Source organism: Pseudomonas sp. P7779, assembly GCF_013386315.1.
In the GTDB taxonomy this organism is placed as follows: domain Bacteria; phylum Pseudomonadota; class Gammaproteobacteria; order Pseudomonadales; family Pseudomonadaceae; genus Aquipseudomonas.
Window position 1 is genome coordinate 1 of record NZ_JACARZ010000043.1, and the last position, 45,368, is coordinate 45,368.

Consider the following 45,368-nt stretch of genomic DNA (forward strand, 5'->3'; position numbering starts at 1 on the left):
ACCATAAGCGGCCGTTACCTAAATAACGGATATGTACTCAAACAAGATCAAGCATTCCCCGCCAACCTCAACCGAGCCGCCTGAGTAAAATCCAACATCCGCTTCAGCGGCCTAACCGCCTGCGGAATCACCGAAGGCTCAACAAAAATCTCATTACTCCCCTCACGCAAGCACTGCAGCGTACGTTCCAGGGTATTCATCGCCATCCACGGGCAATGCGCACAACTGCGACACGCCGCCCCATTCCCCGCCGTCGGCGCCTCGACAAACACCTTGTCCGGGCACAGCTGCTGCATCTTGTAGAAAATGCCGCGGTCGGTGGCCACGATAAACGTCTTGTTCGGCAACCGCTGCGCCGCCGCAATCAACTGGCTGGTAGACCCCACCGCATCCGCCAACTCAATCACCGAAGTGGGCGACTCCGGGTGCACCAGAATCGCCGCGTCCGGGTACAACGCCTTCATGTCCTCCAACTGCTTGGACTTGAACTCCTCGTGAACGATGCACGCACCATCCCACAGCAACATGTCTGCACCCGTCTGACGCTGGATATAGGTGCCCAGGTGCTTGTCCGGCCCCCAGATAATCGTCTCGCCGTTATCCATCAGGCTTTCGACAATCTCCAGCGCACAACTGGAAGTCACCACCCAATCAGCACGGGCTTTCACCGCCGCCGACGTGTTGGCATAAACCACCACGGTGCGCTCAGGGTGCTGATCACAGAATGCCGAGAACTCATCCACCGGGCAGCCAAGGTCCAGGGAGCACGTGGCTTCCAGTGTCGGCATCAGGATGCGTTTTTCAGGCGTGAGGATCTTGGCCGTCTCCCCCATGAATCGCACGCCCGCCACCAATACGGTCTTGGCCGGGTGCGCCGCGCCGAAGCGGGCCATTTCCAGGGAGTCGGACACACAACCACCGGTTTCTTCGGCCAGGGCCTGAATCACCGGGTCGCAGTAGAAGTGTGCCACCAGCACCGCGTCCTGAGCCTTGAGCTCGGCGGCGATGGCGGCGCGGTAGCCCGCCTCTTCTTCGGCGCTCAGCACCTTGGGCTGCTTGGCGTCGAGGTGGGCTTGGACCAGAAGGCGTTCGGAAATTTGCGTCATGTTCGCAAGACCTGCAGGCGCAGTTGCGCGAAAGTCGAGTGTACCACCGGCTCTGGAGCCTTTCGGGCGCCGCCGGACGAAGTGATTGTGTTCATCAAGCACGGTGAAGCTGCGCAAGGCTACAGAATATCGAATGGTTTCAAAAGCCTAATCTGGGATTCGGCCAGGCATGAAAAAGGGAAACCCGGCCGGGGGTTTCCCTTTTTTACAACGACCGGTTTAACCGGGCAAAGCGGACGGATCGTCTTGCAGCAACGCCCCCTGATGCATGTTCGCCAGGGCATCCTTCAGGATGGTTTCATCGGCGCCCTTGGCACTCTTGCCTTCCCGCGCCGCATATTCCAGCAGTACCAGGTAGTCGCGATGGCTGGTGGCCTCGTTCGGTACCACGCTGTCGTTAACCAGTCGAGCCATCTCGTATCGCTGGGTGCGGGTGTTCTGGCTGGCGCTTTGGTCCACGGAGGCGTTGGTCAGGAAGCCATCCTTGTAGGTGATGTTCGCCGCACTGCTGGCCTTGTCGTCGACCTGCACATAGAGGTAGTTCTGCGACTCGCGCCTGGTATCGAAAGCCGGCGGCTTCCCGCCATCCAGGCCCTGATGGAAACTGGCCTTGAGGCTTGATCGCTGGACCTGATCGATCGTGCGATTGGAGAGGTCATTGCCGCCGATGCGCGTTTTCTGGGAAATCCCATAGGCAAACGTATCGGTTTCCCCTGGGCGCGCCGGGTTGGGGGAGCTGGCCGCCTGGCTGATGGAGGCCTTGAAATCCGCCAGGCCCGTCAGCAGGCCTTGATCTGCCGCGCTGCGGGTCAGCGGCGCAGGCGCTTTGGCGCCCTGCGGGTAGTTGCTGTTCATGGCGCTAAACGCATCCTTGAACATCGCCATCAGGTCAGCATCGGCTTTGCCCCGCGCCTGGGCCTTGTCAAACTGGGCCAGGTAGCTTTTCAGCGCGATTGCCTGTTGCTTGGCGTTGCCGAGGATGCCGGCGTTCTTCAGGTCGACGAGAGATTCACTTCCCCCGCCGGGCTACTCATGCGCGTGGTGCGGCCCTGGCTGTCCGCATGGAATGCAAGCGTGAGGTCGTCAGTATTGCTCACTTTCAATTTGCCGCTGAGGTCCACCGAAGCCAATACGCTGGAATCAAACTGCGTCAGCTTGCTCAGCTCGAGTTTCGGCGGCTGGGCGGCCAGGCCGTCGATCGCGTCCTGGAAGGCTTCGCCCAACTTGGCGACTTCCTTGAGTTCGGCGGCGCTGAGGGCGCCACCGTCCACCTTCGCCTGCGCGGCCAAGCCTCCGAACTGGCTGGCCAGGCTGAAAGTGACGGTCTTGCCGCTGGCCGTCTTGACGGTCAGGCTGACCAGGTTGTCGGCCCTGCTGTGCAGCAGCGCCTGTTGAACCTTGAGTTCGGCGGGGCTTTGGGTCCTGGAAGAGCTGGTGCTCAGCGCCGACTGGGAAATGTCGGTACCGCTCTTCGCAAATTGCTCGATCAGGGTAGCGCCCAGGCCGCTGAAGCCTGTGCCTCTGGGCAGTGCAGGGAAATTCGTGCTGATCGCTTTGGTGACCGCATCGTCGCTGTCACTTTCCCAGGCATTGATCGGCCCATGGCCGGGCAATTGGCCGTTGCGGGAATACGTCTCGGCTTGAACGTCTACCGTGACATTGCCAAGGCTGACCACCGAGGAAGGTCGCACGGCAGCGGCGCCCGTTTCTGGCGCCTGCGTAGCTGGCGGGGTAACGGCGGGTCGATTGGTAAGGGCGATGGCGGAGCTGATCGGCGAAAGCGTAGTCATGACGATCCCTGTCTTGAGCTGGATTGCAGCCAATTTAACCAAGACAGGGAAGGTTTGGTAGCGCGACCGATACAATTGCTAGCAAAGAGCCATGTCAGAAAACTGACTCTTTGCCCTCTTCCGGTGCATCAGAAGCGGTAAGTCACCGAACCGCCGAAACCGTTGGCGCTGTTTTCATACTTGGCGTCGTAGGTCAGCGCCAGTTGCGGATTATTGTCGCGGACCTTGATCGGCTCTTCTTTCAGGTAGGAATAAGCGACGTCGAAGGTCAGGTTATCCACTGGCGTCCAGCCGGCGCCCAAGCTGAACACCGTGCGATCGCCCGTAGGAATACGTACGGACCGGTCGGTGTTGTTGGTGGGCGTCTGGTCCACCGAAAAGCCGGTACGCAGCACCAGTTGCTTGTTCAACTGGTACGACAGGCCGATGGCGTGAGACCAGGTGTCATGCCAGTGCTGTTCTTCGGTGATGGAGTTCAGGCCGGCCAGTTCGGTGGCGAGGTCAGAGACGCCACTGTTGTTGATCGTAATCTTCTTCAACTGGCTCCAGCGGGTGTAGGTGCTGCCGACGTACAGGGTCCAGTCATCGTTGAGTTTATGGGTGACCGAGAAGTCCACGGACGACGGCGTGGTGACATCCAGCTTGGCGTCATACCGCTGCGGGCCGCCATCCACCAGGTCGGTGAGCACCCCCGAGGCGTTGGTTTTGCCCGACAGGTGATACACAACCTGCGAGTGGTAGGTCACACCAATGCGCGTGCTTTCAATCGGCTGCACCAGGATACCGGCGTTGAAACCGGTGGCGGTGTCGTCGCCCTTGACCTTCACGTTTTCCGTGCCGAGGCCAAATGCCGGGACCTTGGAGTCCAGTTCGCCACTGATACGGTTGAAGGTCGGACCGAAGCCCACCGAAACCTTGTCGTTGAAGGCATAGCTGACGGTTGGCTGCACGGTGATGACTTGAACCTTGCTTTTGTTGCCAAAGCCATTGCCCTGGAAGCTGTGTTCATAGTCGGTCACGAGGCCGAACGGCGCGTAGATTCCCAGGCCAAACGCCCAGTGTTCATCAATCGGCGTCACCAGGTAGCCCATCGGTACGGCGATGCCGGGGACCATATCGCCTTTGTTGGTGCCGGGGTTGTCCACGCCACCTTGGCTGGAACTGGCGTCCTTGATGTTCGACTTGGCATCCAGGTAGGTCGCCCCGATGCTCACTTCATTCTGCTTGAGGCGAGACATGCCCGCCGGGTTGCCGAACACCGTGCTGGCGTCATCCGCGGAGGAGGAACGCCCGGCGTAACCGGTCCCCATTGAACTGATGCTTTGTTCGTTGAGGGCGAAACCACCGGCAAACAAGGAAGTGGAGGCAAGGGAAATCGACAGCGCCAAAGCGCTCTTGAAGAGTTTTTTATTCATTATTAGAACTCGAATTATTGGGCAGCGAGAGGAAGCTACCAATCTTCGAGCGGGCAAATTATGAAGAGTTTTTCATGCGCAAAATTGTCCGACAATCCTATTTCTTTCAAAGACTTCGACGGTTTTTCCAGCACTTATTCAGACCCCGGAACCTGAATATGACTGACGGGTTTTAATCTCGCCGTCACGCTTGGAGCATGCCGGATTGCCTGCCATCGAATAAGCGTGAAGGCGCTGGTGATATAAGTGTCACAATGACATGATGACGGCCATTTAACACGCGTGGCAGCACTCAAATGAATAGCACTATCGGGACGGGTCCTGAGACAAACAGCCCACCTGAATCTGGCGAGAGTGATTTGTCCGCCGCGGGCCTCAACCACAGCGAAGCCTTCACCGAACGCGTGCTTGCCAGCATCAACGATTGCATCAAGGTGCTGGACCTCGACGCCCGCCTGACCTTCATGAGCGAAGGCGGCAAGCAGATCATGGAAGTCAGCGACTTCAATGCGATCCGCGGCTGCCCCTGGCCCGACTTCTGGCACGACCAGGGCAATCTCGATGCCAAGGCTGCCGTTGAGGCCGCCAAGGCCGGTCGCAATGCCAGCTTTGTCGGCGCTGCCCACACCCTGGCCGGCAACCTTAAATGGTGGCACGTGAACGTCAGCCCGATCATGGGCAGTGACGGCCTGCCGGAGAAAATCCTCTGCGTATCCCGGGACATCACGCCCCTGCGCGAAGCCGAAGAGTCCCTGCGCAAACTCAACGAGTCCCTGGAACAGCGGGTGGTCGAACGCACTCGCGATCGCGACCGTATCTGGCGCCTGTCGCCGGACCTGATGCTGGTGGCACAACTCGACGGTGTGATCTCCGCCGTGAACCCGGCCTGGACACGCATGCTCGGCCACGCCGAAAACGACCTGGTGGGCAGCCAGTTGCTGGCCCTGGTTCACCCCGACGACCTGGCCGTCTCATCCTCGGCGGTCAGCCGTTTGGGCGATGGCAAGAACTTCCCCAATTTCAAGAACCGTTACCGCCACCAGGACGGCAGCTACCGCATGATCGCCTGGACGGCCGTGCCCGACAGCGACTACATCCACGCCGTGGGCCGCGACATCCAGGCTGAGGAAGAAGCCAAGGAAGCCCTGCGACTGTCGGAAGACGCCCTGCGTCAGTCACAGAAACTGGAAGCCATCGGCCAACTCACTGGCGGTGTCGCACATGATTTCAATAACCTGCTGACGGTGATCAAGTCCTGTGCCGACTTGCTCAAGCCACCTGCCCTGAGCGAAGCACGCCGCGTGAAATACGTGGAAGCCATCGCCAGCACGGTCGATCGCGCGGCCCGCCTGACGGCCCAGTTGCTCACATTCGCCCGCCGCCAGGCTTTGCGACCCGAGGTGTTCAACGTCGGCGAAAGTGTAAAGCGGGTGGGCGAGATGATGGACAGCCTGACCGGTTCACGGGTCAAGGTAAGCATCCAGGTGCCTGACGACGCCTGCTTTATCAACGCCGACGAAAGCCAGTTCGATACCGCGCTGGTCAACATGGTGGTGAACGCCAGGGATGCCATGGCCGGCAACGGGCATTTGACCATCACCGTTTCGACGGCAAGCTGGCTACCCTCGGTTCGCGCTCACCCGGTACGTGTCGCCGATTACGTGACCATCGAACTGGCGGACACCGGCTCGGGTATCCCGCCGGAAAAACTCGACGCGATCTTTGAGCCCTTCTACACCACCAAGGGTATCGGCCAGGGCACCGGCCTGGGCTTGTCCCAGGTGTACGGCTTCGCCAAGCAATCAGGCGGGGAAATCCTGGTACAGAGCGAGTGCGGCAGGGGTAGCCAATTTACGCTGTACCTGCCCAAGGTCGAGCCAAGTGCCATGCCGGTACCTCAAGACACCAGCGCTTCGCCCATCATCTCAGGCTTGTGCGTGCTGATGGTCGAGGACAACGCCGATGTGGGCCTGTACACCTCGCAAACCCTGGAACAGATGGGCTTTCACGTGCTGTGGGTGCCGGATGCGAACAGCGCGCTGGAAGCCCTGGCCCCCAACCCGGAAAGCTTCCAGGTGGTGTTCTCCGATATCTCCATGCCCGGCATGAGTGGCCTGGAGTTGCTGGACGCAATCGAAGCCTTGTACCCATGGCTGCCGGTGGTGCTCACCACCGGCTACAACGACGAATACGCGCGTATCGCCCAGGAAGAGGCCAGCCGTTTTGTCTTGCTGCAGAAGCCGTATTCCACCGAGGTGCTGGCCCTGCTGCTGCAAAAAGTCGTCAAGAGCCGCCTGCCCCTGGTCGCACAAGGCTAGACCGCAGGCCGGGTCGGGTCCGGAACATTCCCCATCTCCAGGGCCAGATCCAGCCAGGCCCGCGCCGCCGGTGGCAAGTGCGCCTGTCGCCGCCAAGCCAGGGCGATGTGCCAATCAGTCTGGGGCTCGTCCAGCCGGATCAGGGCGATGCCGGCGTGCAGGTGTTTGTAAGCCAGCATGCTCGGTAGAAACGCGACACCCAGGCCCGCGGCAACCAGGTCGACGATAAAGTCGATCTGGGCACTGCGGGCGGTGATACGCGGGACTACGCCTCTGCGCTCGCAGGCTGTGAGAATGATCCGGTTAAGCGCAAACCCGGCCTCGAACAGAATAAAGGGCGAGTCAGCCAGGTCGGAAAAATCGACGCTTTTACGCCCGGCCAAAGGATGGTCGATCGGCATCACCACCATCAGTGGCTCGACGCGCACATCCTGATATTCAAATTCTCCCGCCACCGGTACCAGCAACGCGGCCAGGTCCACCTCCCCGGCCTCCAGGCATTCGCCCAACTTCTTGCTGCCATGCTCGATCAGCTCGATCTCGATTTCCGGATAACGCTGTCGATACAAGGCAAACATCGCCGCAAACAGCACCCCACTGCCCACCGGCGGCAAGCCGATGCGCAATACACCGCGCTTGAGCCCCAGCAAGTCGTTGATCTCGGCCACCAGGTCACTGCGCTCCGCCAGCAACACCAGCGCTCGGCGGTAGGCAATTTCGCCGGCGGCCGTGAGCTCGCTCTTGTGGCCGATGCGATTGAACAGCGGCGTGCCCAATTCATCTTCCAGAGTCTTGACCGCCTTGCTGACGGTAGACTGGGTGAGCGAAACCACCTCGGCTGCTTGTGAGAAGCTGCCCTGGCGAACTACTTCGACAAAGGCCAGCAACGTACGAAGGTTCATGAGTATTCCGTTTGCGACTTGATTCAAGTTGGAAAAGTTGTTTTTACCATGAAAGGCCTTTGTCTATCCTCACCCCACCGTTTTCTTCACTCGGGGCATCACTGTTCATGATCATTTCGTCTGCATCGGATTACCGCGAAGCCGCCCGCCGCAAACTGCCGCGTTTCCTGTTCGACTACATCGACGGCGGCGCCTACGCCGAACACACCCTCAGGGCCAACAGCTCGGACCTGTCGGATATCAGCCTGCGCCAGCGCATCCTGCGCAACGTCGAAAGCCTGAGCCTTGAAACCACGTTGTTCGACCAGCCATTGGCGATGCCGGTGGTCCTCAGCCCGGTGGGCCTGACCGGCATGTTTGCCCGGCGTGGTGAAGTCCAGGCGGCGAAGGCGGCAGCGAACAAGGGCATTCCGTTTTGCCTGTCGACCGTTTCCGTGTGCCCGATCGAGGAAGTGGCGTCCCAGAGCCCGCAATCGATCTGGTTTCAGCTGTATGTGCTGAAAGACCGCGGCTTCATGAAAAACGCCCTGGAGCGCGCCCAGGCCGCCGGGGTGAAAAACCTCGTGTTCACGGTCGACATGCCCACCCCCGGCGCGCGTTATCGCGACGCCCATTCGGGTATGTCCGGTGCCTACGGGCCGCAACGCCAAATCCTGCAGGCCATGACAAAACCGGCCTGGGCCTTCGATGTGGGCCTGCTGGGTCGCCCCCACGACCTGGGCAACATCTCCAAGTACCTGGGCAAGCCCACCCAACTGAAGGACTACATCGGCTGGCTGGCCAACAACTTCGACCCTTCCATCAGTTGGAAAGACCTGGAGTGGATCCGCGAATTCTGGAAAGGCCCGATGATCATCAAAGGCATCCTCGACCCACAGGATGCCAAGGACGCGGTGAGCTTTGGTGCCGACGGCATCGTCGTCTCCAACCACGGCGGGCGCCAGCTTGATGGCGTGCTGTCCACAGCCAAGGCACTGGCGCCTATCGTACAAGCCGTGGGCAGCGATCTGACGGTGCTGGTGGACTCCGGCGTACGCTCGGGGCTGGACGTGGTGCGCATGCTCGCGCTGGGCGCCAAGGGCGTTCTGCTGGGCCGTGCACAGGCTTACGCACTGGCCGCCGACGGGCAGCGTGGCGTGGAGAACCTGCTGGATATCTTCGCCAAGGAAATGCGCGTGGCCATGACGTTGACCGGAGTCACGTCGATCGCCCAGATCGATGAGTCGATCCTGGTGCGCAGCCAGGGTTGATCAGTGCAGCGACCTCGGAGCATCCCTTCCGGGGTCGCCCACAGATATTTCTAAATGTTTCTTCATAAAGCCAAACCGTCATTAAACAGACACATTTCAGGAATTAAATCGTCACGTCCCAGGCAGGTGGAGTCCTCCACCTGCCCCCTTCCTTTGAGGTGTCGTCGTGATGTTGCTGACCAAAAAGAGTCTGTCAGTGTTGTTCACTGCCCTGTGCCTGAGTGGTGTCGCTCACGCCACTGACGTCACGGGCGCAGGCTCCAGTTTCGTCTACCCGGTGCTGTCCAAGTGGTCCCAGGAATACAGCAAAAGCTCCAGTGACCGGATCAACTACCAGTCCATCGGCTCCGGTGGTGGTATCGCCCAGATCAAGGCGGCTACCGTGGACTTCGGTGCGTCCGACGCGCCGCTGTCGGCGGATGAACTGAAGGCCGGCGGCCTCGGCCAATTCCCAAGCGTGATTGGCGGCATCGTGCCGGTGATGAACGTCGAGGGCGTTGCAGCTGGCCAGCTGAAACTCGATGGTGATGTGCTGGCGAAGATCTTCCTCGGTGACATCAAGGCCTGGAACGACCCGGCGATTGCCGCCCTCAACCCCGGCTTGAAACTGCCGGGCGCGAATATCACCGTGGTCCACCGCTCGGACGGCTCGGGCACCTCGTACAACTTCACCAACTACCTCTCCAAGGTCAGTGATGGCTGGAAAACCAAAATCGGTTTCGGCACCACCGTGCCGTGGCCGGTCGGTGTGGGCGGCAAGGGTAACGAAGGTGTTTCGGCCTACGTGAAGCAGATCAAGAACTCCATCGGCTTTGTTGAATACGCCTACGCCCTGCAAAACAAGATGACCTACGCCTCACTGAAGAACGCGTCCGGCAAATTCGTCGAGCCCAACGCCAAGGCCTTCCAGGCAGCGGCTGATACTGCCGATTGGGCCAACGCCCATGACTTCAACCTGATCATGACCAACGCACCGGGCGAGAACGCGTGGCCGATCACGGCGACCACCTGGATCATCATGTACAAGCAGGCAAAAAACGCCGAGCAAAGCCAGGCCGCTTTCAACTTCTTCAAATGGTCGTTGGAGAAAGGTCAGCAGCAGGCTGCGGCATTGGACTACGTAGCGTTGCCCGATTCCCTCGTGACCCGGATCGAAGGTTACTGGAAGTCTGACTTCGCCCACTGATCCGCCTCTATAGCCCCCTTCCTCAAGCATGTGCATGCTTGATGGAGGCGGGTGAGCACTTCTGATATGAACGACACCGTGCAACCCTTGGTTATGACTACTCACGCAAGCGACGTGTCGGGTGATAGCCGCGCCGCTCGCGATCAGCGCCACGATCTGTGGTTCAAACGCTCGATGTTCGGGGCCGCGATGCTGGTGCTGCTGCTCTTGGCAAGCATCGCCGCCTCCACCCTGTGGGGCGGTGGCCTGGCCTTCAAGACCTTCGGTTTCGGTTTCATCACCAGCACCGAGTGGGATGCGGTCAACAACCACTTTGGCGCCCTGGTACCGATCTACGGCACCTTGGTCACCTCGTTGCTGGCGTTGCTGATTGCGGTGCCGGTGAGTTTCGGCATCGCGATTTTCCTCACCGAAGTGGCGCCGCCCTGGCTCAGAATGCCGGTCGCCTCCGCCGTTGAATTGCTCGCGGGCATTCCCTCGATCATCTACGGCATGTGGGGCCTGTTTGTTTTCGGGCCCTTTATGGCAGAACACTTGTCACCCTGGATCAACGATTACCTGGGTGCGCTTCCATTTATTGGCTCGCTGTTCCAGGGACCGCCGCTGGGCATCGGGATGCTGACCGCCGGCATCGTGCTGGCGATCATGATCACGCCGTTCATCACGTCGGTGATGCATGAGGTTTTCCGCAGTGTGCCGACTCAATTGAAGGAGTCGGCCTACGCACTGGGCAGTACTACCTGGGAAGTGGTGTGGGACATCGTCCTGCCCTACACCCGTTCGGCCGTGGTCGGCGGGATCTTTCTCGGCCTCGGTCGCGCCCTGGGTGAAACCATGGCCGTGACCTTCGTGCTGGGCAACGCGCAACAGTTCTCCGCCTCGTTGCTGATGCCCAGCAGTTCCATCGCGTCCGTCATCGCCAACGAGTTCAGCGAGGCGTACACCGACCTGCATCGTTCGGCGCTGATCGCCCTGGGCTTCCTGCTGTTTATCGTGACATTCGTGGTGCTGGCACTGGCGCGGCTGATGCTCATGCGCCTGTCCCGCAAGGAGGGCCTATGAGCAGCAACGAACGCCTGTACCGCAAGCGTGCCTTGAAGAACCGGGTGGCCATGCTGCTCAGTTGTGGCGCGACAGTCTTTGGCCTGCTGTGGCTGGCGTGGATTCTGCTGACCACCATCATCAACGGCTTTCAGGCGCTCAACCTGCGCCTGTTTACCGAGATGACGCCGCCACCCGGAACAGACGGCGGCCTGGCCAACGCGTTTTATGGCAGCGCCCTGATGTCCGGGATTGCGCTGCTGATTGGCACGCCCATCGGACTGATGGCCGGTATCTGGCTGGCGGAATTCGCACGGCACTCGCGCCTGGGTACCACGGTGCGTTTCATCAACGACATCCTGCTGTCCGCGCCGTCGATCGTGCTGGGCCTGTTCATCTACACCGGGGTGATCCTGCCGCTGAACCTGCTGACCAATCACCAGGTAGGTTTCTCCGCCATTGCCGGTGCCCTGGCGCTGGCCTTGCTGGTGATTCCGGTGGTGGTGCGCACGACCGACGAGATGCTCCAACTGCAACCTTCCACCATGCGCGAGGCGGCCCTGGCCCTGGGCGTACCCCAGTGGAAACTGACGTTGCAGATCGTGTTGAGAGCGGCCAAGGCCGGCGTGGTGACCGGCATCCTGCTGGCGCTGGCGCGGATTACCGGGGAAACCGCGCCGCTGCTGTTCACCGCCTTCGGCAACCAGTTCTGGAGCAGCAACCTGCTCAAGCCGATTGCCAGCGTGCCGGTGGTTATTTTCCAGTACGCCATGAGCCCCTTCGATGACTGGCACTCCCTCGCATGGGCAGGCGCCTTGGTACTGACGATGTTCGTGCTGGTGCTGAGCTTGCTGTCTCGCCTGATTCTTTTGCGCAATAGGTCCCACTGATGCAATCGACCCGCCTTGATCCTGAAAAAACCAAAATCCGTGTCCGTGGGTTGGAGTTTTTCTACAACAACCAACGTTCGCTGAAATCCATCGACATCGACATTCCGGAAAAACGCATCACCGCGATCATCGGCCCATCGGGCTGCGGCAAGTCGACCTTGCTGCGGGTGTTCAACCGTATCTACTCGATGTACCCGAAGCAGGAAGCCCGCGGTGAAGTGCTGCTCAATGGCGAAAACATCCTCGCCCCCGGCTATTCGATGAACCGCCTGCGCAGCCACGTCGGAATGGTCTTCCAGAAGCCGGTGCCGTTCCCGATGTCGATCTACGACAACATCGCCTATGCCGTGCGTCACCACGAAAAGCTGTCGCGCCGGGAAATGGATGATCGAGTCGAGCAAGCCTTGCGCGGCGGCGCGCTGTGGGATGAGGTGAAGGACAAACTCAAACAAAGCGCCCAGAGTCTTTCCGGCGGACAACAGCAACGCCTGTGCATCGCCCGCACCATTGCGCTGCGCCCGCAGGTATTGTTGCTGGATGAACCGACCTCGGCGCTCGACCCGATTTCCACCGGCCGTATCGAACAGTTGATCACCGAGCTGAAAGAGCAATACACGGTGATCATCGTGACCCACAACATGCAGCAGGCCGCGCGGGTATCCGACAGCACCGCGTTCATGTTCATGGGCGAACTGATTGAGCATGGCAATACGGATGAGATCTTCACCAAGCCGAAGATGAAACAGACCGAGGACTACATCACCGGGCGGTTTGGCTAGCTTTAACAAAAAAGCCGATCACTCTCTGTCGCGAGAGTGATCGGCTTTTTACTGGGCAAAAAAAAACCCGGAAATCCTCACTTGCGTGGGCCTTCCGGATTTTCTAAACCGCCAAAAATGGTGGGTCGTGTGGGATTCGAACCTACGACCAATTGGTTAAAAGCCAACTGCTCTACCAACTGAGCTAACGACCCGCTGTGTGGTGGCGCGTATAATACTGATTTCTAAGGATTATTCAACACCTTATTTAAAATAAATCAGAAATAACGCGTTGGGTCAGTCATTCCGGCCGCTTGGAAGCCCTCTGCACGCAGTCTGCAGCTGTCGCATTTCCCACAAGCGCGACCATCAGTGTCTGCCTGATAGCAGGAAACAGTCAGCGAGAAATCGACGCCAAGTCCTACGCCTGCCTTCACGATATCGGCCTTGCTACGGTTCTGCAGTGGCGCCAGGATGCGAAAGCCCTGCCCTTCTACACCGGCCTTGGTCGCCAGGTTGGCCATGCGCTCGAACGACTCGATGTACTCGGGGCGGCAGTCCGGGTATCCGGCGTAGTCCAGGGCGTTGACGCCGATGAAGATGTCGCGGGCATTGAGCACCTCGGCCCAGCCGAGGGCCAGGGACAGGAAGACCGTGTTGCGTGCCGGCACGTAGGTCACCGGAATGCCTTCGCTGGGGCCTTGCGGCACGTCGATGGAGCTGTCGGTCAGCGCCGAGCCACCCATGCCGTCGAGATTCAGGCCGATCACCTTGTGCTCAACCGCGCCCAGGTCTCGGGCGACACGGGCGGCAGCGTTCAGTTCGGCACGGTGACGCTGGCCGTAGTCGAAGCTCATGGTGTAGCAGCTGTAGCCTTCTGCACGAGCCATGGCGACCACGGTCGCGGAGTCGAGGCCGCCGGACAGCAGGATCACCGCACGTTTTTGATCAGTCATCTCAGCGCCCCGGCTCGTCGTTCCACAGGTACTTGTGCAGCTGCAGTTGCAGACGCACCGGAAGGTTGTCTGCAACGACCCAGTCGGCCAGGTCGCGAGCATTCAGGTCATGATGGCTGGGGGAAAACAGCACTTCGCCGGCGCGGCGGTCCAGGCCATACTGGATCAGCTTGGAGGTCGCCCAGTCGTAGTCTTCACGGGAACAGATGACGAACTTGACCTGGTCGTTGGCCGTCAGCAGCTCAATGTTCTCGTAGCGGTTGCGGTGCACTTCCTTGGAGCCTGGGGTCTTGAGGTCGACGACTCGGCTGACCCGAGGGTCGACTGCAGAGATATCGAGGGCGCCGCTGGTTTCCAGGGACACCTCGTAACCGGCATCGCACAACTGCTTGAGCAAGGGAATGGCATTGGGCTGTGCCAGGGGCTCGCCACCCGTGACGCAGACATAACGCGGCCGGTAACCGGCCACCTGCTCAAAGATGTCTTCAAGGGTGCGCACGGTGCCGCCGCTGAAGGCGTAGGCGCTGTCGCAGTACTGGCAACGCAGCGGGCAACCGGTGAGGCGCACAAATACAGTGGGCAGCCCGGCAGTGCGCGTTTCACCCTGCAACGAGTAAAAAACTTCGGTGATACGTAATGTGTCTTGCATAGTCGCCACGGGCGTAACAGCTAAACAGGCTGTCCGCCTCCGTCAGGCACTTCGAGGAATTCCGCCAACGCGTAAACCCCAGGAAGCGTGTTTCATAAAAGGGCGTGGATTCTAACGAAAAAACCCGCGCAGGGCGCGGGTTTCTTCTGAACGGGTTGCGACGCTTACATGCGTTGCAGATCCCGCTGAGCCAACTGGGCCGCAGAGGTACCCGGATACTGGGCCACCACCTGCTGCAGAATGCCTTTGACCTTGTCGGTATGACCCAGGCGGCGTTCTACGTCAGCCAGTTTGTACAGCGAATCCGGCACCTTGGCGTGCTTGGGGTACAGCTGGCTGACCTTGGCAAATGCCTGGCCTGCGCCCTGCAGATCACCCTTGGCCAGGTTCACCTCACCCAACCAGTACTGGGCGTTGCCCGCGTACTGGCTGTTCGGGTATTTGCGCAGGAATGCGGTAAAAGCCTGGCTGGCCTTATCGAAATCCTTGGCTTTGATCAGGTCGAAGGCTGCATCGTAATACAGCTTTTCCTTCGCCGGATCACCCGGTTCGCTGCTGGCGGCAGGGGCTTGGCTCGCAGCCGCGGCCCCTGCTGCTGCACCACCGGCGGCGCTTGCGGCGCCACCGGCAGAAGAATTATCAGGAGTAGCGGCTGGTGTAACGCCGGCTCCAATGCGTCGATCAAGATCCTGGTAACGCTCCAGGCCTTCTTGCTTCAGCTGGTTCACTTGATTCTGCAGAACCTCAATCGTGCCTTGTTGCTGCGACAATTGATCCTGCATGCGTTGCAGCTGGTTGAACAGTTCGCCCTGTGCCGAAGGCGCGGCAGTTGCCGCGCCCCCGGCATAGGCGCCGTTCGTGCCATAACCCGCTGGCGGATAACTGCTCCCGCTATTGTTATAGCCAGAGTTGCTATCTTCCACAGGAACCGCAGCCCACACCGCAAGCGGTGCCAGGCTGAGAGCCAATACAGTTAGAGCACGACGGCACGTTCGCATGACGAATTACTTACGCAGTTCGACGCGACGGTTTTGAGCCCAGGACTGCTCGTCGTGGCCAGTAGCAACTGGACGCTCTTTACCGTAGGAAACCAGTTCCAGTTGGCCTGGAGCAACACCTTGCAGAACCAGGTAGCGCTGAACGGCTTTCGCACGACGCTCGCCCAGTGCCATGTTGTACTCACGAGTACCACGTTCGTCGGTGTTACCTTCCAGAACAACGCGAGCGCCGTTAGCTTTCAGGTCCTTCGCGTGAACGTCCAGAGCGCGCATGGCTTCTGGTTTCAGGTCCGAACTGTCGTATTCGAAGTAGAAAGTGGTGATAGCGCGCAGAGCAGCTTCTTCGCTCAGGGAGCCGTCAACTGCACCAGTGTTAGCGCCGTAACCAGCGTTTGGATCAACAGCTGCGCCTTCACCGGCATTGTCGCCGCCTTTAGACGAGCAACCAACGGCTACGGACAGAGCCAGAGCCAGAGCAGCAAACTTACCAAACTTCAGCATTTCCATCGTGAAACTCCTAATGAACCCCAGTGTGTTAAGTACTTCTTTTTGTAGCGCCGCGTCAGTTCAGGTAAGGGGACCAGGACGGTTCTCTGACTTCGCCTTGAGCGGTAGGAAGCGGGAGCCTTACGCGTCCATTAATGGACACGAGCATCAAGACTCCCCGGCCCTGCTGGCGGGTGGCGTAGATTACCATGGTGCCGTTGGGCGCAACAGTAGCTGACTCATCAAGGTTGGTATCTGTAAGGATTTTTACGGTTCCACGCTGCAAATCCTGGGCCGCAACCCGGAAATTAGTGAAACCATCCTGACGGTGAATCATCACCAACGTCTTTTCATCAGCCGAAAGCTTAGGTGCAGCGTTGTAGTTACCAATAAAGGTCACTCGTTCGGCGCCGCCGCCGTTGACGCTGGTTTTGTAGACTTGCGGCTTGCCGCCACGGTCGGAGGTGAAGTAGATGGTCGAGCCATCCTTGCCCCAGAACGGTTCGGTGTTGATACCCGGGCCGCTGGTAACACGGCTCAGTTGGCGCGAAGCCATGTTCATCACGTAGATGTCCGGGTTGCCATCTTTGGACAGCACGAATGCCAGGCGTGAACCATCCGGCGACCAGGCTGGCGCGCCATTCAGGCCTTCGAAGTTGGTGATCTGCTCACGGCGACCGGTATCGATGTGCTGGACGAAGATCCGTGGACGCTTCTGTTCAAAGGACACGTAGGCGATACGCTTGCCATCTGGCGCGAAACGCGGCGACAGGATCGGCTCACGGGATTGCAGCAACGTCACTGCACGCGCGCCGTCATAGTCGGAACGCTGCAAAGTGTAACGAGTGTTGTCTACCGAAAAACGCTCGGCCGTTACATAGAGCAAGCGCGTGGAGAAGGCACCCTTGATCCCGGTCAGTTTTTCAAACGACTGGTCGGAGATGTAGTGCGCCATGTCCCGCAGCTGATCCGTGGTGCCCGACACGCTGCCGGTCAGCACTTGCTGCTCGGTCGCGACGTTGAACAGGGTGTACTGGATCTGCAGGCGACCGCCGGCGGGCGTGATGCTGCCCACCATCAGGTACTGGGCGTTCAGCGCTTTCCAGTCACGGAAGATGACTTCGCTGGCCTGGGTCGGCTGGCTGATCATGTTGCCTTTGTCGATCGGTGCGTAGTAGCCGGAGTTGCGCAGGTCATCGCTGATGATCTGCGACATGTCGTCCGGCAGCACGCTGCCGCCCTGCCAGCCAAACGGCACAACGGCGATCGGGGTGGCCCGATCGCTACCGCTGGTGACCAGGATGTTCTTTTCATCCGCCGCCGCTATCCCTGCCATGCAGCAAATAACGACAAGCATTCCTCGAAGAAGGTTTCTCACAAGGCTAGATCCTCAGGTGTGAATGTCATCTTGAATGAACGGTAGGGAGCGAAGTCGCTTGGTTTCATTCCCTGCATCTCGGTCAACCGGCCAATGTTCTTGACCGCTGCTACCGCCGAACTGTCGAACGAACCGTCGCCACTGGACTTGGCCACGCTGACCGAAGTCACCGTACCGTCCGGCAACATGCCGATCTGCAGCACTACTGTCATGCCTTTACGTGCCGAAGGAGGACGGGTCCACCCTTCCGCTGCCCGTGAACGAATCAGGTCGTCGAAACTGCCCGCGACTTCATCACCACGTTCATCGGCCAAGGCTTGCTGGCGCTGCGGCGTGTCGGAAAGCAAATCGGCCAAGGCCTGGGCCTTTTTGTCTTCGGTCGATTTACGCGCTGCTTCCTGGGCCTTTTTCTTGGAGGCATCGGCAGCAGCTTTCTTCTTCGCATCGTCGGCGATCTTCTTCTTCGCCTCGTCAGCTTCAGCTTTCTTCTTGGCGTCGTCCGCGGCTTTCTTCTTCGCGTCTTCGACTATCTTTTTCTTCGCGTCTTCAGCGGCCTTTTTCTTGGCCTCTTCTTCGGCAGCCTTCTTGGCTTCTTCTTCAGATTTCTTCTTGGCTATATCAGCCAATTGTTTCTCTTCAGCCTTCTTGGCTTCGGCAGCTTTATCGGCTTTCTTGGCTTCATCAGCCTTTTGCGCCTCTGCAGCTTTCTTCGCCTCGTCAGCCTTTTTCGATTCCTCGGCCTTTTGAGCCGCCTCTTCTTTCTTTTGTTCCGCAGCAGCCTTCACCGCTTCCTGCTCGACCTTCTTCTGTTCCATCTGCTCGACTTCAGTCTGGCGCGCAGCCGACTTCTGGGCCTCACCCGCAATCTTCTGATTGGTCTGGGTGGTGGCCTGGCTTTTCGATTTCAGCTGATACAGGGTCGCCTGCACGATCGGCTTGGCTGGCGGCAGGTCCGGGGTCATGGCAAAGCTGACGAACAGCATGCCAAACACCAGGACGTGCAGGGCAATTGCCCAGACGCTAGGCCAGAAGTAGCTTTCCGAGGCGGACGGCTCTCGCTGTTGGTGCATCAGGGCGCCTCGGTAATCAAGCCAACATTACCGACCCCGGCCTTCTGCAGCCCGCCCATGGCGCCCATGACGGAGCCGTAGTCGACGACCTTGTCGCCGCGAATGAACACTTGGGTGTGCTTGCCACCTTCGTTGCCGGCGCGAATGATCTTGGTCACGGCATCAGTCATCTGCGGCAAGGTCATGGCCTTGTCCTGCTGTTTCTGAGTGTCGACTTCGCTGCCAAGGTTCCAGTAATAGGTCTTGTCAGCCTTGATCGAAATGGTCAGGACCTGGGTGTTGTTGTCCTGCGGCAAGGCTTCGCTGGAAACCTTGGGCAGATCAACCTTCACGCCCTGATTGAGCATCGGCGCGGTCACCATGAAGATAACCAGCAGCACCAGCATCACGTCGATGTAAGGCACTACGTTCATCTCGGCGACCGGCTTGCGCTTTTTGCGAGCTCGAGCGATTAAAGCCATTGGGAATTACCTGCTTATTCTTCGCTGGTGTGCACTTTACGGTGCAGGATCGCCTGGAATTCATCGGCGAAGGTGTAGTAACGGCTGATCAAGGTTTCGCCACGAGCGGCAAAACGGTTGTAGGCGATTACTGCGGGAATAGCTGCGAACAGGCCGATGGCGGTGGCGATCAGCGCTTCGGCGATACCCGGGGCCACGGTGGCCAGGGTCGCTTGCTGGGCCTGGGCCAGGCCGCGGAAGGAGTTCATGATCCCCCATACGGTACCGAACAGGCCGATATACGGGCTGACGGAACCGACGGTGGCGAGGAACGGCAGGCTTTGCTCAAGCTTTTCTTCTTCGCGGGAGATGGCGACGCGCATGGCACGGGCCACGCCTTCCATGACCGCTTCCGGGTCAACGCCTGGCTGCTGGCGCAGACGGGAGAATTCCTTGAAGCCGGCGCGGAAGATCTGCTCGACGCCCGAATCCGGGTCCGGGTTGCTGCCCGCCTGGCGGTACAGCTTGGACAGGTCGATACCCGACCAGAAGCGCTCTTCGAAGCTCTCCAGGGCACGTCGACCAGCACGCAGCAGGTTGCTGCGCTGAAAAATCATGACCCAAGAGGTAACCGATGCGGCTACCAGGACCAGCATCACCAGTTGAACCACGACACTGGCATTGCTGACCAGGCTCCACATGGAGGAATGGTCGACGACGGTAGGTTCCACGCTAAATCTCCTGCTCTGAATGTTTACCCGCGCCGCTCACGCCGGCAAAGGCCGCGCGTAGAGTTTCGGGAATGGCCCGGGGTTTCAAACTATTGGTGCGAACACAGGCCACCAGGAACTGCCCCTCACAGAGCAGCGTTGCATCCGTAGCCCGCCTGACCTGCTGTTTAAAGCGCAGGCTGGCACGGTTCAATTCGGTTATTTCTGCGCTGACCAGCAGCTCGTCGTCCAGTCGCGCCGGCGCGTGGTAACGCGCCTCGCTGGAATGCACGACAAACAACAGGTCCTCCCCTGCCAGCTGGGATTGGGCAAAGCCCAGCTCCCGTAGCCGCTCGGTTCGAGCCCGCTCCATGAACTTTAGGTAATTGACGTAATAAACGATGCCGCCAGCATCGGTGTCCTCGTAATAAACGCGACAGCGATGTGCGAACGACTGATCCCCGTTTTGCGCGCGCATACTCTAGTGCTTACTCCTCAGGTTGCCAATCCGGCCAGGCAACTGTTTTTCATTCTGTGGCACATTTCTAACGAAAGAATGACGACGCCAGCCACTAGGACAGCACAAACTCCGAATAAATCGAATCGCCAAGCGTTTTTAATCGTCTACTGCATCGAGGAATTCGTCTACTACGGGCATCTCGCCCAATCGTGACGGAATGTTTAACCCAAAGTGCAGATACGCATGCCGGGTGACCACACGCCCCCTTGGCGTGCGCATGATGTAGCCCTGCTGAATCAGATACGGCTCCAGTACATCCTCAATCGTATGCCGCTCTTCGCTGATGGCGGCGGCGAGGCTGTCCACGCCCACCGGGCCGCCGTCGAACTTCTCGATCATGGTCAACAGCAGGCGCCGGTCCTGGTGATCAAAGCCATGCTCATCCACATCCAGCAGGTTCAGCGCCAGGTCTGCCACGGGCTTGGTGATATGCCCCTTGGCCCGCACTTCGGCAAAGTCGCGCACCCGGCGCAGCAGACGGTTGGCAATCCGCGGGGTACCACGGGCGCGGCGGGCGATTTCAAAGGCGCCTTCCGGGTCCAGGGGCAAGCCAAGGATGCTCGCCGAACGGCTGACGATGGTGGCCAGATCCGCCGTGCTATAGAACTCTAGACGTTGAACAATCCCGAAACGGTCTCGCAGCGGGTTGGTCAGCATGCCCGCACGGGTGGTCGCACCCACCAGCGTGAACGGTGGCAGGTCGAGCTTGATCGAGCGCGCCGCCGGGCCTTCACCGATCATGATGTCCAGCTGGAAGTCTTCCATGGCCGGGTACAGTACTTCCTCGACGATGGGCGAAAGCCGGTGGATCTCGTCGATAAACAGTACGTCGTGGGGCTCCAGGTTGGTCAGCAGCGCCGCCAGGTCGCCCGGGCGCTCCAGCACGGGGCCGGAGGTGGACTTGATCGACACGCCCATTTCCTGGGCGATGATGTTGGCCAGGGTGGTCTTGCCGAGCCCGGGCGGGCCGAAGATCAACGTGTGGTCCAGGGACTCGCTGCGCCCGCGCGCGGCCTGGATGAACAGCTCCATCTGCTCGCGCACGGTGGGCTGGCCGATGTATTCGGCAAGGCTCAGGGGGCGAATCGCCCGGTCCTGGATTTCTTCACGATCACGAGGCCCGGTGGCCGCGATCAGACGATCAGCTTCAATCACTTAAATCATTCCCTTCAGGGCGCGGCGGATCATGTCTTCGCTGCTCAGGTTCTTGTCCTTGATGGCTGACACGGCCTTGCTCGCCTCTTGCGGCTTGTAGCCCAGGGAGATCAGCGCGCTGACCGCATCGCTTTCAGCGCTGGCCACCGGCACACCCGGCGCATCAGGCTGGTTGGGCACCAGGGCAAACATGCTCGGCACAACCTCCCAGGCCTTGAAGCGGTCTTTGAGCTCCACCAGCAGGCGCTCGGCGGTTTTCTTGCCAACGCCCGGTACCTTGGTCAGCGCGGACGTGTCCTGGGCCGACACACAGCGCACCAATTCATCCACTTCCAGGCTCGACATCAGCGCCAGCGCCAGCTTCGGCCCCACGCCGTTGAGGCGGATCAGCTCACGGAAAAAATCCCGGTCACGCTTGCCAACGAACCCATAGAGCAATTGCGCGTCTTCGCGCACCACCAGGTGAGTGTGCAGGGTCAGCGGTTCACCGACCGACGGTAAGCGGTAGAGGGTGGTCATGGGCACTTCAAGCTCATAACCCAGCCCGTTTACATCCAGAATCAGGTGCGGTGGCTGTTTCTCAGCCAGGGTGCCGCGCAAGCGTCCAATCACGTTCGAATCCTTAAGAATCGGCTCAAATCAAGGCCTGGCCGGTAATAACGCGGGCATGCCGGCCGACAGCACAGGCCGTTCATGCACCCCACGCAGAATGAATGCGCTGATGCTATCAGAGACGCAGCCGGCCGCCACGACTGCGTGCGGTCCCCAAGCCATGGGGCATCAGGCTGGAACGGGTATGGGCATGGCAAATGGCAATGGCCAGGGCGTCGGAGGCATCGATTTGCGGTTTGGCGGTGAGTTTGAGCATGTGCATGACCATCATCATCACCTGCTCTTTATTGGCAGCACCGGTACCGACCACGGCTTGCTTGACCTGGGTCGCGGTGTATTCAGCGATCTCCATGCCCTCCTCGGCTCCGGCCACGATGGCCGCACCGCGGGCCTGGCCGAGCTTCAGGGCGGAGTCGGCGTTTTTCGCCATGAACACTTTTTCGATGCCCATGGTCACCGGCCCATAGGTCTGGATCACTTCACGCACGCCGCGATACACGATCTGCAAGCGCTCGGCCAACTCGCCGGCGCCGGTACGGATACAGCCCGACGCCACGTACACGCAGCCTCGCGGGGTCTGTTGGACCACGCCAAAGCCGGTGATTCGCGAACCGGGGTCGATACCTAGGATTAGAGTCATAACGCCTGCAGTTGGATAAAAAATTCTTGATATAGCCAAGATCAAAATGTGGGAGCGGGCTTGCTCGCGAAGGCGGTGTATCAGTCACCGTATTGACTGACTGACACGCCGCCTTCGCGAGCAAGCCCGCTTCCACATTAGATCTGCATCATCCTTCAGCCTAGCTGTTCAGCCACCGATTCCGGAATATCGGCATTGGAATAGACGTTCTGCACGTCATCCAGGTCTTCAAGCATGTCGAGCATCTTGAGTACCTTCTGCGCCCCGTCCAGGTCCAGCTCGGCGCTGGTGGTCGGCAGCATCACGATTTCCGCGTCGGTGCCTTTGAAACCAGCCGCTTCCAGGGCGTTACGCACCGAATAGAAGCCCGCGAACGAGGTGAACACGTCGATGGAGCCGTCTTCGTTGGTCACCACGTCGTCGGCATCGGCCTCCATTGCCGCCTCAATCAGCGCATCTTCATCCACGCCCGGCGCGAAGGAAATCTGCCCCTTGCGCTCAAACAGGTAGGCTACCGAACCGTCTGTGCCGAGGTTGCCGCCACATTTGCTGAACGCATGGCGCACGGCAGCCGCGGTACGGTTGCGGTTGTCGGTCATGCACTCGACCATCACCGCCACGCCACCCGGGCCGTAGCCTTCGTAGCTCAACTCGACCATGTCGTCTGTATCGGCCGCACCGGCACCACGGGCCACGGCGCGGTCGATGATGTCGCGGCTCATGTTGGCGCCGAGGGCCTTGTCCAGGGCCAGGCGCAGGCGCGGGTTGGAACCCGGGTCACCGCCACCCTGGCGCGCGGCAACGGTCAGCTCGCGAATCCACTTGGTGAAGATCTTGCCTTTCTTGGCATCCTGACGCTCTTTGCGGTGCTTGATGTTCGCCCACTTGGAATGGCCAGCCATAACACAACTCCGAAATTCTGTAGAAACCTGTCGATCCCGCCCCAGGCGGGACTTCCCTCTTTAACGTGCAGCCCTTGTAACGCAAAGGCGCATCCGAAGATGCGCCCTTAGCTGACAATGTAAAACCTTATCGCGCTTTCACGCTGCGGCCTTACTCAGCCTTTGGTGTCTCGCGCAGACGGATATGCAGCTCGCGCAGTGCCTTGGCATCCACCACACCCGGTGCTTGCGTCATGACGTCGGCAGCACTTTGGGTTTTCGGGAAGGCAATCACTTCACGGATCGACTGGGCACCGGTCATCAGCATCACCAGACGGTCCAGGCCGAAGGCCAGGCCGCCATGGGGTGGCGCGCCGTATTTCAGGGCGTCGAGCAGGAAGCCGAACTTCTCTTGCTGCTCATCTTCGTTGATGCCCAGCAGGCGGAAGACCGATTGCTGCATTTCCTTGCGGTGGATACGGATCGAACCGCCACCCAGCTCGGTGCCGTTGAGCACCATGTCGTAGGCACGGGACAGAGCGCCAGCCGGGTTGGCTTCCAGCTCTTGCGGCGTGCACTTCGGCGCGGTGAACGGGTGGTGCAGTGCGCTGAAGCTGCCGTCGTCGTTTTCTTCGAACATCGGGAAGTCGACAACCCACATCGGCGCCCACTGGCAGGTCAGCAGGTTCAGGTCGTTGCCGACCTTGATCCGCAGTGCACCCAGCGCTTCGCTGACGATCTTCGACTTGTCGGCACCGAAGAACACGATGTCGCCGTCAACCGCGCCAACACGATCCAGGATCACATTGAGGTTGGCTTCAGGGATGTTCTTGACGATTGGCGACTGCAGGCCTTCGACGCCCTTGGCGCGCTCGTTGACCTTGATGTACGCCAGGCCCTTGGCACCGTAGATGCCGACGAACTTGGTGTAGTCGTCGATCTGCTTGCGCGGCATGCTCGCAGCGCCAGGCACGCGCAGTGCGGCGATACGGCATTTCGGGTCGTTGGCCGGGCCGCTGAACACCTTGAAGTCGACGTCTTTCAGTTGGTCTTCAACGTCAACCAGTTCCAGCGGGTTACGCAGGTCCGGCTTGTCGGAACCGTAACGGCGCATGGCTTCTTCGAAGGTCATGTGCGGGAATTCGCCGAACTCCAGGTTCAGCACTTCCTTGAACAGGTTGCGGATCATCTGCTCGGTGATGCCCATGATCTCTTTTTCATCGAGGAAACTGGTCTCGATGTCGATCTGGGTGAATTCCGGCTGGCGGTCGGCCCGCAGGTCTTCGTCACGGAAGCACTTGGCGATCTGGTAGTAACGGTCGAAGCCGGCGACCATCAGCAGTTGCTTGAACAGCTGTGGCGATTGCGGCAAGGCGAAGAAGGAACCGGCGTGGGTACGGCTCGGCACCAGGTAGTCGCGGGCGCCTTCCGGGGTAGCACGGGTCAGGATCGGCGTCTCGACGTCGAGGAAGCCGTTCTCGTCGAGGAAGCGACGGATGCTGGTGGTCATGCGCGAACGCAGGCGCAGCTTCTCGGCCATTTCCGGGCGACGCAGGTCCAGGAAGCGATAACGCAGGCGGGTTTCTTCGCCAACGTCAGAGAACTCGTTCAGCGGGAACGGCGGGGTTTCCGACTCGTTCAGCACTTCCAGTTCGTAACCCAGCACTTCGATCATGCCCGACGCCATGTTGGCGTTGGTGGCACCGGCCGGACGCAGGCGAACCTTGCCGGTGATCTTCACGACGTACTCGCTGCGCACGCGATCGGCGGCGGCGAAGCTCTCGGCGCGGTCCGGATCGAACACCACCTGGGCCAGACCATCACGATCACGGATATCGAGGAAGATCACCCCGCCGTGGTCGCGGCGACGGTGAACCCATCCGCAAAGGGTGATTTCCTGACCTTCCAGGGTCTCGTTCAGTTGGCCGCAATAGTGGCTGCGCATCATGATAGTGGTTTCGCTTCTCGTAATTCGAAATTCGGTGGAGGTCTGCCTCATCACCGTACAGCTAAGTCAGGTGACGGATAATGCAGGAGCCTGCGCGTAGAGTTCAACTCAGTCTGCTTTGTCGCCGCCGGCCAGATTCTTCTTCGAACCGGTCTTGAAATCGGTCTCGTACCAACCGTTGCCACTCAGGCGAAAGCCCGGCATGGACAACATCTTCTTGAGCTCCGGAGCCTGGCAGGCAGGGCAATCGACCAGCGGCGCTGCGCTGATCTTTTGAATGGCTTCCAACTGATGACCACAGGAAGCGCATTGATAGTCGTACATGGGCATGGAGATGTCTCGGCGATCAGATCATTACTGCGCCACGCCCTGCCCTGGCTCTATCCTGTGGGAAAGTCCCGGCATGCGCAGCAAAGCCCGGGATTATATCTGGTAAATCGAGGCTGTGCAGCCGTAGCGGCGCGCTGCTCTTTATATAGATGACTGCAGCAGGCTTCTGCCGGGCGCCCGACCCGGGGCAATCCCGGGACGGGCACCCGGCACAAGGTTCATGCAGGGTCCGGCTGGACACTGGGCGCGACAAGCCGCCCTTTCAATACATGCACCACGCAAACCACCCTGACCAGACCGCTGAAGTTCTTTACACCGCCATAACGCAAGTGCACTTCCCGGTCCACGTAAGACAGCAGCGCACTGACCGAACACGTATTGATCCTGGCGATCTCCGCGAGGATATTCCAATACACCTCTTCGAGCCGCAAACACGTCGAAAAACCATTAAGCCGAACCGATCGGGACAATGGCCTGGCCAAGTTCATATCGAACCCCTTGGCAAAGGGATCTACCTTTATCTTGTGCAATCCGCACGTTTCCATAACTCCATTACCTGCTCCGCGTGACATACACTTGACACTCCATTGCCTGACGGCCACTCATGTTCTCGTTGGCCGTTGAGCTATAAAACATCAAGACGACAAGTGCAGCCAGAAGACAGGGAGCCGATCACCGTAGGACAAGCCAACGCGCGTATCAGGAAGCTCGCGGAATCACGGAAATCGCCGGGAAGCAGGCATGCGAGGGGCGTCAGCTCGACGCCCTCCCGCCACCGGTGTTATTTGTTTTCGAGCAGGGAACGCAACATCCATGCGGTCTTTTCATGCACTTGCATACGCTGGGTCAGCAAGTCCGCCGTCGGTTCATCACTGACTTTATCCAACAACGGGAAGATACCCCGGGCTGTGCGAGTCACCGCTTCCTGGCCTTCGACCAGTTGCTTGATCATGTCTTCAGCGCTTGGCACACCCTCTTCTTCCTTGATCGAAGAAAGTCGCGCATACACCGAGTAGGCACCCGGCGCGGGAAAGCCCAGGGCACGAATACGCTCTGCGATTGAATCCACCGCCAGCGCCAGTTCGTTGTACTGCTCTTCAAACATCAAGTGCAGTGTACGAAACATGGGCCCCGTTACGTTCCAATGGAAGTTGTGGGTCTTCAGGTAAAGTACATAGGTATCGGAAAGCAGTCGCGAAAGTCCATCAACGATTGATTTACGGTCTTCTTCACTGATACCAATATCGATTGCCATGTGTTTCCCCTTCAATTGATAAAAATTCATTGATCAGGTGCAGGACCACTCTAGCAAGAGTGCCGGCCGTGCGCAGCCTGGCTGACCCTTTCGAGGTGCGGCAAATCGCCCCTTGCAGAGCGGGCTTGCCCGACAGGCAAGGCTTCAACAGCTACCGGAAAAATTACCCAGCACCTGCGAAAAAGCCTGCACCTGTCTAGGACAAGTGTTTGACGCAGAAATGCCGTGCCCCTTGTAACAGCCTGAAATGCTTGATTTGAGTAGGCACAGGCTTTGCTGTTAAATAGGCAGCGTGTCGCCGCCGATATTTTTCGCGGCAAGCGGCATAGGCTGATACCCGTGCACGTGCCCAACGCCTCCCATTGTTCAGAAGCGAACCGTGCCCGTCAGCTCTTCCTTGTGATCCGTCTTAACGTGAGTTAATCAAAATGTTGAAAATCGTCCACCTGCTAACGGGCGCTGCAGCTTTGCTGCTGTCCTTTATCCCCAGCCTGCGATCAGAGACCCTGCCTTACCTGCAGCAACCTGACGCTCTCTACCTGACCTTCTTTGGTCTTCTTAACCTGACACTGGCTCCAGTCATTCCATACTGGAACAAAGGCCCGCGTCATCAACTGCAAAACCTGGTCAGCGCCCTGCTGGTCCTGGCTGTTGTCGTGCAAACCCTCACCCTGCTGGCGCCTATGCCTGAAGTCGGTGGCCACCCGGCCGTCCTGCTCAGCCTGGCAATAGCACTGGTCGCCATCGTTCTTCATCTGGCCATCAGTTTTTACCGCTCCTCCCCGGCCGCTGCGTCGCAAAGCTACGACATGACCAACCGGGATACCGGGACCGTCAAGTGGTTCAACACCTCCAAGGGCTTCGGCTTTATTTCCCGGGATTCGGGCGACGATATCTTCGTCCACTTCCGGGCGATTCGCGGCGAAGGCCATCGCGTACTGGTGGAAGGCCAGCGCGTGGAGTTTTCCGTCATGAACCGTGACAAGGGGCTGCAAGCTGAAGATGTGATCGCCGCATTGCCGCGTCGCTGATTCCAGCACCCCGAAAAAAAGAAACCGCGATGCAGCCTGGCTGCATCGCGGTTTTTTTATGCCAGGGGTTCAACCCCTGCCTTATTAATAATGAGGGGGCGGCGCCTCTTCCTCGGACGACTCGAACTGGCCGCCCATTTCTTCCTGGCGCTTGAGCAACGCAGTCATCTGCAACTGCAGGCGTTCCACGGCACGCTGCTGGGTGACCAGGATGTCATTCAGGGTCTCGATGGTGTCGTCCTGAAAGGCCAGGCGGCTTTCCAGATCGGTCACGCGGGCTTGAAGATCCATGGCTCAAGCCTCCAGGAACGTGAAGTCGGCCGGCAGGATCTCGCGCAGGCGCGCACGAATTGCCACCACTTGCTCGTCACTGTAGGGCCTCGCCGGGTGCTTGCCCCAGACCGGCGCAGGCCAGGCCGCGTCGTCGCGCTTGCGTACGATCACATGCACGTGCAGTTGGCTGACCACATTACCCAAGGCACCGATATTCATTTTGTCGGCGCCGAACCCTTCGTTCAGCCACTGTGCCAGTGCCGTGCTTTCCTGCCACACCCGCTGCTGGTCGGCGACATCCAGTTGAAACACTTCGCTGATACCGTCAATGCGCGGCACCAGGATGAACCAGGGGTAATTCGAGTCATTGGAAAGCAGCAGCCGACACAGGGGGAAATCCCCGATAGGCAAGGTGTCTTGTTGAAGACGTGGATCTAAGGCGAACACAGCAGTCACTCCCGTTCGGCGGGTAAGGTTTCAGGCGCCCAGCATACCTGCGAATGCCAGTCGCTTCACGGCGAATGCGCGTGGCCGAATACGCGCCCAAACAGGACGCCACGAAAAAAAGCGCACCATTTCGAGACAGGCCAATATTTCAGCTACGCTAAATGACCAATGTATCCAATTCTGGTCAAAGTCGGGACGCGGAACATGCTTCAAGACCTTGAGCCAGACGGCTTTCAAAAGGCGAAGGCTGAACGGGAGCAGAAACGCAGTCAGTGAAGCACTGCACCAAAATGACCCATTTGTGCTTCAAAGGGATCCGCCAACTACCCACCGAACGGGGTGAACCGGTAACGTTTTGCTCTGGTACAGGTTTTATGCGCCACCGAACCGGAGTGCGGCAGGCGCGTCAAGGCCAAACCAAACGGCGTAAAAAGCCCGTGCTTATGCGGTTTTTACAGGCCGTTGACACTTTTCACGAAAAAATCACATTCGGTTACGGGTTTGTGCACGCTTGTTGCATTCACACCCATATCGTCGACAACGGCACCGGCGGGAAGCAGGTGTTTCGCGACGGAAAATAACAGCGGTTCAATGCCTGACAGGGATGAGTTGAAACTTTCAGGGGTGACTTTTCCACCCCGCTTCCAAGGTTTTAAAACAGCATTGAAGTTGTCAGTCCGGTTACAAGTGGACTGTGAATTTGCGACATGGAGCTAGCAATTTACGACAGGCCCGTAAAGAAGCTGAAAGGATAGATGTGCAAGTATCGTCAATAATGTCTGCGTGATATAACTTTGCGCCGACACAAAAAAGAAAGAGCCGCCCAGACAAAAATATAGGTGGGACGGCAGTACTCTTCCTAAAACCAAAGGAGCAAATCACGATGCGCGTGATGAAGTGGAGCATGATCGCCCTGGCTGTTTCAGCAGGCACCTCGCAGTTCGCAATGGCGTCCTCCCAGGACGATTCCAAGGGCTTTGTTGAAGACAGCACTTTCAGCATCAACACTCGCCTCCTGAACTTTAGCCGCGACTTCCGTAACAATGACACCGGCAAGAGCCGCGTCGACGAAACCGGTCTGGGCTTCAACGGCCTGTACCAGTCGGGCTTCACCCAAGGCACCATCGGTGTGGGTGTCGACGTCATCGGTCTGTTGGGCGTCAAACTGGACAGCGGCAAGGGTCGTTCCGGCACTGGCCTGTTTCCAACTGGCTCCGACGGTCGCGCTCAGGATGATTACTCCAAGGGCGGCGGCGCAGTTAAGTTCCGTATCTCCGATACGGTCCTGAAAATCGGCGACCAGTACACCACCGCGCCTGTATTCGCTTCCGATGACAGCCGTCTGCTGCCTGAATTGCCACAGGGTATCTCGCTGACCAGCAACGAGATCAAAGGCCTGAAACTTGAAGGCGGTCACTTCACTTCGAGCGTGGCACAAGCCCAGACCTACCGCGACAGCCTGGGCCTGACAAAAACCGACTTCATCGGTGGTGTCTACGCCCTGACTCCAGAAGTCAGCGCCAGCCTCTACTACGCGAAGACCGAAGACTACTGGAAGAAAACCTACGCCAACCTGAACTGGACCCATGCGCTCAGCAATGAGCAGTCCCTGGCAGTCGACTTCAACATCTACAGCACCAAAAGTGATGGCGCTGGCCTGCAACGGGCTGAGAAAGACGGCACCACCAAACTGGACAACCGTGCCTACAGCTTGCAAGGCGCGTACACCATCCAGGCTCACACCTTTACCCTGGCCTACCAGAAGGTCAGCGGTGACGGTGACTACGGCTACGGCGTAGACGGCGGCGGCACGATCTTCCTTGCCAACTCCATCGCTCGTTCCGACTTCAACGCTGAAGACGAGAAGTCGTTCCAGGCTCGCTACGACCTGAACATGGCGACTTTCGGCGTACCAGGCCTGAGCTTCATGACTCGCTACGTCAAAGGTACCGGCGCCAACACCGCCGACACCTCGAACGGCAAAGAGTGGGAACGTGACATCGAAGCCAAGTACGTGATCCAGAGCGGCCCGGCAAAAGACCTGAGCCTGCGCGTGCGTCAAGCCACTTATCGCTCCAGCGATGGTGTGTACTACGGTTCGGCGTCCATCGACGAACTGCGTCTGATCGCGCAATACCCGCTGAACATCTTGTAATTGGCAGTTTGATTACAACGATGACTTAGGGTTTCGGCCCTAACTAAAAAGCCGCTCACTTGTTCGCAAGTGAGCGGCTTTTTTATTGCAACTTAATCTCAACAACCGGATAACTAGCAAGCTAACTATCTAGTTTAATCCTGCGTAACAAACCTGACACATCGGCCAGGTTTAATCATCCAGTCACACTATTACTTCCCAGCACTTTCCTGCATGACGCGAATAACCCGTTGTGGAAACGGAATATCAATCCCCGCCGCTTTCAAACGGTCACGTGCCAGTTCATTGAACATGAACATCACATCCCAGTAATCCGAAGTCTTGGTCCAGACTCGCAGGGATACCGTGATCGAACTGTCGCCCAAGGTCGAAACTACCGCTGCCGGCGCAGGATCAGCCAATACACGTGGATCCTTGGCCAGTTCCAGCAGCACTTCACGTGCTTTCTGCAGGTCGGCTTCATAGTCGACCCCCACGTCAAACACCACCTTGCGGGTCGGCTGACGGTTGGTGTTGGTGATGAGGCCGTTGGACAGGCTGCCGTTCGGGATGATCACCGTCTTGTTGTCGCCGGTGCGCAACACGGTGTGGAAGATCTGGATGCTGTCGACGGTACCGGAAGTGCCCTGGGCTTCGATCCAGTCACCGATGCGGAACGGACGGAACAACAGAATCAGCACGCCGCCGGCGAAGTTCGCCAGGCTGCCTTGCAAGGCCAGGCCGATGGCCAGGGTGGCGGCGCCGATCGCGGCAACGAACGAGGTGGTTGCGACGCCGATCATCGAGGCCACGTTGACCACCAGCATGACCTTGAGCGCAATGTTCGCAAGGCTGGTAATGAAGTGTTGCAGCGCCAGGTCAGCATTACGCAATGCCAGCAAACGCCCTACCCGGTGGGTCAAGACGTTGATCAGCCACCAACCGATGGCCAGGGTGACCACTGCCAGCAAAAATCGGCTGCCGTATTCCATGATCATCGGTAACCACGACTCCGAGGTCTTGATCAAGTGATCCACTTCAGCGTTCAAATCCATCTACATTCTCCTGTTTGCCGGATGTGCGGCCTTATCAATCCCCACATAACAAATGAGCCCCGAAGGGCTCAATCGTTTCTGCAGGTTCTGGGCGTGGGACGTCAAAAACGTCCACAGGTTCCCGAGGGGTCCACTCAGTCGCGGAAGTTATTGAACTGCAGCGGCATGTCGAAGGTCTTGGCGCGCAGGGCAGCAATGGCCTCCTGCAAATCGTCACGCTTCTTGCCGGTGATACGCACCTGCTCGCCCTGGATGGCGGCCTGGACCTTGAGCTTGGCGTCCTTGACGTGAGCAACGATTTTCTTCGCCAGCTCCTTGTCGATGCCTTCCTTGAGCACGGCTTCCTGCTTCATCAGCTTGCCGGACGCATAGGCATCCTTGATTTCGAGGCATTGCGCGTCGATCTTGCGCTTGACCAGAGACAGCTTGAGGATCTCAATCATCGCTTCCAGCTGGAAGTCGGCTTCCGCGGTCAGGTTGACGGTCAGCTCTTTTTCCTTGAACTCGAAGCTGCCCTTGCCCTTCAAGTCATAGCGGCGATCCAGCTCCTTGACGGCGTTCTCGACGGCGTTGGTGACTTCATGTTTGTCCAGTTCGGATACCACGTCGAACGACGGCATGTAATTTCTCCAATAAAAAAGGGGCGCGGCTCAGTAGAGATGGAGCACGCCCGGGCTAAAATGCCCGGGCATTATAGCGGTTCTTTCGCCTCGTTCACTGCGGGCAGCCTTACGGAGTAAAAACTGATGTCGACCACCTGGCACGTCCTCGGCGCCGGCAGCCTCGGAACACTGTGGGCCGCCCGCCTGGCCCGCGCCGGTCTGCCCGTGCGCCTGATCCTGCGGGATCCCGGGCGGTTGGCGAGTTATCAGACGGCCAATGGCCTGACCCTGGTCGAGCAAGGCGTGGCTCACACCTACCCGGTCGTCGGCGAAACCTCCGACAGCCCTGGGCCAATTCATCGCCTGCTGGTGGCGTGCAAGGCCTACGACGCCCAGGAAGCCGTCGCACAGCTGGAACATCGACTGGTGTCGGACGCCGAACTGATCCTGTTGCAAAACGGGCTGGGCAGCCAGGACGCAGTCGCCGCCCAACTGCCCCAGGCACGCTGCATCTTCGCCTCCAGCACCGAAGGCGCGTTTCGCGAGAGTGACTGGCGAGTAGTGTTTGCCGGCCATGGCTACACCTGGCTGGGGGATGCTCGGCACCCTACTCCGCCGCTGTGGCTGGATGACCTGCAAGCCGCCGGCATTCCCCATGAGTGGAGCACCGACATCCTCACCCGCCTGTGGCGCAAACTGGCCCTGAACTGCGCCATCAACCCGCTGACCGTGCTTTACCAATGTCGCAATGGCGAGCTGCAAGCCCATCAGTGCGAAGTGGCCACCCTGTGCGCCGAACTGGCCGACCTGCTGGAATGCTGCGGCCAACCCGCTGCCGCAGAAGATTTGCACAGCGAAGTGGAACGGGTAATCCAGGCCACGGCGGCCAATTACTCCTCGATGTACCAGGACGTGGCCAGTGCCCGACGCACCGAAATCAGCTATTTGCTGGGCTATGCCTGCCAGGCGGCCGCCCGCCACCAACTGAGCTTGCCGCACCTGCAACAACTCCAGGCGCGCCTGGTACGGCAACTGTCTGCACGCGGATTGCCCAGCGACTGAAGCACGCGCTACCCTGCCTGCTTGTTCCTTTGCAGCGAAAACCTTGATGCCACTGCGCCAGCGTCTCGAAAATCTACCGGTTGGGCAAAAACTGCTGGCGGCCCTGCTGGTTTTGTTGACCACCGTCTTGCTGGTGGCCAACCTGACCTTTATCAGCGCCGCCTACTGGATCTCCCAGGAAAGCATGGCGCCCCAGGCCTTGCAGGCCATCGGTCGGCTGGTGTCCAACCCCTCGCTCGCCGCCGAGTCCCTGGACTCACCGCTCAAGGCGCAAACCCTGCTGGATGAACTGACCAGCTACTCGCCATTGCGGGCCGCGGCCTTATACGACGGAGATGGCACGCGCCTGGCCCAGCTGCAACATGCCAATCGCCTGCACCTGCCAGATAATTTCCGGGACATTGAAACCTGGCGTACCACCGAATTTCGCAGCAACCAGGTGATCACCCTGCCCCGTGCCGGCAAACCGTCCGGGCACTTGCTGCTGGTGGCCAGCAGCGAACTGCCGGTGGCTTTCTATACCGGGACCTTCACCGCCAGTCTGGGTATCCTGATCTTCAGCGTGTTGCTGTGGCTGGTGATCGCCCGGCAGATCAAGCGCCTGATTACCCGGCCGATCCATGAACTGGAAGAATTGTCGCGCCAGGTCACTCGGGAAGAGAACTACGCCCTGCGCGCCGGTCGCGGCAATCATGATGAAATCGGCAGCCTCGCCGAAGCTTTCAACACCATGCTCTCGCGCATTGAAGCCCGTGAGCAGCAACTCAAGCGCGCGCGGGACGATTCCCAGGCCGCCTACGATCAAGCCCAGGGCCTGGCGGAAGAAACCCGCCACACCAACCGCAAGCTGGAACTGGAAGTGCAGGTGCGCAGCAAGATCGAGAAAAAGCTCACCGGCTTCCAGAACTACCTCAACAGCATCATCGACTCGATGCCCTCGGCGCTGATCGCCCTCGACGAACAGCTCTACGTCACCCAATGGAACCAGGAAGCCAGCGCACTTTCCGGGACCCGCCTGGACGAGGCGCTGAACCAGCCGATCTTCCTCGCCTTCCAGCCGCTCAAGCCGTTCCTGCCGCAGATCAAGGCCACGGTAGAGCAACACACCGTAGAGCGGATCGAGCGCGTTACCTGGGTCAAGGATGACGAACCCAAGCACTACGCCCTGACCTTCTACCCGTTGATGGGCGGTGCCGGGCGCGGCGTGGTGATCCGGATCGACGACATCACCCAGCGCTTGTCCCTGGAAGAAATGATGGTGCAGTCAGAGAAAATGCTCTCGGTCGGTGGCCTGGCCGCCGGCATGGCGCACGAAATCAACAACCCGCTGGGAGCGATCCTGCATAACGTGCAGAACATTCGCCGCCGGTTGTCCAACGAACTGCCGAAAAACCTCGAGCACGCCGAACAGGCGGGCATCGACCTGGACTCGGTCAACCGCTACCTGCAAAGCCGCGAAGTGCCACAGTTGCTCGACGGCATCCAGCAGGCTGGCGCCCGGGCGGCGAAAATCGTCACCCACATGCTCAGCTTCAGCCGCCGCAGCAACCGGCAGATGGCGCCGTGCGACTTGCCGGCCTTGATCGACCAGGCCGTGGAAATTGCCGGCAACGACTTCGACCTCACCGTCGGCTTCGACTTCAAGGGCCAGGCGATCATCCGCCAGTTCGACCCGCAACTGGGCCCGGTACCCGGCACCGCCAACGAACTGGAGCAAGTACTGCTCAACCTGCTGAAAAACGCCGCCCAGGCGATTCATCAGCGCGAAGACGGCAGCGAGCCCGGCCGGATCATCCTGCGCACCCGGCTCAACCCGCCGTGGGCAGAAATCCAGGTGGAAGACAACGGCATCGGTATGAGCGAGAACGTGCGCAAACGCACGTTTGAGCCGTTCTTCACCACCAAGGAAATCGGCCAGGGCACCGGGCTTGGGTTGTCGGTTTCGTATTTCATCATCACCAACAATCACAAGGGGCAGATGGAAGTGCATTCGACCCTTGGCCAGGGTACCTGCTTCACCTTGCGCCTGCCCCTGGCGGGCAGCCAATTGCCACCCAACGAACTCACTCAACTGGAGCGCTAACCATGGGCTTTCGCCTGTCGAAAATTTACACCCGTACTGGCGACAAGGGCGAAACCGGCCTGGGCGACGGCCGCCGCGTGCCCAAGGACCATCCACGGGTGGAGGCGATTGGCGAGGTGGATGCGCTGAACAGCCAGTTGGGTTTGTTGCTGGCGGGATTGGAGGAACAAAGCGGGCAGCATCCAGCGTTGAAGGATGTGATCGAGGTGCTGACACCTTGCCAGCATCGTCTGTTTGACCTGGGCGGCGAATTGGCGATGCCGGTGTACAAGGCGCTGAACGCGGCGGAAGTCGACCGCCTTGAGGCGGCGATCGATCGCTGGAATGAAGAGGTCGGGCCGCTGGAGAACTTCATTCTGCCGGGTGGTTCGGCGTTGATTGCCCAGGCCCATGTATGCCGAAGCCTGGCTCGCAGTGCGGAGCGCCGGTGTCAGCACCTGAATGCAGAGGAACCGCTGGAAGGCGTCGGGTTGGCGTACATCAACCGGCTGTCGGACTTGCTCTTTGTGGCAGCCAGGGTGATTGCCAAGCGCCAGGGCGTTGCAGAGATCTTGTGGCAGGCGGCGGCAAAGCCTCACTGATGCTTACTGACCGATTGCAACCTGTGGCGAGGGAGCTTGCTCCCTCGCCACAACAGCTCCCCTGGCCACTCGCCAGGGTTATGCCTAAACCTCAGGCCAGAACGCCCGAATCCCCGCCACACCTTGAGCACCAGCCTCCCAGGCCTTTTCCCGCTCAGCAGGACCCACCCCACCGAGCAAGAACACCGGCTTGCTGAACCCACTGATCAACTGCTGTGCCTGCTCCCAGCCCAACGGCTCGGCATCAGGATGAGTCTGGGTCGGCTGCACCGGCGACAAGGTGACGAAATCCACGTCCATCAACTCCGCCAAGGCTAATTCCTCAGCATTGTGGCAAGACGCCGCCAACCAGCGATCCTTCGGCAAAGGACGTCCCTTGCTGGCGTACTTGCGCAGTTGCGCCGAGGTCATATGCCAGCCGGCCGCGGGAAAATCCCCCAGCCATTCAAACGGCCCCTTGAGCATCAGTTGCGCCTTGCCCGCACACAGGCCCACGGCGTCCACCGCCAGGTCACGGTACTTGGGGTCGTAACCGTTGGGGGCACGCAGCTGAACCAGCTTGATGCCACCAGCGATGGCTTTTTGAATACCGCGCAGCAGGACGGGTGTCTCCAGCTCGCCCGGAGTGATCAAGTAGTCAGCCGGCAAACGCGCCGCCGCAACGATCGGCGCATTGGCTGCCGGAAACTCATAGTTCGGCAGGTCCCGCTGGGCCACCCACTCAAGGGGTTGGCCTTCGGCACCGTGGGGCTCGCCGGTAAAGGCCGAGACTTCCCAGACATCCAGCAACACCTGTTTGTCCGGGTAATCATGCTGCACCTTGATCAACGGGCGAGCCGCCGTGACCTGGATGCCCAGCTCCTCCTGCAATTCACGGGACAGCGCGGTAGCGACCGACTCATCGGCCTCCACCTTGCCACCGGGAAACTCCCAGAGGCCGCCCTGATGCTGGGTATCGGCGCGGCGCGCCAGCAGAATCCTGCCGTCGACACCCCGGATGACCGCTGCTGCTACATGAACTCGTTTCACCGCACTATTTCCTCTGAATCGGTTTGAAGACCTGCCTGGTATCAGGTGCGGTATTCCGCGTTGATCTTCACGTACTCGTGGGACAGGTCGGTGGTCCAGATGGTTTCGCTGCACTCACCGCGACCCAATTCGATACGGATGGTGATTTCTTCCTGCTGCATCACCGCCGAACCCTGGGCTTCGGTGTACGTCTCGGCCCGGGCGCCACGGCTGGCGATGCACACTTCGCCGAGGAACACGTCGATCTTGCTCACGTCCAGGTTCGGCACGCCGGCACGGCCCACAGCGGCCAGGATACGGCCCCAGTTCGGGTCGGAGGCAAACAGCGCGGTCTTGATCAGCGGCGAGTGAGCCACGGTGTAACCGACATCCAGGCATTCCTGGTGGTTACCGCCGCCGTTGACTTCAACCGTCACAAACTTGGTGGCGCCTTCGCCGTCGCGCACGATGGCCTGGGCCACGTCCATGCACACTTCGAACACCGCCTGCTTCAACGCGGCGAAATACGGGCCGTTGGACGAGGTGATTTCCGGCAGGTCAGCCTGGCCGGTGGCGATCAACATGCAGCAATCGTTGGTCGAGGTGTCGCCGTCGATGGTGATGCGGTTGAAGGACTTGTTGGCGCCGTCGAGCATCAGGTTTTGCAGCACGTCACGGGAGACTTTGGCGTCGGTGGCGATATAGCCCAGCATGGTCGCCATGTTCGGGCGAATCATGCCGGCGCCTTTGCTGATGCCCGTGACGGTAACGGTCACGCCTTCGTGCACAAACTGACGGCTGGCGCCTTTTGGCAGAGTATCGGTGGTCATGATCCCGGTAGCCGCAGCCGCCCAGTTATCCACCGACAGGTCATCCAGCGCTGCTTGCAGCGCGCCTTCGATTTTCTCTACCGGCAGCGGCTCACCGATCACACCGGTGGAGTACGGCAGCACCTGGCTGGCGTCTACGCCGGTCAGCTCCGCCAGCTTGGCGCAGGTGCGGGTAGCGGCGGCCAGGCCAGGCTCGCCGGTCCCGGCGTTGGCATTGCCGGTGTTGGTCAACAGGTAACGCACCGGGCCTTCGACACGCTGCCTGGCCAGAATCACGGGCGCGGCGCAAAACGCGTTCAGGGTGAACACACCCGCGACGGTCGAGCCTTCGGCACAGCGCATCACCACCACATCCTTGCGCCCCGGGCGCTTGATGCCCGCCGAAGCGATACCGAGTTCAAAACCGGCAACCGGGTGCAACGTGGGCAAAGGACCAAGACCAACAGCCATGAATGCGCTCCTAAAAATATTGGGTGTGTACCCCGTCGCTATCGACGGTGACGAAATGGCAAAACGCCGCGACGGCTGATGCCGGTCGCGGCGCGGGGGTGTTGCAGCGTCAGGCGAAAATCTTAGTTGATTTCGCCGTGGCAGTGTTTGAACTTCTTGCCCGAACCGCACCAGCACAGTTCGTTGCGGCCCAGCTTCTGCTCGTTGCGCACCGGGGCCTGGGCCAGGGCCACATCGACCTCTTCGCCCAATACTTCCGGAGCCTCAAGACCAGGCGCTTCGTCGTGCTGGAACTGCATGCGCGCAGCCAGTGCCTCGGCTTCCTGACGCAGGCGGGCTTCTTCCTCGATCGGGTCTTCGCGACGCACCTGAACGTGGGACAGCACACGAATCGAATCGCGCTTGATCGAATCCAGCAGTTCGGAGAACAGCGTGAACGACTCGCGCTTGTACTCCTGCTTCGGGTTCTTCTGGGCGTAGCCACGCAAGTGGATGCCGTGACGCAGGTGGTCCATGGTCGACAGGTGGTCTTTCCACAGGTCGTCCAGCACACGCAGTACGATTTGCTTCTCGAAGGTGCGCAGTGCTTCGGCACTCGCCTGCTCTTCTTTCTCGTTGTACGCGGCCAGCAGCTCGGTCATGAGCTTCTCGCGCAGGGTTTCTTCGTACAGGTGGTCGTCTTCGTCGAGCCATTGCTGGACCGGCAAGTCGACACCGAAGTCGCTCTTCAACGCAGCTTCCAGGCCGGCAACATCCCACTGCTCAGGCAGGGACTGTGGCGGGATATGGGCGCTGACGGTGGCGTTGAGCACGTCCTGGCGGAAATCGGCAATGGTCTCGCCGATGTTGGTGGCGGCCAACAAACTGTTACGCATGTGATAAATCACTTTACGCTGTTCGTTGTTGACGTCATCGAACTCGAGCAGTTGCTTACGAATGTCGAAGTTACGGCCTTCTACCTTGCGCTGGGCTTTCTCGATGGCGTTGGTCACCATGCGGTGTTCAATCGCTTCACCGGACTGCATGCCCAGGGCTTTCATGAAGTTCTTCACCCGATCCGAGGCGAAGATGCGCATCAGGCTGTCTTCCAGGGACAGGTAGAAACGGCTGGAACCGGCGTCACCCTGACGACCGGCACGACCACGCAACTGGTTGTCGATACGGCGCGATTCGTGACGCTCGGACGCGATCACCTGCAAGCCGCCGGACTCCAGCACTTGCTGGTGGCGCTTCTGCCAGTCGGCCTTGATCTGCGCGATCTGCTCAGGGGTCGGGTTGTCCAGGGACGCAACTTCCACTTCCCAGTTACCGCCCAACAGGATGTCGGTACCACGACCGGCCATGTTGGTGGCGATGGTCAGTGCGCCCGGGCGACCGGCCTGGGCAATGATCTCGGCTTCTTTTTCGTGGAACTTGGCGTTGAGGACCTTGTGCTCGATGCCTTCCTTGGCCAGCAAGCTGGACATGTGCTCGGAAGTTTCGATGGTGGCAGTACCCACCAGCACTGGACGGCCCTGGGCCATGCATTCCTTGATGTCGGCGACGATTGCAGCGTATTTCTCGTCGGCGGTCAGGAACACCAGGTCGTTGAAGTCTTTACGCGCCAGCGGCTTGTTCGGCGGGATAACCATCACCGACAGACCGTAGATCTGGTGGAATTCGAACGCTTCGGTATCGGCTGTACCGGTCATGCCGGACAGTTTGTTGTACAGACGGAAGTAGTTCTGGAAGGTGGTCGAGGCCAGGGTCTGGCTTTCAGCCTGGATGTTCAGGGCTTCCTTGGCTTCGATCGCCTGGTGCAGGCCTTCCGACAAACGGCGACCCGGCATGGTACGACCGGTGTGTTCGTCGACCAGTACGACCTGGCCGTCCTGCACGATGTATTCAACGTTGCGATGGAACAGCTTGTGAGCACGCAGGCCCGCATATACGTGGGTCAACAGGCCCAGGTTGTGCGCCGAGTACAGGCTCTCGCCTTCGGCCAGCAGGCCGATCTGGGTCAGCATGTCTTCGACGAACTGGTGACCGGCTTCGTTGAGTTCGACCTGGCGGGTCTTCTCGTCGATGGTGAAGTGACCTTCTTTGGTCACCACGCCTTCCACTTCCTCGATGTGTTGCTCAAGGCGCGGGATCAGCTTGTTGATCTCGGTGTACAGGCGCGAGCTGTCCTCGGCCTGGCCGGAAATGATCAGCGGGGTACGGGCTTCGTCGATCAGGATGGAGTCGACTTCGTCGATCACGGCAAAGTTGAGTTCACGCTGGAATTTTTCTTCCATGCTGAACGCCATGTTGTCGCGCAGGTAGTCGAAACCGAATTCGTTGTTGGTACCGTAGGTGATGTCGGCAGCATAGGCGGCGCGCTTCTCTTCCGGCGGCTGGAACGGCGTGACAACGCCGACGGTCAGGCCGAGGAATTCGTACAGCGGACGCATCCAGTTGGCATCCCGGCGGGCCAGGTAGTCGTTCACCGTCACAACGTGCACGCCCTTGCCGGACAGTGCGTTGAGGTAAACGCCCAGAGTTGCCACCAGGGTCTTGCCTTCACCGGTACGCATTTCGGCAATCATGCCTTCATGCAAGGTCATGCCGCCGATCAACTGGACGTCGAAGTGGCGCATGCCCATGACACGCTTACCGGCTTCGCGGGCGACCGCAAAGGCTTCGGGAAGCAGCTTGTCGAGGGTTTCACCTTTGGCTATGCGGGCCTTGAACTCTTCGGTCTTGGCGCGCAATTGCTCGTCCGAAAGGGCAACCATCTGCTCTTCGAAGGCATTGACCAGCTGCACCGTCTTGAGCATGCGTTTGACTTCGCGCTCATTCTTGCTTCCAAAAAGTTTCTTTAACAAAGGCGCAAACATATCGGCAGGTTCTTCCACACATAGGGATGGAGGGCGCCCCGTGAGTCGCCCGAGCAGCCCTCACGGCCGCATGCGAACGAGCATTCTACCCGGAAACGTGGGTGAGGAAAGTGGCGTTATTCCACGATGCTGGCACGGCGCTCTTGGAGGGCTTGTTTAAAATAAGGGCTTTTTGCTGAACTTCAACCCATTCGGGTAATAAGTTACTCGTTGATTTAATGGATAAACTGCCGGTAATGCAATGGCGGCGGTGTCGCAGACGCTTTCTGCTACCATGGCCTCTCTGTTACTTAAGGTGTCTAGCCATGGCATTTCGCCCTCTTACGGCCCGAGCTCCCGCCGTGTTGCTTCGCGAAGCCAAGCCTTTAAAAGCCATCTTCGGCCATGCGCAACGCCTTGGTCATCTGCAACGCCTGGTAGAAAGCCAACTGCAACCCGCCGCCCGCGAACACTGCCATGTGGCCTCGTGGCGCGAGGGCAATCTGCTGCTGATCGTCACCGACGGCCATTGGGCGACGCGCCTGCGCTACCAGCAGAAACGTTTGCAGCGCCAATTGATGGCCTTCGACGAATTCGCCAGCCTGACGCGCATCCAGTTCAAGGTGCAACCGCCGACCGTGCCGCAAGGTGCGGTGGGGCACACGATGGATTTGTCGGAAATCGCCGCCGAAACCATTCAGGCCACGGCAGACGGGATTACCGATCCGAACTTACGCGCTGCGCTGGAGCGGCTGGCCGCTCACGCCAAACCCAAAACCTGAGACCTGGCGCATAACCAAATGTGGGAGCGGGCTTGCTCGCGAAGGCGGCGTGTCAGTCACTGCATATATTGACTGATCCACCGCTTTCGCGAGCAAGCCCGCTCCCACATTTGATCCCATCATTATTTACGTTTGCTGCCACCTAACAAAGACCCCAGTAACCCGCGCACCAACTGCCGGCCCATCTGATTGGCCGCCTGTTGCATCGCCGATTTCAGTGCCTTGCCTGCCGTAGTCCCCAGGAACGCACCGGCCTTGTCGGTGAAGCTCGGTTCTTCAGCTGCGGGCGTCGCCTCCTGTTGCGGCCCCAAGTCCTTGCGCGCCATCAACACTTCGTACGCCGACTCACGATCAATCGGCTTGTCATAGCGCCCCTGCAATGGCGAACTGGCAATCAGTGCTGCCCGCTCAGCTTCGCTCAGTGGCCCGATCCGCGATTGCGGCGGTGCTACGAGTACGCGTTGGACTACTTCAGGCGTCCCCTTTTCCTGCAAGGTTCCCACCAATGCCTCACCTGTACCCAACTCGGTCAGCACCGCCAGCGCATCAAATGCCGGATTGGGCCGGAAACCATCGGCCACCGCCCGCAGGGACTTCTGCTCCTTGGTGGTGAACGCCCGCAGCCCGTGCTGGATGCGCAAGCCGAGTTGCGCCAGCACGGTGTCCGGCAAGTCCCCGGGAGACTGGGTGACGAAATACACACCGACGCCTTTCGAGCGAATCAGCCGCACCACTTGCTCCAGGCGATCCTGCAGGGCCTTGGGGGTGTCGGCAAACAACAGATGCGCTTCATCGAAAAACAGCGCCAGCAGCGGCTTGTCGGCATCGCCACGTTCCGGAAGTTGCTCGAACAGTTCGGCCAACAGCCAAAGCAGGAAGGTCGCGTAGACCTTCGGCGCCTCATGCACCAGCCGGCTGGCGTCCAATAGATGAATACGCCCGCGGCCGTCACTGGCCGGTTGCAGGATGTCTTCGAGTTGCAGCGCCGGCTCGCCGAACAACGCTTCGGCACCCTGCTGCTCCAGCACCGCCAGGCGCCGCAACAGCGCCTGGCTGGAACCGGTGGTCATCAAGGCCGCGTCTTCCCCGAGCAACTCCGGGTGATAGCGCAAATGGTTCAGCAGCGCCTTGAGGTCCTTGAGGTCCAGCAACAACAGGCCTTCACGATCGGCCACCTTGAAGGCTGCGTAGAGGGCCGATTGCTGGCTGTCGGTGAGCTCCAACAGGCTGCCGAGCAACAGCGGGCCCATTTCACTCATGGTGGTGCGCAACGGATGACCGGACTGGCCGTGGATATCCCACAACGTCACCGGATACGCCTTGGGCGTGTAATTAAGGAAAGGCATGCCGGCTATGCGCTCGGCGACCTTGCCCTGAGGGTTGGCCGCAGCGCCCAGGCCACACAGGTCACCCTTGATATCGGCGGCAAATACCGCGACCCCGGCGTCGCTGAAAGCTTCCGCCAGGCGCTGCAAGGTCACGGTCTTGCCGGTGCCGGTGGCGCCTGCGATCAGGCCGTGGCGGTTGGCCAGGCGCATCGACTGGGCAATCGGCTGGCCCTGAAGATCTGCACCAATAATGAGTTGCGAGGAGTCAGGCATTTTGTCACCCATGGTTAATCTTTGGCGCTGAATGGTCGATACAGATAAAGCGAGAGACCCAAAAAGTCTTGGAAAAACAGGCCGGATAATTCCTGCAGGAGCAGATGGAAATATCACACTTTTTTTGACGCAGCCATTCCGCGCGCCCCAGAAGGACGTGCATCGGATATTAAGACCATAGCGGACCCCACAAGCCATGAATAAAAATCTGCGTTTCAGCCATAAAATCCTGCTTGCCGCCGCTCTTGTCGTCATTGCCGCCTTTGCGTTGTTTACCCTCTACAACGACTACTTGCAGCGTAATGCGATTCGCGACGACCTGAACAACTACCTGCATGAAATGGGCGATGTCACTGCCAGCAACATCCAGACCTGGCTTACCGGGCGCATTGTGCTGATAGAAAGCGCCGCACAGAACATCGCCATCAACCCGGATTCAACCAGCGTCGCCAGCCTCCTGGAACAGAAGGCCCTGACGTCCTCGTTCATGGCCACGTACCTTGGCGACAGCAAGGGCGGCTTCGTCATCCGCCCCGATACCAAGATGCCCGACGGCTTCGACCCACGGGTACGCCCCTGGTACAAGGGCGCGCAGGGCAGCAACGGCTCAACCCTGACCGAACCCTACATTGACGCGGCCACCGGCCAGTTGATCATCTCCATCGCCACCCCCAGCACCAAGGCCGGCCAGAGTGTCGGCGTGGTGGGCGGCGACCTGAGCCTGCAAACCCTGGTAGACAACATCGGTGCCCTGAACTTCGGCGGCATGGGTTATGCCTTCCTGGTCAGTGCCGACGGCAAAGTGCTGGTACACCCGGACAAGAGCCTGGTGATGAAAACCCTGGCCGACGTCTATCCGAACAACACCCCCAGGATCAGCAGCGACTTCAGTGAAGTCGAGGTAAACGGCAAGACACGTATCGTCACCTTTACCCCGATCAAGGGCCTGCCCTCGGTGAACTGGTACCTCGGCCTGTCGGTGGATAAAGATAAATCCTTCGCCATGCTCAGCGAATTCCGCACCTCGGCGATCATCGCCACGATCATCGCCGTGGTCATCATCATCGCCCTGCTGGGCATGCTGATTCGCATCCTCCTGCAGCCACTGCACGTCATGACCCGCGCCATGGAAGACATCGCCGACGGTGAAGGCGACCTGACCCGCCGCCTGACCATCCAGAACCACGACGAATTCGGCGTGCTTGGCAGCGCTTTCAATCGTTTCGTGGAGCGGATTCACACCTCGATTCGCGAAGTTTCCTCGGCCACCGAGCAGGTCAATGAAGTGGCCCTGCGGGTGGTCAGCGCCTCCAATTCCTCGATGGTCAATTCCGACGAGCAGGCCAACCGGACCAACAGCGTCGCGGCCGCGATCAACGAGCTGGGGGCTGCCGCCCAGGAAATCGCCCGCAACGCCGCACAGGCCTCCAACCAGGCCAGCGATGCCCGGCACTTGGCCGAAGACGGTCAGCAAGTGGTGGAACGCAATATCAAGGCGATGAACCAGTTGTCGCAGATGATCAGCGCCTCCAGCACCAATATCGAAGCGCTTAACAGCAAGACAGTGAACATCGGGCAGATTCTGGAAGTGATCACCAGCATTTCCCAGCAAACCAACCTGCTGGCCCTCAACGCGGCGATTGAAGCCGCACGGGCCGGGGAAGCCGGGCGCGGCTTTGCGGTGGTGGCCGATGAAGTGCGCAACCTGGCGCACCGCACCCAGGAGTCGGCGCAGCAGGTGCAGAAGATGATCGAGGAGCTGCAAGTCGGCGCCCGGGATTCGGTCAGCACCATGAGCGAAAGCCAGCGGCACAGCCAGGACAGTGTGGAAATCGCCAACCTGGCGGGCGAGCGTCTGAACAGCGTGACCCAGCGTATCGGCGAAATTGACGGGATGAACCAGTCGGT

Annotated in this window: 41 protein-coding genes, 1 tRNA gene and 2 pseudogenes; 14 read left to right on the forward strand and 30 right to left on the reverse strand. The window is 59.6% G+C overall.

Features of this window, described 5'->3' with window-relative positions; all coding sequences use genetic code 11:
- Positions 1 to 47 precede the first annotated feature (47 nt).
- From nadA to HX869_RS14405, 3 genes and pseudogenes are all read right to left on the reverse strand, one after another.
- Positions 48 to 1,106 carry a quinolinate synthase NadA gene (nadA, locus tag HX869_RS14395; RefSeq protein ID WP_003209852.1) on the reverse strand — a complete coding sequence of 353 codons (1,059 nt, stop codon included), beginning with the start codon at positions 1,104 to 1,106 and terminating at the stop codon, positions 48 to 50.
- 219 nt (positions 1,107 to 1,325) lie between these two features.
- Positions 1,326 to 2,797: pseudogene (locus HX869_RS14400) on the reverse strand (lactate dehydrogenase).
- Between the two features lie 227 nt (positions 2,798 to 3,024).
- Positions 3,025 to 4,311, reverse strand: coding sequence for an OmpP1/FadL family transporter (locus tag HX869_RS14405; RefSeq protein ID WP_003209847.1), 1,287 nt, complete (start codon positions 4,309 to 4,311; stop codon positions 3,025 to 3,027).
- A gap of 359 nt (positions 4,312 to 4,670) precedes the next feature.
- Here HX869_RS14405 and HX869_RS14410 point away from each other — a divergent pair, with 359 nt between their 5' ends.
- A complete protein-coding gene (locus HX869_RS14410; RefSeq protein ID WP_087692901.1) occupies positions 4,671 to 6,629 on the forward strand; it encodes a PAS domain-containing sensor histidine kinase in 1,959 nt (652 codons plus the stop codon).
- Here HX869_RS14410 and HX869_RS14415 read toward each other — a convergent pair.
- Positions 6,626 to 7,531, reverse strand: coding sequence for a LysR family transcriptional regulator (locus HX869_RS14415; RefSeq protein ID WP_178903248.1), 906 nt, complete (start codon positions 7,529 to 7,531; stop codon positions 6,626 to 6,628). The two genes, HX869_RS14410 and HX869_RS14415, sit on opposite strands and share 4 nt — an antisense overlap.
- 107 nt (positions 7,532 to 7,638) lie before the next feature.
- Between HX869_RS14415 and lldD the strand changes: the two genes are divergently transcribed.
- The 5 genes from lldD to pstB all read left to right on the forward strand — a co-directional run bounded on the left by lldD (position 7,639) and on the right by pstB (position 12,677).
- Positions 7,639 to 8,781 carry an FMN-dependent L-lactate dehydrogenase LldD gene (gene lldD / locus HX869_RS14420; RefSeq protein ID WP_003209842.1) on the forward strand — a complete coding sequence of 381 codons (1,143 nt, stop codon included), beginning with the start codon at positions 7,639 to 7,641 and terminating at the stop codon, positions 8,779 to 8,781.
- A 169-nt stretch (positions 8,782 to 8,950) separates the two neighbouring features.
- Entirely contained in the window at positions 8,951 to 9,967 is a 1,017-nt protein-coding gene (gene pstS / locus HX869_RS14425; RefSeq protein WP_003209841.1) for a phosphate ABC transporter substrate-binding protein PstS, read from the forward strand.
- A gap of 66 nt (positions 9,968 to 10,033) precedes the next feature.
- Positions 10,034 to 11,029 (forward strand): phosphate ABC transporter permease subunit PstC, encoded by a 996-nt coding sequence (gene pstC / locus HX869_RS14430; protein WP_003209839.1) that lies wholly within the window; start codon positions 10,034 to 10,036, stop codon positions 11,027 to 11,029.
- The gene (pstA, locus tag HX869_RS14435; protein ID WP_003209837.1) at positions 11,026 to 11,898 is read left to right on the forward strand and encodes a phosphate ABC transporter permease PstA; all 873 of its coding nucleotides are present in this window, start codon (positions 11,026 to 11,028) and stop codon (positions 11,896 to 11,898) included. Before pstC ends, pstA begins: the two co-directional genes overlap by 4 nt.
- Positions 11,898 to 12,677, forward strand: coding sequence for a phosphate ABC transporter ATP-binding protein PstB (gene pstB / locus HX869_RS14440; RefSeq protein WP_003209835.1), 780 nt, complete (start codon positions 11,898 to 11,900; stop codon positions 12,675 to 12,677). Before pstA ends, pstB begins: the two co-directional genes overlap by 1 nt.
- A gap of 118 nt (positions 12,678 to 12,795) precedes the next feature.
- On the opposite strand, the gene HX869_RS14445 is transcribed toward pstB, so the two are convergent.
- The 18 genes from HX869_RS14445 to HX869_RS14530 all read right to left on the reverse strand — a co-directional run bounded on the left by HX869_RS14445 (position 12,796) and on the right by HX869_RS14530 (position 26,684).
- Positions 12,796 to 12,871 (reverse strand) — tRNA-Lys (locus HX869_RS14445).
- A 63-nt stretch (positions 12,872 to 12,934) separates the two neighbouring features.
- Positions 12,935 to 13,612 (reverse strand): 7-cyano-7-deazaguanine synthase QueC, encoded by a 678-nt coding sequence (gene queC, locus HX869_RS14450; RefSeq protein WP_178903249.1) that lies wholly within the window; start codon positions 13,610 to 13,612, stop codon positions 12,935 to 12,937.
- A gap of 1 nt (position 13,613) precedes the next feature.
- The gene (queE, locus tag HX869_RS14455) at positions 13,614 to 14,261 is read right to left on the reverse strand and encodes a 7-carboxy-7-deazaguanine synthase QueE (protein ID WP_178903250.1); all 648 of its coding nucleotides are present in this window, start codon (positions 14,259 to 14,261) and stop codon (positions 13,614 to 13,616) included.
- 164 nt (positions 14,262 to 14,425) lie between these two features.
- Positions 14,426 to 15,259, reverse strand: a complete 834-nt coding sequence (gene ybgF, locus HX869_RS14460) for a tol-pal system protein YbgF (protein WP_023659229.1) — start codon at positions 15,257 to 15,259, stop codon at positions 14,426 to 14,428.
- Between the two features lie 6 nt (positions 15,260 to 15,265).
- Positions 15,266 to 15,766 carry a peptidoglycan-associated lipoprotein Pal gene (gene pal, locus HX869_RS14465; RefSeq protein WP_003209827.1) on the reverse strand — a complete coding sequence of 167 codons (501 nt, stop codon included), beginning with the start codon at positions 15,764 to 15,766 and terminating at the stop codon, positions 15,266 to 15,268.
- A gap of 55 nt (positions 15,767 to 15,821) precedes the next feature.
- Positions 15,822 to 17,102 (reverse strand): Tol-Pal system beta propeller repeat protein TolB, encoded by a 1,281-nt coding sequence (gene tolB, locus HX869_RS14470; RefSeq protein WP_032868196.1) that lies wholly within the window; start codon positions 17,100 to 17,102, stop codon positions 15,822 to 15,824.
- 17 nt (positions 17,103 to 17,119) lie between these two features.
- Positions 17,120 to 18,193 (reverse strand): cell envelope integrity protein TolA, encoded by a 1,074-nt coding sequence (tolA, locus tag HX869_RS14475; RefSeq protein WP_003209823.1) that lies wholly within the window; start codon positions 18,191 to 18,193, stop codon positions 17,120 to 17,122.
- Positions 18,193 to 18,645: a protein TolR gene (gene tolR / locus HX869_RS14480; RefSeq protein WP_161635741.1), complete on the reverse strand. Its 453-nt coding sequence runs from the start codon at positions 18,643 to 18,645 to the stop codon at positions 18,193 to 18,195. The genes tolA and tolR overlap by 1 nt, the downstream gene beginning before the upstream one ends.
- Positions 18,646 to 18,668: 23 nt before the next feature.
- Positions 18,669 to 19,364 (reverse strand): protein TolQ, encoded by a 696-nt coding sequence (gene tolQ / locus HX869_RS14485; protein WP_003209819.1) that lies wholly within the window; start codon positions 19,362 to 19,364, stop codon positions 18,669 to 18,671.
- A 1-nt stretch (position 19,365) separates the two neighbouring features.
- Positions 19,366 to 19,821, reverse strand: coding sequence for a tol-pal system-associated acyl-CoA thioesterase (gene ybgC, locus HX869_RS14490; protein ID WP_008432379.1), 456 nt, complete (start codon positions 19,819 to 19,821; stop codon positions 19,366 to 19,368).
- A 138-nt stretch (positions 19,822 to 19,959) separates the two neighbouring features.
- Positions 19,960 to 21,018, reverse strand: a complete 1,059-nt coding sequence (ruvB, locus tag HX869_RS14495) for a Holliday junction branch migration DNA helicase RuvB (protein ID WP_003209815.1) — start codon at positions 21,016 to 21,018, stop codon at positions 19,960 to 19,962.
- On the reverse strand, positions 21,019 to 21,630 hold the full coding sequence (ruvA, locus tag HX869_RS14500; RefSeq protein ID WP_003209814.1) for a Holliday junction branch migration protein RuvA: 612 nt from the start codon (positions 21,628 to 21,630) through the stop codon (positions 21,019 to 21,021).
- 115 nt (positions 21,631 to 21,745) lie between these two features.
- Positions 21,746 to 22,270, reverse strand: a complete 525-nt coding sequence (gene ruvC, locus HX869_RS14505; protein WP_003209812.1) for a crossover junction endodeoxyribonuclease RuvC — start codon at positions 22,268 to 22,270, stop codon at positions 21,746 to 21,748.
- Between the two features lie 155 nt (positions 22,271 to 22,425).
- A complete protein-coding gene (locus HX869_RS14510; RefSeq protein WP_003209810.1) occupies positions 22,426 to 23,172 on the reverse strand; it encodes a YebC/PmpR family DNA-binding transcriptional regulator in 747 nt (248 codons plus the stop codon).
- A gap of 151 nt (positions 23,173 to 23,323) precedes the next feature.
- Positions 23,324 to 25,099: an aspartate--tRNA ligase gene (gene aspS / locus HX869_RS14515; RefSeq protein WP_003209808.1), complete on the reverse strand. Its 1,776-nt coding sequence runs from the start codon at positions 25,097 to 25,099 to the stop codon at positions 23,324 to 23,326.
- A 108-nt stretch (positions 25,100 to 25,207) separates the two neighbouring features.
- Complete coding sequence (locus HX869_RS14520; RefSeq protein WP_003209804.1) at positions 25,208 to 25,429, reverse strand: FmdB family zinc ribbon protein; 222 nt, start codon at positions 25,427 to 25,429, stop codon at positions 25,208 to 25,210.
- A gap of 218 nt (positions 25,430 to 25,647) precedes the next feature.
- Entirely contained in the window at positions 25,648 to 26,001 is a 354-nt protein-coding gene (locus HX869_RS14525; protein WP_043225921.1) for a ribbon-helix-helix domain-containing protein, read from the reverse strand.
- 209 nt (positions 26,002 to 26,210) lie between these two features.
- Complete coding sequence (locus HX869_RS14530; RefSeq protein WP_003209800.1) at positions 26,211 to 26,684, reverse strand: Dps family protein; 474 nt, start codon at positions 26,682 to 26,684, stop codon at positions 26,211 to 26,213.
- A 428-nt stretch (positions 26,685 to 27,112) separates the two neighbouring features.
- Between HX869_RS14530 and HX869_RS31700 the strand changes: the two genes are divergently transcribed.
- The gene (locus HX869_RS31700) at positions 27,113 to 27,715 is read left to right on the forward strand and encodes a cold-shock protein (RefSeq protein WP_003209798.1); all 603 of its coding nucleotides are present in this window, start codon (positions 27,113 to 27,115) and stop codon (positions 27,713 to 27,715) included.
- Between the two features lie 84 nt (positions 27,716 to 27,799).
- Here the strand turns inward: HX869_RS31700 and HX869_RS14540 are convergent, their stop codons facing one another.
- Together HX869_RS14540 and HX869_RS14545 are read right to left on the reverse strand one after the other, a co-directional pair.
- Positions 27,800 to 28,006 carry a SlyX family protein gene (locus HX869_RS14540; RefSeq protein ID WP_003209796.1) on the reverse strand — a complete coding sequence of 69 codons (207 nt, stop codon included), beginning with the start codon at positions 28,004 to 28,006 and terminating at the stop codon, positions 27,800 to 27,802.
- A gap of 3 nt (positions 28,007 to 28,009) precedes the next feature.
- Positions 28,010 to 28,435: an HIT domain-containing protein gene (locus HX869_RS14545; protein ID WP_177019304.1), complete on the reverse strand. Its 426-nt coding sequence runs from the start codon at positions 28,433 to 28,435 to the stop codon at positions 28,010 to 28,012.
- Between the two features lie 883 nt (positions 28,436 to 29,318).
- Here HX869_RS14545 and HX869_RS14550 point away from each other — a divergent pair.
- On the forward strand, positions 29,319 to 30,590 hold the full coding sequence (locus tag HX869_RS14550) for an OprD family porin (RefSeq protein ID WP_003209790.1): 1,272 nt from the start codon (positions 29,319 to 29,321) through the stop codon (positions 30,588 to 30,590).
- Positions 30,591 to 30,781: 191 nt separating this feature from the next.
- On the opposite strand, the gene HX869_RS14555 is transcribed toward HX869_RS14550, so the two are convergent.
- A complete protein-coding gene (locus HX869_RS14555; protein ID WP_003209787.1) occupies positions 30,782 to 31,624 on the reverse strand; it encodes a mechanosensitive ion channel family protein in 843 nt (280 codons plus the stop codon).
- 134 nt (positions 31,625 to 31,758) lie between these two features.
- Positions 31,759 to 32,244, reverse strand: coding sequence for a YajQ family cyclic di-GMP-binding protein (locus HX869_RS14560; protein ID WP_003209785.1), 486 nt, complete (start codon positions 32,242 to 32,244; stop codon positions 31,759 to 31,761).
- Positions 32,245 to 32,370: 126 nt separating this feature from the next.
- Between HX869_RS14560 and HX869_RS14565 the strand changes: the two genes are divergently transcribed.
- Genes HX869_RS14565 through HX869_RS14575 form a run of 3 tightly spaced genes read left to right on the forward strand, consistent with a single transcriptional unit; the run spans position 32,371 to position 35,952 of the window.
- Positions 32,371 to 33,288 carry a putative 2-dehydropantoate 2-reductase gene (locus HX869_RS14565; RefSeq protein ID WP_178903251.1) on the forward strand — a complete coding sequence of 306 codons (918 nt, stop codon included), beginning with the start codon at positions 32,371 to 32,373 and terminating at the stop codon, positions 33,286 to 33,288.
- 46 nt (positions 33,289 to 33,334) lie between these two features.
- On the forward strand, positions 33,335 to 35,371 hold the full coding sequence (locus HX869_RS14570; RefSeq protein ID WP_003209782.1) for an ATP-binding protein: 2,037 nt from the start codon (positions 33,335 to 33,337) through the stop codon (positions 35,369 to 35,371).
- 2 nt (positions 35,372 to 35,373) lie between these two features.
- Complete coding sequence (locus tag HX869_RS14575; RefSeq protein ID WP_008432363.1) at positions 35,374 to 35,952, forward strand: cob(I)yrinic acid a,c-diamide adenosyltransferase; 579 nt, start codon at positions 35,374 to 35,376, stop codon at positions 35,950 to 35,952.
- An 84-nt stretch (positions 35,953 to 36,036) separates the two neighbouring features.
- On the opposite strand, the gene HX869_RS14580 is transcribed toward HX869_RS14575, so the two are convergent.
- The 3 genes from HX869_RS14580 to secA all read right to left on the reverse strand — a co-directional run bounded on the left by HX869_RS14580 (position 36,037) and on the right by secA (position 41,098).
- Positions 36,037 to 36,981, reverse strand: coding sequence for a Nudix family hydrolase (locus tag HX869_RS14580; protein ID WP_102369787.1), 945 nt, complete (start codon positions 36,979 to 36,981; stop codon positions 36,037 to 36,039).
- A 41-nt stretch (positions 36,982 to 37,022) separates the two neighbouring features.
- Positions 37,023 to 38,240: a bifunctional glutamate N-acetyltransferase/amino-acid acetyltransferase ArgJ gene (gene argJ / locus HX869_RS14585; protein ID WP_178903252.1), complete on the reverse strand. Its 1,218-nt coding sequence runs from the start codon at positions 38,238 to 38,240 to the stop codon at positions 37,023 to 37,025.
- A 122-nt stretch (positions 38,241 to 38,362) separates the two neighbouring features.
- A complete protein-coding gene (gene secA, locus HX869_RS14590; RefSeq protein ID WP_003209775.1) occupies positions 38,363 to 41,098 on the reverse strand; it encodes a preprotein translocase subunit SecA in 2,736 nt (911 codons plus the stop codon).
- A gap of 305 nt (positions 41,099 to 41,403) precedes the next feature.
- On the opposite strand from secA, the gene HX869_RS14595 reads away from it, so the two are divergent.
- Entirely contained in the window at positions 41,404 to 41,859 is a 456-nt protein-coding gene (locus tag HX869_RS14595; protein ID WP_008432358.1) for a DUF721 domain-containing protein, read from the forward strand.
- 122 nt (positions 41,860 to 41,981) lie between these two features.
- On the opposite strand, the gene HX869_RS14600 is transcribed toward HX869_RS14595, so the two are convergent.
- Positions 41,982 to 43,460, reverse strand: coding sequence for a helicase HerA-like domain-containing protein (locus HX869_RS14600; protein WP_177028602.1), 1,479 nt, complete (start codon positions 43,458 to 43,460; stop codon positions 41,982 to 41,984).
- Between the two features lie 340 nt (positions 43,461 to 43,800).
- Between HX869_RS14600 and HX869_RS31840 the strand changes: the two are divergent.
- A pseudogene (locus HX869_RS31840) lies at positions 43,801 to 44,640 on the forward strand (cache domain-containing protein); the annotation flags it as partial.
- Between the two features lie 141 nt (positions 44,641 to 44,781).
- Positions 44,782 to 45,368, forward strand: a 587-nt coding sequence (locus tag HX869_RS31845; protein ID WP_372865353.1) for a methyl-accepting chemotaxis protein, incomplete at its 3' end; no start/stop codon positions are given.

Bases quoted from the DNA above. Each gene is read 5' to 3' on its own strand.
- HX869_RS14555 (WP_003209787.1), bottom strand. From the start codon at position 31,624: ATGGATTTGAACGCTGAAGTGGATCACTTGATCAAGACCTCGGAGTCG.
- HX869_RS14570 (WP_003209782.1), top strand. From the start codon at position 33,335: ATGCCACTGCGCCAGCGTCTCGAAAATCTACCGGTTGGGCAAAAACTG.
- argJ (WP_178903252.1), bottom strand. From the start codon at position 38,240: ATGGCTGTTGGTCTTGGTCCTTTGCCCACGTTGCACCCGGTTGCCGGT.
- aspS (WP_003209808.1), bottom strand. From the start codon at position 25,099: ATGATGCGCAGCCACTATTGCGGCCAACTGAACGAGACCCTGGAAGGT.
- HX869_RS14405 (WP_003209847.1), bottom strand. From the start codon at position 4,311: ATGAATAAAAAACTCTTCAAGAGCGCTTTGGCGCTGTCGATTTCCCTT.
- HX869_RS14520 (WP_003209804.1), bottom strand. From the start codon at position 25,429: ATGCCCATGTACGACTATCAATGCGCTTCCTGTGGTCATCAGTTGGAA.
- lldD (WP_003209842.1), top strand. From the start codon at position 7,639: ATGATCATTTCGTCTGCATCGGATTACCGCGAAGCCGCCCGCCGCAAA.
- HX869_RS14560 (WP_003209785.1), bottom strand. From the start codon at position 32,244: ATGCCGTCGTTCGACGTGGTATCCGAACTGGACAAACATGAAGTCACC.
- HX869_RS14415 (WP_178903248.1), bottom strand. From the start codon at position 7,531: ATGAACCTTCGTACGTTGCTGGCCTTTGTCGAAGTAGTTCGCCAGGGC.
- ybgC (WP_008432379.1), bottom strand. From the start codon at position 19,821: ATGCGCGCGCAAAACGGGGATCAGTCGTTCGCACATCGCTGTCGCGTT.
- HX869_RS14575 (WP_008432363.1), top strand. From the start codon at position 35,374: ATGGGCTTTCGCCTGTCGAAAATTTACACCCGTACTGGCGACAAGGGC.
- HX869_RS14525 (WP_043225921.1), bottom strand. From the start codon at position 26,001: ATGTCACGCGGAGCAGGTAATGGAGTTATGGAAACGTGCGGATTGCAC.
- nadA (WP_003209852.1), bottom strand. From the start codon at position 1,106: ATGACGCAAATTTCCGAACGCCTTCTGGTCCAAGCCCACCTCGACGCC.
- HX869_RS14595 (WP_008432358.1), top strand. From the start codon at position 41,404: ATGGCATTTCGCCCTCTTACGGCCCGAGCTCCCGCCGTGTTGCTTCGC.
- HX869_RS31700 (WP_003209798.1), top strand. From the start codon at position 27,113: ATGTTGAAAATCGTCCACCTGCTAACGGGCGCTGCAGCTTTGCTGCTG.
- HX869_RS14540 (WP_003209796.1), bottom strand. From the start codon at position 28,006: ATGGATCTTCAAGCCCGCGTGACCGATCTGGAAAGCCGCCTGGCCTTT.
- tolB (WP_032868196.1), bottom strand. From the start codon at position 17,102: ATGCTTGTCGTTATTTGCTGCATGGCAGGGATAGCGGCGGCGGATGAA.
- pstS (WP_003209841.1), top strand. From the start codon at position 8,951: ATGTTGCTGACCAAAAAGAGTCTGTCAGTGTTGTTCACTGCCCTGTGC.
- HX869_RS14600 (WP_177028602.1), bottom strand. From the start codon at position 43,460: ATGCCTGACTCCTCGCAACTCATTATTGGTGCAGATCTTCAGGGCCAG.
- pstA (WP_003209837.1), top strand. From the start codon at position 11,026: ATGAGCAGCAACGAACGCCTGTACCGCAAGCGTGCCTTGAAGAACCGG.
- tolA (WP_003209823.1), bottom strand. From the start codon at position 18,193: ATGCACCAACAGCGAGAGCCGTCCGCCTCGGAAAGCTACTTCTGGCCT.
- pstB (WP_003209835.1), top strand. From the start codon at position 11,898: ATGCAATCGACCCGCCTTGATCCTGAAAAAACCAAAATCCGTGTCCGT.
- HX869_RS14510 (WP_003209810.1), bottom strand. From the start codon at position 23,172: ATGGCTGGCCATTCCAAGTGGGCGAACATCAAGCACCGCAAAGAGCGT.
- HX869_RS14550 (WP_003209790.1), top strand. From the start codon at position 29,319: ATGCGCGTGATGAAGTGGAGCATGATCGCCCTGGCTGTTTCAGCAGGC.
- HX869_RS14565 (WP_178903251.1), top strand. From the start codon at position 32,371: ATGTCGACCACCTGGCACGTCCTCGGCGCCGGCAGCCTCGGAACACTG.
- secA (WP_003209775.1), bottom strand. From the start codon at position 41,098: ATGTTTGCGCCTTTGTTAAAGAAACTTTTTGGAAGCAAGAATGAGCGC.
- ruvC (WP_003209812.1), bottom strand. From the start codon at position 22,270: ATGACTCTAATCCTAGGTATCGACCCCGGTTCGCGAATCACCGGCTTT.
- pstC (WP_003209839.1), top strand. From the start codon at position 10,034: ATGAACGACACCGTGCAACCCTTGGTTATGACTACTCACGCAAGCGAC.
- ybgF (WP_023659229.1), bottom strand. From the start codon at position 15,259: ATGCGAACGTGCCGTCGTGCTCTAACTGTATTGGCTCTCAGCCTGGCA.
- HX869_RS14530 (WP_003209800.1), bottom strand. From the start codon at position 26,684: ATGGCAATCGATATTGGTATCAGTGAAGAAGACCGTAAATCAATCGTT.
- pal (WP_003209827.1), bottom strand. From the start codon at position 15,766: ATGGAAATGCTGAAGTTTGGTAAGTTTGCTGCTCTGGCTCTGGCTCTG.
- queC (WP_178903249.1), bottom strand. From the start codon at position 13,612: ATGACTGATCAAAAACGTGCGGTGATCCTGCTGTCCGGCGGCCTCGAC.
- queE (WP_178903250.1), bottom strand. From the start codon at position 14,261: ATGCAAGACACATTACGTATCACCGAAGTTTTTTACTCGTTGCAGGGT.